Source organism: Rouxiella sp. S1S-2 (assembly GCF_009208105.1).
Classification (GTDB): domain Bacteria; phylum Pseudomonadota; class Gammaproteobacteria; order Enterobacterales; family Enterobacteriaceae; genus Rouxiella.
The window spans coordinates 3,281,592-3,339,262 of the sequence record NZ_WFKL01000001.1 but is presented as its reverse complement, the minus strand read 5'-3'; the positions used below and the strand labels follow the sequence as shown (position 1 = coordinate 3,339,262).

At 50.9% G+C, this 57,671-nt stretch carries 47 protein-coding genes and 2 pseudogenes (2 of these 49 cut by a window edge); 19 read left to right on the top strand and 30 right to left on the bottom strand.

Translation table 11 applies throughout. The features are described from left to right. Positions 1 to 1,770 carry the 3' portion of a DUF3772 domain-containing protein gene (locus tag GA565_RS15375; RefSeq protein ID WP_152199192.1) on the top strand. 672 nt of this gene lie to the left of the window's left edge, so 1,770 of the gene's 2,442 nt are visible here — the last part of the coding sequence; its start codon lies beyond the left edge, outside the window; the stop codon is at positions 1,768 to 1,770. Positions 1,771 to 1,822: 52 nt separating this feature from the next. Here GA565_RS15375 and corA read toward each other — a convergent pair whose 3' ends face one another. From corA to GA565_RS15355, 4 genes are all read right to left on the bottom strand, one after another. Beyond that, positions 1,823 to 2,827 (bottom strand): magnesium/cobalt transporter CorA, encoded by a 1,005-nt coding sequence (corA, locus tag GA565_RS15370; protein ID WP_152199191.1) that lies wholly within the window; start codon positions 2,825 to 2,827, stop codon positions 1,823 to 1,825. A 74-nt stretch (positions 2,828 to 2,901) separates the two neighbouring features. After that, the gene (locus GA565_RS15365; RefSeq protein ID WP_370518054.1) at positions 2,902 to 4,464 is read right to left on the bottom strand and encodes an efflux transporter outer membrane subunit; all 1,563 of its coding nucleotides are present in this window, start codon (positions 4,462 to 4,464) and stop codon (positions 2,902 to 2,904) included. Next, positions 4,448 to 6,016 carry a DHA2 family efflux MFS transporter permease subunit gene (locus GA565_RS15360; protein ID WP_152199189.1) on the bottom strand — a complete coding sequence of 523 codons (1,569 nt, stop codon included), beginning with the start codon at positions 6,014 to 6,016 and terminating at the stop codon, positions 4,448 to 4,450. Before GA565_RS15360 ends, GA565_RS15365 begins: the two co-directional genes overlap by 17 nt. Continuing rightward, entirely contained in the window at positions 6,013 to 7,248 is a 1,236-nt protein-coding gene (locus GA565_RS15355) for an HlyD family secretion protein (RefSeq protein ID WP_152199188.1), read from the bottom strand. Before GA565_RS15355 ends, GA565_RS15360 begins: the two co-directional genes overlap by 4 nt. A 247-nt stretch (positions 7,249 to 7,495) precedes the next feature. Between GA565_RS15355 and GA565_RS15350 the strand changes: the two genes are divergently transcribed. Continuing rightward, complete coding sequence (locus GA565_RS15350; protein WP_152199187.1) at positions 7,496 to 8,428, top strand: cation diffusion facilitator family transporter; 933 nt, start codon at positions 7,496 to 7,498, stop codon at positions 8,426 to 8,428. Between the two features lie 68 nt (positions 8,429 to 8,496). Here GA565_RS15350 and GA565_RS15345 read toward each other — a convergent pair whose 3' ends face one another. From GA565_RS15345 to GA565_RS15325, 5 genes are read right to left on the bottom strand one after another with little or no spacing between them, the layout of a single operon-like run. Next, entirely contained in the window at positions 8,497 to 9,276 is a 780-nt protein-coding gene (locus tag GA565_RS15345; protein WP_152199186.1) for a FadR/GntR family transcriptional regulator, read from the bottom strand. Positions 9,277 to 9,313: 37 nt separating this feature from the next. Continuing rightward, on the bottom strand, positions 9,314 to 10,114 hold the full coding sequence (locus GA565_RS15340) for an ATP-binding cassette domain-containing protein (RefSeq protein WP_152199185.1): 801 nt from the start codon (positions 10,112 to 10,114) through the stop codon (positions 9,314 to 9,316). Then, positions 10,111 to 11,901 carry a dipeptide/oligopeptide/nickel ABC transporter permease/ATP-binding protein gene (locus GA565_RS15335; protein WP_152199184.1) on the bottom strand — a complete coding sequence of 597 codons (1,791 nt, stop codon included), beginning with the start codon at positions 11,899 to 11,901 and terminating at the stop codon, positions 10,111 to 10,113. The genes GA565_RS15340 and GA565_RS15335 overlap by 4 nt, the downstream gene beginning before the upstream one ends. Then, positions 11,898 to 12,845: an ABC transporter permease gene (locus tag GA565_RS15330; RefSeq protein ID WP_152199183.1), complete on the bottom strand. Its 948-nt coding sequence runs from the start codon at positions 12,843 to 12,845 to the stop codon at positions 11,898 to 11,900. The genes GA565_RS15335 and GA565_RS15330 overlap by 4 nt, the downstream gene beginning before the upstream one ends. 37 nt (positions 12,846 to 12,882) lie before the next feature. Continuing rightward, a complete protein-coding gene (locus tag GA565_RS15325; protein ID WP_152199182.1) occupies positions 12,883 to 14,454 on the bottom strand; it encodes an ABC transporter substrate-binding protein in 1,572 nt (523 codons plus the stop codon). A gap of 147 nt (positions 14,455 to 14,601) precedes the next feature. Between GA565_RS15325 and GA565_RS15320 the strand changes: the two genes are divergently transcribed. Beyond that, entirely contained in the window at positions 14,602 to 15,258 is a 657-nt protein-coding gene (locus tag GA565_RS15320; protein WP_152199181.1) for a DUF1028 domain-containing protein, read from the top strand. Between the two features lie 38 nt (positions 15,259 to 15,296). On the opposite strand, the gene GA565_RS15315 is transcribed toward GA565_RS15320, so the two are convergent. The 3 genes from GA565_RS15315 to GA565_RS15305 form a co-directional block, all read right to left on the bottom strand. Then, the gene (locus GA565_RS15315) at positions 15,297 to 15,911 is read right to left on the bottom strand and encodes a TetR/AcrR family transcriptional regulator (protein WP_152201544.1); all 615 of its coding nucleotides are present in this window, start codon (positions 15,909 to 15,911) and stop codon (positions 15,297 to 15,299) included. 30 nt (positions 15,912 to 15,941) lie between these two features. Then, entirely contained in the window at positions 15,942 to 17,108 is a 1,167-nt protein-coding gene (locus GA565_RS15310; protein ID WP_152199180.1) for an MFS transporter, read from the bottom strand. Between the two features lie 194 nt (positions 17,109 to 17,302). Continuing rightward, a complete protein-coding gene (locus tag GA565_RS15305) occupies positions 17,303 to 18,193 on the bottom strand; it encodes a LysR family transcriptional regulator (RefSeq protein WP_152199179.1) in 891 nt (296 codons plus the stop codon). Between the two features lie 140 nt (positions 18,194 to 18,333). Here GA565_RS15305 and GA565_RS15300 point away from each other — a divergent pair, with 140 nt between their 5' ends. Continuing rightward, positions 18,334 to 19,590: an adenylosuccinate synthase gene (locus tag GA565_RS15300; protein ID WP_055773660.1), complete on the top strand. Its 1,257-nt coding sequence runs from the start codon at positions 18,334 to 18,336 to the stop codon at positions 19,588 to 19,590. A gap of 122 nt (positions 19,591 to 19,712) precedes the next feature. On the opposite strand, the gene GA565_RS15295 is transcribed toward GA565_RS15300, so the two are convergent. From GA565_RS15295 to GA565_RS15285, 4 genes are all read right to left on the bottom strand, one after another. Next, positions 19,713 to 19,967 carry a biofilm development regulator YmgB/AriR family protein gene (locus GA565_RS15295; protein ID WP_152199178.1) on the bottom strand — a complete coding sequence of 85 codons (255 nt, stop codon included), beginning with the start codon at positions 19,965 to 19,967 and terminating at the stop codon, positions 19,713 to 19,715. A 248-nt stretch (positions 19,968 to 20,215) separates the two neighbouring features. Further along, positions 20,216 to 21,484, bottom strand: coding sequence for a translesion error-prone DNA polymerase V subunit UmuC (gene umuC, locus GA565_RS15290; protein ID WP_152199177.1), 1,269 nt, complete (start codon positions 21,482 to 21,484; stop codon positions 20,216 to 20,218). Next, complete coding sequence (locus tag GA565_RS24885; RefSeq protein ID WP_255474457.1) at positions 21,484 to 21,615, bottom strand: hypothetical protein; 132 nt, start codon at positions 21,613 to 21,615, stop codon at positions 21,484 to 21,486. Before GA565_RS24885 ends, umuC begins: the two co-directional genes overlap by 1 nt. 197 nt (positions 21,616 to 21,812) lie before the next feature. Beyond that, positions 21,813 to 22,742: a LysR family transcriptional regulator gene (locus GA565_RS15285; protein WP_084983437.1), complete on the bottom strand. Its 930-nt coding sequence runs from the start codon at positions 22,740 to 22,742 to the stop codon at positions 21,813 to 21,815. 95 nt (positions 22,743 to 22,837) lie between these two features. On the opposite strand from GA565_RS15285, the gene GA565_RS15280 reads away from it, so the two are divergent. Continuing rightward, positions 22,838 to 23,518 (top strand): nitroreductase, encoded by a 681-nt coding sequence (locus GA565_RS15280; RefSeq protein WP_152199176.1) that lies wholly within the window; start codon positions 22,838 to 22,840, stop codon positions 23,516 to 23,518. Positions 23,519 to 23,667: 149 nt separating this feature from the next. On the opposite strand, the gene umuD is transcribed toward GA565_RS15280, so the two are convergent. Next, positions 23,668 to 24,090, bottom strand: a complete 423-nt coding sequence (umuD, locus tag GA565_RS15275) for a translesion error-prone DNA polymerase V autoproteolytic subunit (protein ID WP_152201543.1) — start codon at positions 24,088 to 24,090, stop codon at positions 23,668 to 23,670. Positions 24,091 to 24,386: 296 nt separating this feature from the next. Here umuD and GA565_RS15270 point away from each other — a divergent pair, with 296 nt between their 5' ends. Further along, positions 24,387 to 25,463 (top strand): nitronate monooxygenase family protein, encoded by a 1,077-nt coding sequence (locus GA565_RS15270; protein WP_152199175.1) that lies wholly within the window; start codon positions 24,387 to 24,389, stop codon positions 25,461 to 25,463. Between the two features lie 7 nt (positions 25,464 to 25,470). Here the strand turns inward: GA565_RS15270 and GA565_RS15265 are convergent, their stop codons facing one another. Further along, complete coding sequence (locus tag GA565_RS15265; RefSeq protein ID WP_152199174.1) at positions 25,471 to 26,280, bottom strand: amino acid ABC transporter ATP-binding protein; 810 nt, start codon at positions 26,278 to 26,280, stop codon at positions 25,471 to 25,473. Between the two features lies 1 nt (position 26,281). Then, a complete protein-coding gene (locus GA565_RS15260) occupies positions 26,282 to 26,932 on the bottom strand; it encodes an amino acid ABC transporter permease (protein ID WP_152199173.1) in 651 nt (216 codons plus the stop codon). Positions 26,933 to 27,233: 301 nt separating this feature from the next. Between GA565_RS15260 and GA565_RS15255 the strand changes: the two genes are divergently transcribed. The 4 genes and pseudogenes from GA565_RS15255 to GA565_RS15240 all read left to right on the top strand — a co-directional run. Beyond that, the gene (locus tag GA565_RS15255) at positions 27,234 to 28,004 is read left to right on the top strand and encodes an ABC transporter substrate-binding protein (protein ID WP_226950975.1); all 771 of its coding nucleotides are present in this window, start codon (positions 27,234 to 27,236) and stop codon (positions 28,002 to 28,004) included. An 84-nt stretch (positions 28,005 to 28,088) separates the two neighbouring features. Then, a complete protein-coding gene (locus GA565_RS15250; RefSeq protein WP_152199172.1) occupies positions 28,089 to 28,700 on the top strand; it encodes a helix-turn-helix domain-containing protein in 612 nt (203 codons plus the stop codon). Positions 28,701 to 28,742: 42 nt separating this feature from the next. After that, complete coding sequence (locus tag GA565_RS15245; RefSeq protein ID WP_152199171.1) at positions 28,743 to 30,071, top strand: FAD-binding oxidoreductase; 1,329 nt, start codon at positions 28,743 to 28,745, stop codon at positions 30,069 to 30,071. A gap of 400 nt (positions 30,072 to 30,471) precedes the next feature. After that, a pseudogene (locus GA565_RS15240) lies at positions 30,472 to 30,732 on the top strand (LysE family transporter); the annotation flags it as partial. Positions 30,733 to 30,758: 26 nt separating this feature from the next. Here the strand turns inward: GA565_RS15240 and GA565_RS15235 are convergent. After that, positions 30,759 to 31,070, bottom strand: a pseudogene (locus GA565_RS15235) (helix-turn-helix transcriptional regulator); the annotation flags it as partial. A 126-nt stretch (positions 31,071 to 31,196) separates the two neighbouring features. Continuing rightward, the gene (locus tag GA565_RS15230; RefSeq protein ID WP_152199170.1) at positions 31,197 to 32,573 is read right to left on the bottom strand and encodes an MFS transporter; all 1,377 of its coding nucleotides are present in this window, start codon (positions 32,571 to 32,573) and stop codon (positions 31,197 to 31,199) included. 144 nt (positions 32,574 to 32,717) lie between these two features. Between GA565_RS15230 and GA565_RS15225 the strand changes: the two genes are divergently transcribed. Beyond that, positions 32,718 to 33,326: a TetR/AcrR family transcriptional regulator gene (locus GA565_RS15225; RefSeq protein WP_152201538.1), complete on the top strand. Its 609-nt coding sequence runs from the start codon at positions 32,718 to 32,720 to the stop codon at positions 33,324 to 33,326. Positions 33,327 to 33,347: 21 nt separating this feature from the next. On the opposite strand, the gene mntP is transcribed toward GA565_RS15225, so the two are convergent. Then, on the bottom strand, positions 33,348 to 33,920 hold the full coding sequence (gene mntP / locus GA565_RS15220; RefSeq protein WP_152199169.1) for a manganese efflux pump MntP: 573 nt from the start codon (positions 33,918 to 33,920) through the stop codon (positions 33,348 to 33,350). A 434-nt stretch (positions 33,921 to 34,354) separates the two neighbouring features. Here mntP and GA565_RS15215 point away from each other — a divergent pair, with 434 nt between their 5' ends. Continuing rightward, on the top strand, positions 34,355 to 40,003 hold the full coding sequence (locus tag GA565_RS15215; protein WP_152199168.1) for a hypothetical protein: 5,649 nt from the start codon (positions 34,355 to 34,357) through the stop codon (positions 40,001 to 40,003). A gap of 55 nt (positions 40,004 to 40,058) precedes the next feature. On the opposite strand, the gene GA565_RS15210 is transcribed toward GA565_RS15215, so the two are convergent. Then, positions 40,059 to 40,427, bottom strand: coding sequence for a helix-turn-helix domain-containing protein (locus GA565_RS15210; protein WP_152199167.1), 369 nt, complete (start codon positions 40,425 to 40,427; stop codon positions 40,059 to 40,061). A gap of 102 nt (positions 40,428 to 40,529) precedes the next feature. On the opposite strand from GA565_RS15210, the gene GA565_RS15205 reads away from it, so the two are divergent. Beyond that, positions 40,530 to 41,654 carry an NADH:flavin oxidoreductase gene (locus GA565_RS15205; RefSeq protein ID WP_152199166.1) on the top strand — a complete coding sequence of 375 codons (1,125 nt, stop codon included), beginning with the start codon at positions 40,530 to 40,532 and terminating at the stop codon, positions 41,652 to 41,654. A 43-nt stretch (positions 41,655 to 41,697) separates the two neighbouring features. On the opposite strand, the gene GA565_RS15200 is transcribed toward GA565_RS15205, so the two are convergent. Beyond that, the gene (locus GA565_RS15200) at positions 41,698 to 42,429 is read right to left on the bottom strand and encodes an SDR family NAD(P)-dependent oxidoreductase (protein WP_152199165.1); all 732 of its coding nucleotides are present in this window, start codon (positions 42,427 to 42,429) and stop codon (positions 41,698 to 41,700) included. 108 nt (positions 42,430 to 42,537) lie between these two features. Here GA565_RS15200 and GA565_RS15195 point away from each other — a divergent pair, with 108 nt between their 5' ends. Next, positions 42,538 to 42,918, top strand: a complete 381-nt coding sequence (locus GA565_RS15195) for a helix-turn-helix domain-containing protein (protein WP_152199164.1) — start codon at positions 42,538 to 42,540, stop codon at positions 42,916 to 42,918. An 18-nt stretch (positions 42,919 to 42,936) separates the two neighbouring features. On the opposite strand, the gene GA565_RS15190 is transcribed toward GA565_RS15195, so the two are convergent. Genes GA565_RS15190 through GA565_RS15175 form a run of 4 tightly spaced genes read right to left on the bottom strand, consistent with a single transcriptional unit; the run spans position 42,937 to position 45,433 of the window. Next, a complete protein-coding gene (locus GA565_RS15190; protein WP_226950974.1) occupies positions 42,937 to 43,335 on the bottom strand; it encodes a RidA family protein in 399 nt (132 codons plus the stop codon). Then, positions 43,332 to 43,835, bottom strand: coding sequence for a YgjV family protein (locus GA565_RS15185; protein ID WP_152199163.1), 504 nt, complete (start codon positions 43,833 to 43,835; stop codon positions 43,332 to 43,334). Before GA565_RS15185 ends, GA565_RS15190 begins: the two co-directional genes overlap by 4 nt. Before the next feature lie 59 nt (positions 43,836 to 43,894). Further along, complete coding sequence (locus GA565_RS15180) at positions 43,895 to 44,113, bottom strand: hypothetical protein (RefSeq protein WP_152199162.1); 219 nt, start codon at positions 44,111 to 44,113, stop codon at positions 43,895 to 43,897. Between the two features lie 3 nt (positions 44,114 to 44,116). After that, positions 44,117 to 45,433, bottom strand: a complete 1,317-nt coding sequence (locus GA565_RS15175; protein WP_152199161.1) for a sodium:proton antiporter — start codon at positions 45,431 to 45,433, stop codon at positions 44,117 to 44,119. Positions 45,434 to 45,764: 331 nt separating this feature from the next. On the opposite strand from GA565_RS15175, the gene GA565_RS15170 reads away from it, so the two are divergent. Together GA565_RS15170 and GA565_RS15165 are read left to right on the top strand one after the other, a co-directional pair. Then, on the top strand, positions 45,765 to 47,594 hold the full coding sequence (locus GA565_RS15170; RefSeq protein ID WP_152199160.1) for a carbamoyltransferase: 1,830 nt from the start codon (positions 45,765 to 45,767) through the stop codon (positions 47,592 to 47,594). A gap of 35 nt (positions 47,595 to 47,629) precedes the next feature. Then, entirely contained in the window at positions 47,630 to 48,736 is a 1,107-nt protein-coding gene (locus GA565_RS15165) for an SGNH/GDSL hydrolase family protein (protein WP_152199159.1), read from the top strand. A gap of 43 nt (positions 48,737 to 48,779) precedes the next feature. Here the strand turns inward: GA565_RS15165 and GA565_RS15160 are convergent, their stop codons facing one another. Both GA565_RS15160 and GA565_RS15155 read right to left on the bottom strand, forming a co-directional pair. Then, on the bottom strand, positions 48,780 to 49,793 hold the full coding sequence (locus GA565_RS15160) for an ABC transporter permease (protein WP_152199158.1): 1,014 nt from the start codon (positions 49,791 to 49,793) through the stop codon (positions 48,780 to 48,782). 10 nt (positions 49,794 to 49,803) lie between these two features. Next, a complete protein-coding gene (locus GA565_RS15155; RefSeq protein WP_152199157.1) occupies positions 49,804 to 50,862 on the bottom strand; it encodes an ABC transporter substrate-binding protein in 1,059 nt (352 codons plus the stop codon). Positions 50,863 to 51,144: 282 nt separating this feature from the next. On the opposite strand from GA565_RS15155, the gene GA565_RS15150 reads away from it, so the two are divergent. The 3 genes from GA565_RS15150 to GA565_RS15140 form a co-directional block, all read left to right on the top strand. Further along, positions 51,145 to 51,936: an ABC transporter ATP-binding protein gene (locus tag GA565_RS15150; RefSeq protein ID WP_152199156.1), complete on the top strand. Its 792-nt coding sequence runs from the start codon at positions 51,145 to 51,147 to the stop codon at positions 51,934 to 51,936. 17 nt (positions 51,937 to 51,953) lie between these two features. After that, complete coding sequence (locus GA565_RS15145) at positions 51,954 to 53,012, top strand: PLP-dependent cysteine synthase family protein (protein ID WP_152199155.1); 1,059 nt, start codon at positions 51,954 to 51,956, stop codon at positions 53,010 to 53,012. 146 nt (positions 53,013 to 53,158) lie between these two features. Then, positions 53,159 to 57,671, top strand: partial view of a hypothetical protein gene (locus GA565_RS15140; protein ID WP_152199154.1) — the 5' portion only. The gene runs 1,205 nt beyond the window's last position; only the first 4,513 of its 5,718 coding nucleotides appear in the window; it begins with the start codon at positions 53,159 to 53,161; its stop codon lies off the right edge, out of view.

The window sequence follows — 57,671 nt, the reverse complement described above, 5'->3', positions numbered from 1 at the left end:
CTGCTGTTAATTGCGGCGCTTCTGATTGGCATATTTGGCGGTCGCGTGCTTGATATTCCGCTAGCCTGGCTTACACCACGCTGGTTGCCGGTGGGCCGTCTGCGCCGCAGTTTCTTTGCCTTTGCCACCGCAATGATTACCATCATGACCCTCGGCGGCGCGGCGCAACTGTTCTCACTGGCCTTTACCCGCATGCCTGACGTGAGCGACTGGGTCCAGGAAACCGGTGATCTGATCGTCAAGCTTTCTATTTTCTCTGCGCTAATTGTGGGGTTGGGGCGGGCACTGCTTTCTATTTCCCACCCGTCATGGCGTCTGCCGGGCATTGCTGACCCAGTGGCCAAAACTCTCGACAGTTTCCCCAAAATGCTGTCGGCCTTTATTCTGATTTTTGGTCTGATAGAAGGCATAAATAATTTGGTGGGAACCAGCGTCGCGGTAACACTGTTTGGTAACGGCATATCGGCTCTGCTGGTGGCGGTAAGCGCCGCATTTGCACCGATGCGCGTCAATCGCCTGCGCCGAAAACTGCTGGCGAACGGCGAGCAGCCTGAGGCACGCTCCACGCTGGCCGGCCTGCTGCATTTGGGCACCAGTGTTATTGCGTTTGCCATTTTTGTCGCGCTGCTGATCGGCTATATTCCGCTGGCGCGGTTCCTGACCTACGAACTTCTGTGGGTCGGCACGGTTATCGCGTGCCTGTATATTTTGATGCACATGGCTATCGACCTCAGCGAAAGCTTGTTTTCGCCGTCGACAGCCAGCGGCAGGTTGCTTAAACACTCTTTGAGTCTCGACGACCGTCACCTTTCGTTGGCGGCTACGCTGCTGTCGGCGGTGGCGAAAACTTTGCTCTTGCTGATTGCCGTAACGCTGTTGCTTGGCGGTAACTTTGGCACCACGACGCCGCTGGAATTGTTCAGCAAAGTGGTGGATGTCTGGGGCGGCAAGGGACTTGAACACCTTAATATTATTCCCGCCCACGCGGTCAATGCGATCATCTTCCTGATTGTTGGCTGGTACGTGTTGCGCTCAGCAAAACGCTGGCTCGATAATGATTTTCTGCCGAAAACCAAGATGGATCGCGGCATGCGTGCCTCTTTGGTTACGCTATTTTCTAACATCGGGCTGGTGCTGGTTATTCTGGTCACCCTGTCGGTGCTGGGGATCGAGTGGAACAGGCTGGCGTGGATTGTCAGTGCGCTGTCAGTAGGTATCGGTTTTGGCTTACAGGAAATCGTTAAAAACTTTATCTCCGGCCTGATTTTGCTCACCGAGCGTCCGGTTAAAGTGGGTGATTTAGTGAGTATCGGCGGGGTAGAAGGGGATATTCGCCGTATCAACGTGCGTGCTACCGAGCTACAACTCAGCGACCGCTCAACGGTAATTGTGCCCAATTCGCAGTTTATTTCTCAAAACGTGCGTAATGCCACGATGGGTAATGCGCAGGGTGTAGCGACGATTGCCTTGACCTTCCCCCTGGATATTGACCCGGAAGCCGTGCGAAATATGCTGATTGAAGCTTATGAGGCGCACGAGTCAATTCAGGACACGCCAGCGCCGTCGGTCACCTTCAGCCAGCTCGGTCCTGATGGCATCGTGCTGAGTGTGACCGGCTACGTTAACAGTCCGCGGGTGGTGAGCAGAACCAAGAGTGATCTGCTATATGAAATCCTCAAGAAGCTGCGTGAGGCGGGTGTATCGCTGGGGCGTACGCAGACGATGATTTTGGCTAATCCAGATAAGCTGATTGCGCCAACTGAGGAGTAAGCGGGTAAAAGGGCAGGGTTGGCATTCAACCCTGCTACTGTTCCAAACCTATTTACAACCATCCAGACTTTTTCAATTTCACATATAACGCCACGCAACCCACTATCGTCACCCCCAAGGTTACCGGATAACCCCAGCTGTCATTAAGCTCAGGCATGTCTTTGAAGTTCATGCCATAAAGGCTGAAAATCACCGTCGGAATAGCGAGGATCGCGCCCCAGCCCGCTAAGCGCTGCACTACTTCGTTTTGATGCACTGAAACCAGCGCCAGATTAACGTGCATCGCATTGGCCAGCATCTCGCGCATGTCGTCAGTGGTGGTTACCACCTGTCGAGTATGGTCCTGCACGTCGCGCAAATAGGCGCGCAGCGATTTTGGCACCAGCGTTTCGTGATGCTGAATCAGCTGATTACAAATATCGCCCATCGGCAGGGCGGCGTTGTGCAGAGAGAGCAATTCACGACGCAGGCGGTAAACTTCATGCACCGCATTCTGGTCGAAATCCGATTGGAACATCCTCGACTCAATCTGCTGAAACTGCTGGGTATACTCGTGCAAAATGGTCAGATAGTTATCAACAATCACGTCCAGTACCGCGTAAAGCGCATAGCCGGGGCCTTTCGCCAACAGGTCAGGGCACTCCTCGGCGTGTTTTCGCACCTGCGCATAGCTGGAGGACGCGCCGTGTCGCACGGTAATTAAAAAATTCTTACCCACAAACAGGTGTGTTTCGCCGTATTTAATCACATCACCCACCAGCTGCGCCGTTTTAGCCACGATAAACAACGACTCGCCGTACTGCTCGATTTTAGGCCGCTGATGGGCGGTAAGTGCGTCCTCAATCGCCAAATCGTGCAGGCTAAACTCTTCCTGAATTTGCCGCATGTAGTCATTGTCTGGCTGCACCAGACCTAGCCAGACAAAGGTGTCAGGTTCTTTGATGACTTCGCTAATGTCTTCGACCGTCACCTGCTGCATCACTTTTCCATTGCGATAGGCAACGCTAGAAATCACGGAGTCGGGCTGCGGTTTTTTTTCATCGGGGGTGATGTTCATCGGAATAACCCGTAGGTGAGAAGGTCAATGGAGGAGAAAAGGCCGGAGGATTTCCGGCCTTCCTGACAGCATGATTACGGTTTAACCGTTTCCGCCGGTCCAAATACGCTGTAGCTCGGCAGTTTGTAGTTCTGATACGGCTCCCAGCCTCCGCCGAGCGATTTATACAAGGTGACCAGATCGGTACTGGTCTGCACCTTGGCTTCGGCACTCTGTTGGCGCGCCTGGGCCAACTGGCGCTGCGCATCAAGCACGTTAATAAACGAAGACAACCCTTTTTTATAGCCGTCGGTGGCCAGTTCAAAGCTGGTTTGCAGCGCATTGGCCGACTCTTCGAGACCGTTGACTCGGTCCTGATCGGTGCGATAGTTCACCAGCGCATTATCGACATCTTGCAGCGCGGTGAGCACCGTCTGGCGGTAGCTGAGCACGGCGTTGGCCTGCTGTGCACGCGAGAGTCTTACGCTGGAGACCAGACGTCCACCCTGGAAAATGGGGATAGAAACCTGTGGACCGAACGAATAGAAATGACTGCTCCAGTCGGTGAGATAACCCGAGTCGCTGTTGCGCATCCCAAATTGCCCGGTGAGTGAAATACTCGGGAACAGTTGAGCGACCGAAACACCGATGTTGGCGGTGGCAGCGTGAAGGTCTGCCTCGGCCTTGCGCACGTCAGGACGACGGCGTGCCAGCTCCGACGGTACGCCCACGGCCACAACGGCCGGAATGGTCGGCAGCGGTTTAAACTGCGTCAGCTCGCCGTCCAGTGCGCCTGGGATCTGTCCCAGTAACACGGCTAGCCCGTTCATTGCCTGACGCTGCTGGGACTCATACTGCGGCAGCTGGGCGCGTAAAGATCCGAGCTGGGCGCGTGAGTTTTCAACGTCGAGCTGCGGTGCCAGTCCGTGTTGGGCCTGACTCTGTGTCAGTTCCAGCGTTTGTTGAGCGACGTCTATTTGGGTCTGAATAGCTGCCAACACCGTTTGTGCGCCGCGCAGTTGCAGATACGTTCGCGCCACTTCGGCCTGCAGAGAAACCAGCGCATCGTTGCGGCTCTCGACGGAAGACTGCGTCTGCGCATCGGCCATCTCTACCGAACGACGGGTGCCGCCGAACAGGTCAAGCTCCCAGCTGGCATCAAAGCTGCCCTGATAAATATTGATAGGGTCGGTGGCAGTATCGATAGCGCTCGCCGCTTCGGGGCTCAGGGCGTCAATTTTACCCTGTGCACCGGTTGACTCCAACTCGCCTCGCAGACCCAGCTGCTGGCGCGTGGCCTTGGCGCTGGCGTTGACGGAAGGCATCCAGGCCCCTTTGGCCTGGGTCACCTGTTCACGCGCACCGGCGATGCGCAGCACCGCCTGCTGAAGCGAAATATTGCCGGCAATCGCACGGTCAATCAGGCTATCAAGCTGCGGGTCTTTAAATGATTTCCACCACAGTGGGCTCGGCTGAGACGACAGGGCGATAGAGTCGGCCGGATTTTTCTTCGGATGATTCACATCATTGTAGGCACTGGGCGTTTTCGCCTGCGGCGCCTGATAATCTGGCCCCACCGAGCAGCCAACCAGCGCCAGTGCCAGAGCAGAAAGGGTAAAGCGTGATACATAGGCCGACATATTAATGGGCTCCGGCATTGCCTTCGCTCTTAACTGGCGAAAGCAGGAAACAAAATGGGATCAAAATACAGGCAACAATCGCGCAGTAGCTGAACACATCGATATAGGCGAGGATCCGCGATTGGGAAACCATCTCTTGATACATTCGACTGGTTGCCAGCGCGGTGGGGTCGCCCGCAAGGCTGGTAAAGTCGCGGATCGCCGCCGCGCCTTTCTGCACCGCCAAATTAAATTGCTCATTCAAAGGCGTCATGTTGTGCACCATGTGCGCACTGTTGGCCTGCGAACGTTCGGTTACCCCCGCCGTGGACAGCGAAATACCAATCGATCCCGCGACGTTGCGGAACATGGTAAACAGTGCCGCGCCGTCGGCGTTCATGCGCTGCGGCAGTGTCACAAACGCAATAGTGGTCAGCGGCACAAACAGGAAGCCCAGCCCTAACGACTGCGCGCTGCGGAACATCACCAGCGTTTCAAAATCGATATTGGGTACCAGTGTCATTGAATAGATAAACGACAGCATCATCACAGTGAAACCAAAGGCAATCAGGTAACGCGTTTGCACCATGGGCATCAGTTTAAGCACCAGCGGAATACTGAATACGATGAGCAACGCGCCCGGCGACATCACCAGACCGGAAAGGGTAGCGGTATAGCCTAACTGCTGCTGAGCCAACTGCGGGATAACCACCGAGCTGCCGTAAAGGATCATAGCCATGCCGCCCATCAACAGGCACGAGACGGCAAAGTTGCGGTCTTTCAGGCAGCGTAAGTCGACGACCGGCTTTTTGGCATACAGCAGCCAGTAAACGGCCCCCACAATGCCCACAATCGCCAACACCGCAAAGGTCACGATAAAGCCGGATTGGAACCAGTCTTCATCTTCGCCGCGGTCCATCATTACCTGCAGACAGCCAAGCCCCAGCGTTATCAGGCCAATACCGATGTAGTCGATACTGAGCTTGTCCTTAGATTTTTTCTCCCACGGCGGGTCTTCAAGCAGCTGATAAATGGCAATCAGCGCAATAACCCCAATAGGAATGTTGATCAAAAATACCCAACGCCAGCTGTAGCTGTCGGTGATTAAACCGCCGAGAGTAGGGCCAAGGATAGGCGCGACGATAATCGCAATTGAAGAAAGGCCAAACGCTTTGCCGCGATCTTCTTTTTTAAAATAGTCGAGCAATACTGACTGTTGCACCGGTTGCAAACCCCCGCCAAAGAACCCTTGCAGCAGGCGGAATAGGATCATCTGCCACAGTTCGGTGGCAATCCCGCACAGGAAGGAGCAGACGGTAAACATCAGGATACAAATCATGAAATAATTTTTGCGGCCAAACGTTCGGCTGAGGAACGCCGAAACCGGCAGCACGATGCCGTTGGCCACCAGATAAGACGTCAGTACCCAGGTGGATTCATCGTAGCTTGAGGAGAGTGACCCCGCGATGTGCGGCAGCGCCACGTTGACGATGGTGGTATCCAGAATTTCCATAAATACCGCGATGGTGACCACAATGGCCACCGCCCACGGATTACTTTTGGGAACCCAACTGCTATGTTCGGCACTCATTCAACGGTTACCGTAGGGTCAACAGACAGCCCCAATGGCAACGGTTTTTTAGGGTCGAGTCCGCTTTCGATAACAATTTTAACCGGAACGCGTTGAACGATTTTCACATAGTTGCCGGTGGCATTTTCAGCCGGGAAGGCCGAGAAGCGAGAGCCGGTACCCTGCTGAATACTGTCTACGTGACCGTGCAGTGTAATGTTTGGGTAGGCGTCAATTTTTACATCAACCTTGTCTCCCGGCTTCATACGTTCAAGCTGTGACTCTTTAAAATTGGCGGTTATCCAGATATCTGGAGAAACCAGTGAGAACAGTGAAGAACCTGCCTGCACCAGCGTACCCAACTGCACATTACGCATCGTCACGAAGCCGTCAAACGGCGCGCGAACGTCGGCATAGGAAAGGTTAAGGTTAGCCGTTTCCAACTGGGCCTTGGCCTGTTCAACCTGCTGCTGACGCGCCTCTACGTTAGTTTCGGCGTTACGGATCTGCAGTTGAACCTGCGCGGCAACGTCAACCTGTGCCTTGGCATTGGCCAGGTCGGCATTGGCAGAACGCAGTTGAGCGCTGGCGGTATCAATGTTTTGCTGTGAGGTTGCGCGTGGGTCAACGCCGCGCTGACGGCGATAATCCGCGGTTGCATTGAGCAAGTTGGCCTCGGCACGCGCTTCCTGCGCCTTGGCCTGAGCCAGCTGCGCCGGATACTGTACTTTAGCCAAATCAAACTGTACCTGGGCCTGATGAAGCTGTGACACCGCCAAACCTAACTGTGCATTGGCCTGATCGCGCTGCGCGGTGGCGTCACGTGGGTCAATCTGCACCACCAACTGACCTTTTTTGACAAATTCGTTGTCTTTAACCGCCAGATTTACCACATAACCGGCAATTTTAGGCGCAACAGTGACGGTGTTGCCTTCAGTAAAGGCGTCATCAGTGGTTTCAAGGTTACGGTTTAAAAACCAGAAAATAGCCGCGGCTATCACCACAACCAGCACCACAATGCCTAAAATAATGAGTGGTTTCTTACCCGGACCCTTGCGGTTCTCAGCGTCTTTTTTATCACCATTATCCTTTTGACTGTCCGTGCTATCGTCAGGGCTGGTATGGCCTTCTCCCGCTTTAACGTGCGTTGATTTGATTTCTGACTGGGTACTTTCTGGTGCATCAGTGCCGCGTGATTCCATCTCTTTTTTGTTATCTGTCATGTTGTTATGATCGCTGGTTGTGTTGCTCATCGAAGAGTCGGCACGTGGAGTGCCATGACGAGGATTTAAAAGAAGCTCGTTTTACCCTAGAAGATATTGTTGTAAAAGCAAGTAAATTTAAGTCAGTACCTTTACCTTATGGCTGTTCGGTCGGCCTTTGTACAGTAACGGTCGATAATTCTTTATAGCGGATACGAAAAGTGGCAAAGTACACGCCTCTGCAGCACAGTAATTTCATTTCATCCTATTTAGACCGTGCACCTTTCAGGACAACTGTATGACAGATTCAACGACTTCCCCTGCAAGTCATGATGGACCTTATAAAGGCCTTACTCGATTTGCATCGATGGTGTCCCTGATAGTGGCGTTAATTCTCGTCAGCGTAAAAGTTTGGGCATGGGCGGCTACCGGCTCCATGTCATTACTCACTTCGGCAGCCGATGGGCTGGTTGACGTGCTCGCTTCGCTGGTCACGCTGATAGGTGTGCGCTACGCCGGACGTCCGGCCGATAAAGGCCATCGCTACGGACATGGCAAAGCCGAGGCCGTGGCGGCGTTTGTACAGGCGCTGTTGCTCGGCGCGGCGGGTCTGGTACTTGGCGGAGAATCACTGGGTCGCCTGCTTAATCCTCAGCCATTGGCGGCGTTGGGGCTTGGCATTTGGGTTATTATTGGCAGCTCGATTGCAGCAGCCGGTCTGGTACTGATGCAGAGCTACGTGGTTAAGCGTACCGGCTCAACCGCCATTGCCGCTGACCGCGCGCACTATGTCACCGACGTAGCGGTAAACGTTGCTGTGCTACTTGCGCTGGTGCTGGAACATTATCTTGGCTGGACTCGCTCTGACTCGGTGGGCGCGCTGCTGATCTCCTTATATATGATTTGGAACGCCAAAGGCATGGCGGCCGATGCTTTAAAACAGCTGCTGGATCGTGAACTTGATGTTGAAGATCGTAAGCGGGTCAGGGCGGCGGTAATGAGCTGTGAAGGGGTTAAAGGTGTGCACGATATTCGCACCCGCAACGGCGGCGACCGCGTATTCGTTGAGTTTCATCTTGAAGTGGACGGTAAGCTTTCAGTCGACGTCGGTCATGACATTGGTGATGCGGCAGAGGCCGCCGTAAGGCTGCTGTTTGGCGCGGCGGACGTGACTGCGCACCTTGAACCAGCGGGTATCGACGACGACCGGTTGGACAATCTGTTTAAGTAATCCCCTCAAATCAACGGCCTGCTGAATAAACAGGCCGTTTGTTTCGCCATTAATGACATAAAAAACGGTTAATCACTTAAAAAGCGCTCATCCAGCGTGGCCTGAAGTGCCACCATCGCCTTCTCCGCGTGAGCCATATGCTCGGTCATTATCTGTTCCACCTTTTGCGCGTCTTTGCGGCGCATAGCCTCAATCAGGCAGTACTGATATTCAATGCCGGCGCCGCGCTGAACCGGCTCGGGGCGCTGATAAATGTCCTTGCATACCGCCAAATCCTTTAACAAACGCTGCAGGAAATGGCAGATAAACGCCAGCAGCACGTTATCGGAATAGCTGGCAACCACGCCGTGGAAATCAAGTTCGGCCATGCGCTGATCCCAGCGTTCCTGCTCGTCCGCAGGCTCATGGTCGTAAACGCCAATCAGTTCGTGAAGCTTGTCGAAACCGGCTTGATCCATATTGTTGATGGCGCTGACCGCCACAATAGGTTCCAGCGCTTTTCGCAGGGCATAAATGTCACTGATTGAAATTTGGCGGGTAAACAGATAATTCGACAGCAGGCTCATTGCGCGGGTTTCACTCATCGACTCGATAAAAGCGCCCCCGCCAGGACCGGTGCGAGTGCGGATAAGCCCCTGAACCTCAAGTGATTTTAGCGCCTCACGCACGGTGCCTTTACCGGCTGCAAAACGCGTGGTCAGGTCTTTCTCCTGCGGCAGTCGATCGCCAGGGACCAGATTGTCGCTGATAATGGTCCTTTTTATCTCATCGACAATCTCGTCCGTGCGCTTTCGTCGAGCCGGATCTGCAACGGGAGAGCCTTCTTTGGATATAGGATAATTGCTCATAAATTCCTTACCGTAATCAAAGTGTTGCCAGTAACCCTTAGTGCGTAAAGGCAATAAGCCTTGGTGCGCTTGCCAACAGACTTTGGGTATAAGAGTGAGCAGGTCGAGAGAACAGAGTGTGGTTGTCTTCACACTCAACCCATTCTCCCAAATACATCACCGCCACGCGGTCGGCGATGGATTCCACCACGGCCAAATCGTGACTGATGAATATGTAGGATAGGCCAAATTGTTGTTTTAGTTCTTCAAGAAGTAATAAAACTTGCGCCTGCACCGATACATCCAGTGCACTGACCGGTTCATCAAGCACCAAAATTTTTGCTTCCGCCGCCAGCGCACGGGCAATGGCGAGGCGCTGAGCTTGGCCGCCGGAAAACTCATGTGGATAACAGGCAAGGGCGTCATGGGGCATATTCACCGCCTGCATAAGTTGCTGCATTTTTTGTTTTTGCTGCGCATCGGCATAGCCGCAAAGATGGGCCAGCGGCACGCGTAGGGTCTCGGCAATGGTTTTACGCGGATTTAGTGAAGCCACCGGATCCTGAAAAACGTATTGCACCGTTTTACCAAAAGCTTTTGCGCCACGCTGTCGCCACTGTGCCGCGTCTTGCCCCATTAGCGTCAGCGTGCCGGAAGTCGGATGCTCAAGGCCGACCAGCATTCTCGCCAGCGTGCTTTTCCCCGAACCACTTTCACCGACGATGGCCAATGTTTCTCCGGCGTTGAGATCAAAGGAAACATTTTTCACCGCGTTCACCTGATGTTCGGCGCTCGAAAACCAGTTTTTTCTGCCGCCAAAGGTTTTAACCAGATTACGTACCTCAATAACGGTTTTCATGTTTTCTCCTCGGCTGAAGCATAAAGTCGCCTGACCCGTTGCAGGAACTGCCGGCCTTGACCCAGATGCGGCACGCTGGCAATCAGGCGTTGGGTGTAAGGATGCTGCGGATGATTAAGCACTTGCCGCGTTTCACCGGTTTCAACAATTTCTCCCCGCTGCATCACCGCCACGCGATCGCAAATCTGGCTGACAACGCCAAAATCATGAGTGATAAACAGCAGCGTTAACCCGCGTTCGCGCCGCAGTTGCTGCAACAGCTCCAGTATGCGGGCCTGAACGGTGACATCGAGCGCAGTGGTAGGCTCGTCGGCGATGATTATTTCAGGGTCGTTGGCGAACGCCATGGCAATGCCCACACGCTGACGCTGGCCGCCAGAAAGCTGGTGAGGAAAGGCGTCGTAGCGCTGCTGTGCGTCCTGAATACCTACGCGGTCGAGCAGGGCAACGGCCTGCGTTTTTGCCTGCTGTTTATTCAGCGGCTGGTGGGCAACAATGGCTTCCGCTAACTGATAACCAATGCTGAACTGGGGATGCAGGGTCGTCAGCGGATCCTGAAAAATGTAGGCCACTCTGGCGCCGCGGCGCTGTTGGAGCTGCTGGGGCGGCAGCGAAAGCATTTCTTCACCGGCGACATAGACCGCGCCTGCGGTGATAACGCCAGGCGGAGAAGCCACCAGTCCCATAATCGAAAGCGCCGTCACGCTTTTTCCTGAGCCACTTTCACCGATAAGCCCAAGACATTCGCCTTTAGCCACCTGAAAGCTCACCCCTTTGACCGCCGTCGTCGCCTGCGGACCGGAGCCAAAGTTAACTTTTAAATCAACTACCTCCAGCAGTGCGCTTGGCTGTTTCTGTGCGGGTATTGTGCTGCGCTGCACGTCGGTGATGGCTTTGGCGCGCTGCAACACGCCCGACTTCAGTCGCGGGTCGAGTACGTCACGCACGCCGTCACCCAGCAGGTTAACGCTCATCACCAGCAGGAAAATCATCACTCCGGGCACCAGCGTCACGAAGGGAGCGCTGAACATCTGCTCGCGGCCCTGTCCTAGCATCGACCCCAAATCGGCATTCGGTGGCTGAGTGCCTAGCCCGAGAAACGACAAACCTGCTGTCTCGAGGATCATCCAGCCCAGCGTGGTCGACATTGTGACTACAATAATCGGCATCACGTTGGGCAATACTTCGCTAAACAGCACCTGCCAATGATTTTTACCCGACAGCCGCGCCGCCTGAATAAAATCACGTTGGCGCAGACCCAGCGTCAGTCCGCGGATATTACGCGCAAAGAAGGGAATATTGACGATGGCGATGGCGTACAGGGCGTTGAGTAGCCCAGGGCCAAGCACCGCGACGATGGCCAGCGCCAGCAAGATATACGGGAAGGCCATCAGCATGTCGATAAAGCGCATTAATAAACTGTCGGTACGGCCACCGGCATACCCGGCTAAAAGGCCAATCAGCGTGCCAAGCAATGCCGCCAAAAGCGTTGCACTAATGCCGACTACCAGCGAGACGCGCGTTCCCCACAGCAGGCGCGACAGCATATCCCGGCCCAGCGCGTCGGTTCCCAGTAGGTGGCCATTGGACAGCGGGGGCTGGAGTCGATTGAGCAAATTGGTCGCGTCTGGGTCAGCTATCGGCAGCAGCGGAGCCAGCAGCGCGGCCAATACAATAATCAGCAGCACGCCTAATCCGCAGGCCGCCAGCCGATTGTGCAGCAGCAGCGACCAGGTGGAGGGGCGGTGGCGGGCAGGACGCGCGGTGGGGGCCAGAGTGTCCGTCATGATTTTAACCTCGGGTCCAGGAGCGCCTGTAAAATATCGGTGAACAGATTAATCAGCACGTAGGCCGCGGCGGCCACCAATACGCCGCCCTGCACCAGCAGCAGGTCGCGGGTGGAGACCGCTTTTACCAGCATTGCGCCCAGACCGGGCCACTGGAAAACGGTTTCAATATACACGGCGCCGCCGAGCACAAATCCGGCCTGAATACCGACCACCGGAATAACCGAGACCAGCGCCATGCGAAAAGCGTGGCGATAAATCACTTTTCGCTCACTTAATCCTTTGGCGCGGGCGGTGCGAATAAAGTCCTGGCGCAGTACCTCAAGCATCGCGGTGCGCGTCAGGCGGGCAATGACGCCGGTTGCCACAATCGACAGCGTGACGGCGGGCATCACCAGATGATGAGCCACGTCAGTGAAGCCGCCGCCGCCCCAGGCTTCGACCATGCCGGACGCCGGAAACCACGGCAGCTGAACCGCAAAGAGCATAATCATCAGTAGGCCAATCCAGAACGAAGGCAGTGAAATACCAATTAATACCAACAGGGTAATAAGCCGGTCACCCCAACCAAACTGTCTGACCGCCGAAAAAATACCGGCTAACAGGCCCAGCACCGTGCTGAGCAACAGTGCCGTGCCGCCGAGGATCAGGGTGGCGGAAAAACGCTGTATAACCTCGTCAATCACCGGACGATTGAGCACGTAGGAACGGCCGAAATCGCCGTGCAGCATGTTGTTGACCCAAATCAGGTACTGTTGCCAAACGGGCTTGTTGAGCCCCAATTCCTGATTGACTCGCGCCACGTTTTCCGGCGTTGCCCAGGCACCGAGCAACGCCTGCGCCGGATCACCCGGGATCATCGACATAATAAAGAACACAATCAGCGACAGGCCGATGAATATCGGTATCGTCGCCAACAGGCGTTTGATTACGTAGCTCCACATAAGGTTTCTCCGTCATTGGCGCGCAGACTGCGCCCGCTTATTGTTTGCTGACGTGATTGAGCAGCAGGGTAAAGTTGGGCTGCAGGGCAAAGTTTTTCACCCGCGCGGAAGTCACTGCGTTTTGCTTCCAGTTGGCGACGAAAATCCACGGCGCGTCCTGATGCACCAGAGCCTGCACCTGCTGATAAAGCCTGCCGCGCTCTTCCTGCGAGGTGCTGGAGCGGGCTTTTTCAAGCAGAGCATCTACCTCAGGATTACTGTAATAACCGGAGTTAAAGCCGCCTTTGTCAGGCCACGCCTGCGTGCGTAGGGTAAGGAAAGGCAGGGTATCGGGATCGTTGGTCATCCACGCCATTTCCGCCATGTTGGTTTGTTTGTTTAAACCGGCATTGACCTTCGACAGGTAGGTGTTCCATTCGTAAGTCTGAATCGACACATCAAGCCCGACGGCCTTCAGATCAGCCTGAATAGCGGTCGCCATGGGAATGGGGTCGAGCATGCCGGAGCCGCCTTCTGTCACATAAAAGGTCAGTTTTGCCCCTTCTGCACCCGCCGCTTTAAGCAGTTCGCGGGCCTTCTGCGGGTCATAAGGATAGGGCTTCACGTCGTTACTGTGTGCCCAGCCAAAGGCGGAAGGAATGGGGCCATCGGCTACGGCGGCGGAACCTTGCAGGATATTGTCGACCATCGACTGCTTGTTGATGGCGTAGTTCACAGCCTGCCTGACGCGAACGTCGTTAAAGGGCGGTACCTGGGTATTTAGCATCACGTACCACACGTGCGGACCCACGGCCTGATGCAGCTCAAACTTCGGATTGTTGGCGAACAGTTTTACGCTGTCTGGCGGTACTTCAACCAGCGTATCAATCCCGCCGGAGAGCATCTCGGCGACGCGCGTATTGCCGTCGGTAATTGGTCGAAAGACCAACGTTTGCAGCTCAGGTTTGCCGTCCCAGTAGTGGGCATTGGCATTGAGCACCACGCGCTGATTTGACTGCCATTCGCTAAAGCCGAACGCGCCGCTGCCCACCGGATGGCGTCCAAACTCCTTGCCATATTTTTTCACCGCCTCGGGAGAAACGATCAAACCGGTCGGCGTGGCGAGGTTGGAGAGAAAGGGCGCAAACGGTTCTTTAAGACTAAAGACAATTGTTGACGCGTCTGGGGTGCTGATATGGTCGATCGTTGAAAAGAAGAAAGACAGTGGGAACGGGCCGGTACTGTAATAGGGATTTTGCTTGTCCAGCATGCGTTCAAAGGTGAATTTAACCGCTTCAGCGTTCACCGGGCTGCCGTCTTGAAACTTCACGTTGGGGCGCAGGTGGAAGGTGTAGGTCAAACCCTCCGCGCTAATTTCCCAACGCTCGGCCAGTGAGGGTTCAATGTCAAGCTTTCCGGCACCGTTGCGCACTAATCCGTCATAAATATTGACCAGAATTCGCGAGTCGTTGGCCGCGGTGGCGACCTGAGGGTCGAGGGATTGCGGCTCGGCAACTTGACCAATCAGCAGGACGTTGGCCGGCGAAGCGGCAAAAACACGAGGTGTAACCATCAGACAACAAGCACACATCCAGAGTAGGGCAAACCATTTGTGCAGCGCGTATTTCATCTCAACCTCATCAGGTGGCGTTAGCGTTGGGCAAAAGTTGTTCTTTTATATTTATGGGTATAAATTAATCAGATTGCAATAATTTATACGTATAAATAACTTTTAAGTAAATTTTTCCAATATCCAGACTCATAAATGGAGCGCAGGATGACTTTTTCTCTCATCGCTCGAGACCCTGAAACCGGCATGCTGGGGGCAATTACCGCCACAGCAGGACCGGCCGTTGGGGCATTGGTTATTCACGGTCATAGCCAAATTGGGGCGATTGCCACCCAGGCTATGACCAATCCGCTGTACGGCATCAAGGGGCTGGCACTGCTTAAACGCGGATACAGCGCCCAGAAAACGCTGGATCTGCTGTTGACAGACGACCCGGAAAGACAGCGGAGGCAATTGATTATAGTAGATAAATCAGGAAGTACAGCCCATGCTAGCGGCAGTGAGTGTCATGAATGGGTCGGCAGCAGGGTAGTCGATCATGCGGCGGCGGCGGGTAATTTCCTCGGCGGGCCGGAAACCCTAGACAGCCTGATTTCGTCTTATATTAAGAATAAAACGCTGGCTTTTCCTCAGCGCTTGCTGGCTGCGATGCAGGCCGCCGCCGAGCAGGGCGGAGACAGGCGTGGGCTGAAATCAGCGGCGTTGAAGGTATGGCACGACAGGGACTATGCAAATATCGACGTGCGCATCGACTGGGCAGACCGGCCACTTGAGGCGATGCAGGAGGTATTAAATGAGGTGCAGGGCGCGAACTATGCGCAATTCTTTGAGCAGTTACCCAAAGGGCGCGGCCTGATAGATTGACCGCGACGCTAGGCAAATGAAGACGGCTGACTGTGAACTCAGCGTTTAACGCAGCCTTGGCGAATGTCTTCACACAGCAGTCTGGCGCAGCCCAAACTGAGCTCTTCACGTTTTTGCGCATCGCCTGGTATGCGCGCCATCTGGTCCAGCATGCCGACAAAACATTGACCAACCTGCGTGGCGCTAATGTCTTGACGATAAAGGCCGTTTTGCTGCTCTTTAGCAATGTTTTGAGCAATCCAGCTGGCCAGTCCCGCTTTGGTTGCAGTGCAGCCCGGCGGCTGGAAGAAGCCGATCTGCGTCAAATCCGGATCTTCAGCCAGAAAGTCGAGCAGCATGCGAAAACTCAGCGCCACGCGTTCGAACACTTGATCGGCATGCGCTTCACCTTCAATCAAAAATGTAAGCGTCAGTGCTTCAAGACGCGAACGAAACTCGGTCATCAGGTCATCATAGGCCATCTCTTTGCTTTCGAAATAGCAGTAGAAGGTGGGCTGCGAGACCCCGGTGGCTTTGACAATATCGCTGACTTTAGTGTTATGGAAACCCAGTCTCGCAAACTCCGCCGCCGCGTGGCGGCGAAGGTTGGCGTGGGTTCTCTCTCCTTTAGAAAGGACAGTACCTTTAGAAAGAGAAGACGATTTATTCTGCATCACGACTTTCATAGATCCTTGAGCGGAGATTTATGCGTTTTCGGTCGCTAATTCACGGTTTGCCGCGCGGCTGGCGACCACCAGAACCAGGCCCAGCAGAGCCAATACGGCACCGGCAGGGGGGATCCACGCATAGGTCAGTCCTGAGCTTATCACACCGCCACCGAGGGCTGCACCCAGTGCATTGCCGAGATTAAAGGCGCCGATGTTTACCGATGACGCCATGCCTGGGGCCTCGTGCGCGGCATCCATCACGCGCATTTGCAGCGGTGAAATTAACCCGAACGCCATCATTCCCCACAGTACCAGAGAGATTGCTGCGCCAATGTGACTTGTCGCAGAGAACGAAAACACAAACATCGAAATCGCCAACAGGCTGAAAAACAGCACTAATGTGCCGTCAACCGAGCGGTCTACCAGCTTGCCGCTGATGTAGTTGCCGAGGGTAAAACCGACACCAATTAGCATCAGCATCGCGGTAACAAATTCACCGGAGGCGTGGGTCAGCTGCTCTAGAATCGGCGTGATGTAGGTATAAAGGGTGAACATTGAACCTGCACCCAATACGGTAGTCGCCAGCGAGCGCAGCACGACCGGACGCACCAGTACCGACAGCTCTTTTTTTACTTCTGGCATTTTGCCGATTTCACCTTTGGGCAATGTTTTGGCCAAGGCAAACAGGGCAATAACCCCCAGTACGGCGGTAGCCGCAAACGTGGTGCGCCAGCCGATAGTTTGACCAATCCAGGTCGCGACCGGGACGCCGCCAATATTTGCGATGGTCAGCCCCATAAACATCAGCGAGACCGCGCTTCCGCGCTTATCGGCAGGCACCAGACTCATGGCGACCAGCGCACCAAATCCGAAGAAGGCGCCGTGTGCCATGCTGGTTACCAGACGAGAAAGCAACAGCAGCGTATAATCTGGCGCGGCGGCAGAGAGAAGGTTGCCGACAATAAAGATGCCCATCAGCATCAGGAGACAGGACTTACGACGAAAACGGCCCAATGCCAGTGTCATCAACGGTGCACCGACCATAACGCCAATCGCATAGGCGCTTATCAATAAACCGGCCGTCGGGATTGAAACATCGACGCCTTGGGCAATAGTAGGCAGCAAACCCATGGGCGCGAACTCGGTGGTACCGATCCCAAAAGCACTCAGTGCCAACGCCAACAGTGGCCATTTGGACGACATAATTTCAACCCTCAAAATTTTGGTTAGTTTGTAATAATCATGATGTGTAGAGAAGCGCGTGTAGTGAAACCGGGAAAAAGTTTCTGTGCTAATTAAAATCTTACTTACTAGTAAACTTACTTGCAAGTAAGATTTAAGCGATGGCATGTTCATTATGTGCTAAACGGGTTGTGGCTAATTAGTTACCGCGTCACTTAATGCTGTAAGTCGACAATTTCCTGATCCACCCACTGAAGCAGCTGCTTTACCGCTTTGGAAAGGACTTGATTCTGACGCAAAATATAGCCAAGACGGGTGGCGGGGAACTGTGGCAGCGGCGTGACTTGGGTCGTGAGATTGGCTTTGGTACGCAGCGAGAATTCAGGAACAATTGCCACGCCAAATCCGGCCTCAGCCCAGTCGATTTGTGCATCTACGCTGCCGACTTCCATCACCCGGTAGCGCGGTAATTTCAGCAGCGGCAGTGCTTGATCAAGCAGGTCACGGGTGCGGGTATCGTGGCCGAGCAGGATAAGCGTGGGCTGGTTGGCATGAGTGGTATTTTCCGGTTGCCGTTCCTGCTGCCAGGCCTGCAGATTATTGCCCAGTGCGCACCATTTTATCTGCTGCAGCTCGGTGAAGTAGAGCGGTTGGCTCTCTTTCTGCTCGATAACAAAACCCAAATCCGCTTTCGCATTTTTGACCAGCTCCGACGCCTGCGACGAGGTGGTGTTAAGCAGCGTAAAGTCAATGCCCGGAAACGCTTTCTTAAAGAGCTGAAATGGTTTGATCAATAGAAGGCGCGAAATAATATCGCTGGCGGCAATGGTCAGGGTTCCACGACTCTGATCGTTAATGGCATTGAGATCGGCCTGACAAACCTGCAACTCCATCAGCGTTCTCTGGCTGGTATCAAGCAGTCGAAACCCCGCCTGGGTCAGCCTGAAGGGATTGCGCTCTATCAGTTTAACCCGCGTAGTTTGTTCTAACTGCTTGATATGTAGGCTGACGTTGGGCTGAGTCATGTGTAAAGCGGCGGCGGCCTTACCAAAGTGCTTCAGCTCCGCCAGCGTGACGAAGGTTTTTAACCAGTGAATATCCAGCATATTATTGACCTTAAGCGGACTGAATCGTGAAAATCAGGCCTTATTATATGAGATTCTTATTGAGATGATAATTATAATTAATTTCTCATATTCAATTCACAGGCATAGCATAGCGCCTTAATCAATGAGGAGAGTTGAGTATGCCGTCGATTGTGGTTGTAGGTGCAAACTGGGGCGATGAAGGCAAAGGCCGCATCGTAGATTTACTGGCAGCAGATGCCGCAGCAAGCGTCCGTTTTCAGGGCGGTAACAACGCGGGTCACACCGTTGTTAACGACTTCGGTACCTTTAAACTGCACCAATTACCGAGCGGCATTTTCAACAAAGACTGCGTGGCGGTTCTCGGCCCGGGCATGGTTATCAGCCCTGCGGCATTGACCCAGGAAATTGCGGAAGTTCAGGCCGCCGGTGTTGATGTGAAACTGCACATCTCAGACCGCGCAACCCTGTGCCTGCCGCTGCACGCACTTGAAGATACTCTTGAAGAACAACGTCTTGGCGACGCCGCTTACGGCTCTACTCGTCAAGGTATTGCGCCCGCTTACGGCGACCGCGTAATGAAAAAAGGCATCCTGATTGGTTGGTTGAACCAGCCTGAAGTGTTGCTGGAACGTATTCAGTTCATGCTCGACTGGAAACTGCCACAACTAAAAGCGCTGTATCCAAGCTTCGACTTCACCCAGACTGCGGAAGAAATGACCGCATGGCTGCTGGAGGTGACTGCACCGTGGCGCGAATTCATCTGTAACGTAACCGAGCCGCTAAAAGCATTGCAGAAAAAAGACGCTAACCTGCTGTTTGAAGCACAGCTTGGTGCTGGTCGCGACCTGGTTTATGGCGAATATCCGTGGACCACGTCTTCAAACGTGACCGCCGCTTACGCCGGTATCGGCAGTGGTTTACCGGCTCTGCGCCCAGAGCGCGTGATTGCCGTAGCGAAAGCGTTCAGTTCTTCTGTTGGCACGGGTACGCTGGTGACTGCGATGGAAGAGCAGGATAACTTCCGTGAAAACGCCAACGAATTTGGTGCGACCACCGGTCGTCCCCGCGATATGGGTTACTTCGATGCCGTAGCAACGCGCAACGGCGTTGAGTTACAGGCTGCTACCGAAATCGCACTGACCAAAATTGACTGCCTGTCTGGCTTGGCTGATCTGAAAATCTGTGTCGCCTATGCCGGTGAGCACACTGAAAACCCAATCTGGCCGCAAACTGCCGCATTGGCACCGGTTTACGAGCAGATGGCGTCTTGGGAAGAGGATATTACCGGTTGCCGTACTTTCGAAAGCCTGCCGGTGGCCGCTCAGCGTTACGTTGAGCGCATCGAAGACCTGATGGGCGTGCGCGTCAGCATGGTTTCTGTCGGTCCTGAGCGTGACCAGATGATCAACCGTTAATCCCTCGATTAATCGGTTTGATACTTAGCCCTGCCACTTAGGTGAGCAGGGCTTTTTTATGCCACGAAAAACGCCTCGATGATAGGTAAACGCATCGAGAAGCTTTTTAACGCGGCATTCTCTCATTCTTCATCGTCAGATGCGTTGTATACCGCATATTCCAGCGCCTGCAGGTAAGCATCTTGCTGGTCTATATCCTGCTCAGCTTCGATTTTCCTGATCAGGCACAGCAGAATATCTTTATGACTTACTGCATCCTGATGCTGTTTGAGCTCATGGCAAAGAGACGCGATTACAGCGTTATCCGACAGAAGTTCAGGATCGACGGCATGTATGTGGTCTGCCAGTTTCAATTGAGTAGAAGAAATTTCAAACATTTTATCGGTCTCCATTATTCCGTCGTAATAGATTAAAAGTTCCGTCGTAACAGGTTTAAGGCCCTGTCGCAGTAAGTTCAAGCTAACCTAAGCTGTTGCCCGAAGATGCGCTGATGCGCCTGTCTCCATCCTACGTTTAAAATTATACAACATTTTGCCGTTGTACAAATTTATTGTGAATATTTTGTGCGCTAAACCCACGTCACTCCGCGCCCTGTAATGCAGGGCGCGATATCTAGCGCTTTTGTTTAGCACATTTTCACCCGCATCAAATCGCTAAATCGCGTGGTATAGGCGGGCGATAACATGTCGCGCTTCATCTCCCAGCTTTTGGTCATACCCTGGCCAGCAAACCAGACGCGGCCTGTCCCTTTCTCGTGGATATGGTCCAGCGCCGCCATTAACTGCGTGCTGTTGGCTCGCGGAGGGTGTTGGTCAAACAGGCCAAGTTGGGCAACGCCTTGGTTATAAAAGTCACCGAGCATTACGCCGCATTTTTGGAAACGATGACCCTCCTGCCAAACTGAATCGAGGCATTGGGTTGCGGCAGCGATAATGTCGCGCGTGTCCTGCGTCGGGATGTCGATGCGCGTGGAGGCTATCTTACCGTAGTAAATCTCGCCCGGCGCGAACGGGCTGGTCTTGATAAAAGCGGAGATATGGCGGCAGTACTGCTTCTCTATCCTGAGCTTTTCGGCGGCGCGAGATGCATGGCTGCAAATGGCTTCGCGCATTAGCGCATAGTGGGAGACGCGATCGCCAAACGAACGCGAACAGACAATTTGCTGTTTGGTCGGTGCAATGTCCTCCATTTCAAGACAAGGTTCGCCGCGCAGTTCACGCACGGTTCTTTCGAGTACCACGCTGAAATGTTGGCGGATCAGGCTGGTTGGAGCATCGGCGAGATCCAGCGCCGTTTTTATCCCCATTGCGTTCAACTTTTTAGAGATTCTTCTCCCGACGCCCCACACCTCTTCAACTCCAACCCGCGCCATCAGACCGCGTTGCCGCTCAGGCAGTGAAAGGTCTATCACGCCCTCTGCTTTAGTCCACTTTTTAGCGGCAAAATTTGCCAACTTGGCGAGTGTTTTAGTCGGGCCAATGCCGACACCAATTCTAAGGCCGGTCCATTTGTAGACTTTGTCTTTCACCTCTCGGCCAAACTCTTCCAGATTTTTACAGTAGCTAACGCCATCAAGATTCAGAAAAGCTTCATCAATCGAATAAATTTCGACCTTGGGAGACATCTCTTCAAGCACCGTCATCACGCGGATGGACATATCCGCGTACAGGGCGTAGTTACTGCTAAAAATGACCACATTATGCTGCTCACACTCGCGGCGCATTTTAAAGAACGGCGCACCCATTTTTATGCCCAGCAGCTTTGCTTCGGTATTTCTGGCAATCACACAGCCGTCATTGTTTGAGAGCACGACAATCGGGCGACCCTTCAAGTCGGGCCTGAATACCGCCTCACAGCTGGCATAAAACGAGTTAACGTCTGCGAGGGCAAACATCACTGGAACCCGTCATTAATGAGAGTTAAAACGGAAAATTTGGCCATCTCGTCTCCGCCGTCGAGCAGAATAATGGGGGGGAAGTTGTGGTTCATCGGTGGATCGTATTTCTCGGGTGCGCTGTTAAACATATTTCCTCTTTGTGCACATTCGATGCTGCTGAATCGGGCATAACGATGAGTCTGTCAGTGCGTGAGACGTCATGCATGCATTCAGATGCACTGTATATAAACACAGTGTATCTGTGCATTCAGAGATTTGGAAGTCGCCAATGGGCCAGAATGATAATGCGATGAATTGACGAGTAAAAAATTTTTCTGACAGTAAATTAGTAGCGCCAATAAGGTGGCTGGCCGAATTTTTGTAGCAGGAAGTCGATGACTGCTCGGGTATTCAGTGAAGGATGTTTCCCTCCCGGATAGAGCAGGTACACCGATTGATCGACCGGACCATAAGCAGCAGCAAAGCCGGGCATTAGCTCGACAAGCACGCCACGTTTGAGTAACTCGCCAACCTGCCAGTCAGGGAAAAGCAGTATTCCCGCACCGTCAAAAGCGGCCTGCAGCAGCAATTCGGCATTATCAGAGACTATCTTTGCGGCAGGCGTAAACTGCCAGTTTTCCTCTCCTTTATGCAACCTCCAGCGTTGTAATCCACTCTTCCCCCGATAGGCCAGCAGGCGATGCTGTTGAAGCTCCTCAGGCGTTTTCGGGCTGCCATAACGTTTGATATATTCCGGACTTGCCACCAAATGACAGCGCTGCTTTGCGACCAGGCGACCGTGCAGTTCTGTATCTTCCATTGATGAAATTCGCAGCAGCAGGTCAGTGCTATCAGCGAAGGGGTCAATGTAATCATCGTTGAGATTCAATTCGATATTTAGCGCGGGATAGCGCTCGCTAAGCTCACTGATACTGGGCGCAATGTGTCGCAGGCCAAAAGAAATGGGAGCATTAATGCGGATGCGACCGCCAGGTTCACTGCGGCGCTCGTCGACCAACGTTTGCGCATCTGAAAGCTGGAGCAGCATTTCTCGGAAAGTTTCTGCGTAAATCAGCCCCGTTTCGGTAGCAATCACCGCACGCGTGTTGCGGTACAGCAACTGGGTTTCCAGTGCCTGTTCAAGCTGTTGAACTGTGCGTGATAGAGAAGAGGGTGCCAGACTTTCAAGGCGAGCAACTTCAGACAAATTTCCTTCCCGAACAATAGCCAGAAACAGCTGCATAGAGCGGACGTTAATTTGGTTGAGCTTATTCATCTGTGCGTAATCCGCAATGGTCTTTACACCATTGTAGTGTTTTTTCGAATGCGTTTCCTCGATAAAATAGACCGACAATCACAGAGGAGACTTCTATGACTACCCCAATACTGGCTTTTGATGAAACCGTTCGTCAGCGTGTCTCGACGCGTGCTTTTTTACCTACGCCATTAACCGATGAGCAACTTCAAGAAGTGCTGCAAGATGCACAGTATTCACCGTCTAACTGCAATACTCAGCCCTGGAATGTGCATGTTGTCTCAGGTGAGACCAAAAATAAGCTGGCACAGGCGATGATAGCCAACGATTTGGCGGGGAAACAGACGCCAGATTTTAGCTTCTCTTATGACGATTTTTTCGGCGACTACTACACGCGTAGCCAGGATCAGGCACGTCTTTACTACGATTCTTTAGGGATAGCGCGTGATGATAAAGATAAGCGTCATGAGATGTATTTGAAAAACTATCAATTTTTTAACGCACCACATGCCGCTTTTTTATTTATGCCTTCATTTGGAGACAACATCCGTGTTGCCTCTGACATCGGTATGTATGCACAAAGTTTCTTGTTATCCCTCACTGCGCGTGGCTATGCGGGCATTCCACAGACATTACTGGGTTTTCATGCGGATATAATTAGGGCGGCATTAGGTGTGTCCGACGATTATCGCCTGCTGTTTGGTATTTCATTTGGCTACGCCGATACCACCGCACCTTCTGCGAAAATACGTCAGCCCCGTTTACCCGTAGCAACAAGTGTGAGAATGCACGGCTAAATCGCTGCCATAGGGCCTTGAGAATTTTACTGGCCCAATTTGAATTTCAGATGCTGCGGGGTACATAGCGAAAGCATTGTTCGGCTTTTAATGTGTATAGAATGAACGGTGGCAAAGAGTACTGTTTTGTTAATTGAAATCCAGCTTCCTTACTGAAACCCGTTAATACTGAAGGTAACGACGCCAAAAATCTCAACCTCATCAACGCCATAGTTCAGAATAATCGGGGGAAAGTTAGGATTCATTGGTTCAAGTTTCACTATCGGGTGGGTACAAAGCCGTTTAACGGTGTACTCACCCGCCACGGAAGCAATGACGATATCGCCGTGTTTGGGGTCAAGGCTTCGGTCCACCACCAGCATCGAACCTTCATAAATCCCCGCATCAATCATCGACATTCCCGTCGCCATCACGAAGTAGGTTGCCGCCGGATGATTAACACATAACTTGTTTAAATCTATGCCTTTTTCGATGTAATCCTGTGCCGGACTGGGAAACCCCGCGGGCACCTTATCCTGAAAAAGTGGGGTGTTGAGTTCGACGGGCGAAATTGCTGGGCGAGAAAAAGTCATCATACTGCTCCATGATTGTACTGTGTATTCATACAGTATAATCATGATTCGAGGAATTTGGAAAGAAAGGTGTTGCAGAACTTCGTCATATCACCGCTGTCTGCTCAGGATGAGCGCATCAGCAGCAAGTCGCTGATGATATATCGCGCTGAAATGAATACGTTTACTCCATAAGGAGGATTGGCAGCGGCGGTATAGGCACTCTATTCTACTGTGAATAAAGGTGATTATTCGAACCTATCGGAAGCTCCTGCCGTGACTCTTGCTTTCCGATTACTTTCATAAAAGAGGAAGTAATGAAATACCAGAATATCTTTACCGAGCTACAGATTGAATGGCCCATTATCCAGGCGCCGATGGCGGGCGTGAGCACCCCCGAGATGGCGGCGGCGGTCTCTAACGCGGGTGGAGTCGGGTCTCTGGGGCTGGGGAGTGCCAAACCCGAGTCGGCTTTCGAGCAAATTCAAAAGACAAAATCACTCACCGACCGACCGTTCAACGTCAATTTCTTCTGTCATACCGCGCCCAACCTCAATCATGATGTGCATCAGAAATGGCTGGAATATCTTAACGCGCATTTTCAAGCGCACGACGCGCTTGCGCCTACTGTCTTGAACGAGATTTATCAGAATTTTCAATCTAACGAAAAAATGCTCGAAGTCGTGCTTGAGACCAGGCCGGCCATCGTGAGTTTTCATTTTGGCGCACCGTCTGAGCCAGTCGTTGACAAAATTCATGCCTACGGCGGCAAAGTGCTGGTGTGTGTCACTAACCTGCAGGAAGCACAATTGGCAGCGTCCGTTCATGCTGATGCGATTGTTGCCCAAGGCGTTGAGGCTGGCGGACATCGCGGTAATTTTGATGCAAAAAAAGATGACGAATTGGGGCTTTTCCCACTGTTGCGAATTCTTGCACGCCACAGTGAGCTGCCTGTTATTGCCGCAGGGGGAATTATGGACGGTGTCGGTATAGATGCGGCAATGCGGCTGGGTGCCGTGGGTGTGCAGCTCGGCACGGCATTTATTCTATGCCCTGAATCTTCGGCAACTGCTGCACATCGCGAATGCCTGAAAGGTGAGGGCGCGGCAAGAACGGCAATCACTGCGGCCATTTCTGGGCGGCCTGCTCGCGGAATTATCGGTGTCTTCCAGCGAAGTATAGTGCCCGATGGCCAACGGCAAATCCCTGACTATCCCTTTGCCTACGATGCGGCGATGAAACTGCACGCGGCGGCCAAGGAAAAAGGCATTTTCTCCTATTCGCCAAATTGGGCGGGCCAGGGAGCCGTGTTATGCCGTGAAATGCCGGCTTTTGAACTCACGCGCGTGCTGGCTGCGGAGTGGGCCGAAGCGCGTAAATCACTTTTGGTATAAGTAAAAGTTACCTAACACAACGGCAATTTTCACAATGCGCCGCTGTGGCTGTGGCTGTGGCTGTGGCTGTGGCTGTGGCTGTGGCTGTGGCTGTGCCCAGCACGCGCTTAAGAAAGTCTTGGGTCCGGGGTTCTTGGGGATTACCCAAAATGCGGTCAGCCGGACCCTGCTCAACAATTAATCCACCGTGTAAAAAGCACACACGGTCGGCAACTTCTCGGGCAAATTGCATTTCATGCGTCACCACCACCATGGTCATGCCTTCGCTGGCCAAAGTGCGCATGACCTGCAACACTTCACCTACCAGTTCGGGATCAAGGGCCGAGGTCGGTTCATCAAACAGTATGGCCTGAGGCTGTAGCGCAAGTGTTCTTGCGATCGCTACGCGCTGCTGCTGGCCGCCGGAGAGCTGGGCGGGCCAGGCATTAATTTTATCGGCTAACCCAACCAGCGCGAGAAGATCTTTGCTGCGTTTCTCCGCTGCTGCACGCGATTCCCCGTTGACGTGAATCGGACCTTCCATCACATTTTCAAGCACTGAACGATGTGGAAAAAGATTGAAGCGCTGAAAAACCATCCCTATCTGGCGGCGCAAGTCGTTAATCCGTTTGTCTCTACTATTAACCCGCTGATCTAATACGTGAATATCACCTTCCTCATAAGTCTCTAGTCCGTTAATACAGCGCAAAATTGTAGATTTCCCTGAACCGGAAGGGCCAATCAGGCAAACGACTTCTCCTTTATTGACCTCAAAGCTCACACCTTTCAGAACCTCGATGTTTCCAAAACGTTTATGCACTTCGTTAATTTTAATCATCTCAGGCTCCTCTCAAACGACGCGTTTCTAGCCGCTTGGTTAACGCCATTAGCGGAAGGCACAGTACTAAATAGAGGAGGGCAACCAAGGTGTAAACTGTCGTGTTATCAAAGGTGGATGCCGCGATAAGCTGTCCCTGTCGGGTCATTTCTGTTACCGCAATGGTTGAGGCAAGCGCAGAATCTTTCAGCATCATCACCAGCGTATTACTGTAGGGCGGTAGGGCAACGTGAAACGCCTGCGGCAGCACCACTCGGCGCATTGCCTTACTGAAACTCATGCCCATTGAGCGCGCGGCCTCGAACTGTCCACGGTCGATAGATTCGATGCCTGAGCGAAAAATTTCGGCAATATAAGTTGAAAAACAGAAGGCTATACCAATGACGCTGGCCTGCAGTGAGGTGAGCGTAATCCCAATATCCGGGAAAACGAAATAGATGTAGAACAGTACGACGATCATCGGTAGGCCGCGGGTGATGTTGATAATCACCGACACTGGCCAAGAGATAAACTTCCACGGACTCATCTTGCCCGCCACCCACAGTAGCCCAAGCGGTGTGCTTATCACCAGCGAGATAAGGGTGATAAAAATCGTCGTTTCGGCCCCTTTGAGCAAAAAGGGGACGTAGGTGCCAATGCTACTCCAATCCATCTTTTCTTCTCCTTTGTATTGCCACTAAGGGAGATTCGTGGCTGCATTTCTTCATTATAATGAATATCACCACCCGTCGACTCGCTGTCAATGGCTTTGCAATGCTCCGTCATAGGGCTTTCTTATAATAGGATTTGAGCGTCATTTAATTTATAATTTATTGATTTTATTAGATTATTATATAATTTTTGAAAAATTGATTATTTTTTGAATTGATGCTTGACAGTGAAGAGTGAAAATTCATTATATTAAATAGCACGCGGGCAACTTTGAACTCAATTGAAAATCTAGAGGGACAGTCATGCAGAAATCGATGGTTTCACTCCGTAACGTTAACCGCGGCATGGCCGCGATATTACTGTTGTCGTCTACCCTTGCCTCTCACGCTGCGATGTTGACGGCAGGTTCGCCACCCTCCAGCGCACCCACTACATTTTTAGACACCAAAACGGGAAAAATTGAAGGTTTTATGCCCGACGTGGCAAGAGAAGTGGCCAAGCGGGAGAAGCTGGACGTGGATTTTTCTGCAGTGCCATTCCCTACGCTGATTCAGTCCGTGATCTCCGGTAAAATTGACATGATTGTCGCCGGCATGACGCCGACGCCGGCGCGTGAGAAGTTTATTTCCTACTCTCAAGAGGTGACGGCGTTTGGAGATGGTTTGATTGTGCGTGATGACAACAAGCAAAAGTATACTGATTGGAAAGACTTCAAAGGCCAGACGATCGGCAGTCCATCGGGCACTGACTACGCGCAAAAGCTAATCAATAGCGGTATTGCGAAAGAGGTTAAGCTGTATGACAGTCCGGCTGATATGACGCGTGATCTCCAGCTTGGGCGCATTGCCGGTGGGCTGAGCGATTATCCGATATTAAAAGCGCAGGAAAAGGCTGGAATGCTGAAAGGCCTGCACGTGGTGGAGGGATATCAGCCGATGGCCGTTTCACCAATGGCGTTTGGGGTCAAAAAAGGCAATGACGTTCTCTTGGCAAAAATTAACGATGCGTTAAACGCGATGAAGGCCGATGGCACGCTGGCAACGTTGAAATCCAAGTGGAATATGCCACAGTAGTGTTTCAGGGGGATGAGCAAAATGCGCATTTCCCTGGCGTTAGCAATGTTGCGCGCATGGCCGTATTTTGACAGGAAAATCCCGATGACCAAAAGCAATCTCAAAGGATCTGAGCTCGTGGTGAGTTCGCTGGAGGCGGATATTGGCCTGCGCCTGAAGAAAATGCGCAAAGCACGTAATTTAACCATTAGCGAATTGGCAACGTTGGCCGGTGTTTCTGCCGGTACAATCAGCCAAATTGAACGTAATCTCACTAACCCGACAATTCGCATGCTTGAACAGCTGCGGCAGGTATTAAATGTTCCGTTGACGACCTTTCTTGAAGGTGACGAAGCGACGACGCAGGGCATTGAGCACTATATTCGCCGCGAACAAGACCGCCCACATTTTCATGTCGGTAAACATGGCATCGCGAAATCGCTGCTCTCCCCTCAGGGAGATTACGATATTAAATTTATGCTAATCGACGTGCCTGCCCAGACGCGCTCGGAGCAGATGCTGGTGGGCGACGGTGAAAAAGCCGGTCTGTTATTAAGCGGGGAGCTGACGCTTGAAATTGACGACGATAAAGCCGTGCTTTATCCGGGCGACAGTTTTCAGTTCAAAAGTAATTTGCTGCACAACGTATTTAATCATAGCGCTGCGCAAGCGCAGGTTTTATGGATAATGCTGGTTCAGCCAGATAAGCATCTATAAGTTTCCTTATTACTCAGCGAGTTACTGCGACAGGGTCGATGTATGCGTGTGAAAATTGATGCGGTATCAAATAGCACTTCTTTCCCGAAAGAGGTAGACGTTGTGGTGATTGGTGGCGGGATAATCGGCACCGCTACCGCCTATGAGCTTGCGAAGCAGGGCGTATCGGTGGCGCTGCTCGAAAAAGGTGTGATTGGCGGCGAGCAGTCGAGCCGCAACTGGGGATGGGTGCGTCAACAGAACCGAGACCTTTACGAGCTGCCAATGGCGATGAACAGCCTGCAGCGTTGGGGAGAGCTGGGTGAAGAGATTGGCCTCGATTTAGGCTTCAGGCGCAGCGGTATTTTGTACTGCACAACTAAAGAGTCCGACCTCGAAAAATGGGAAGCCTGGGGTAAAAAAGCGCAGGCGCAAGGCTTTACTAGCCAGATGCTTTCGGCGCAAAAGGCCTCAGAGTTAAGTGGAAGTCGTGGCGATTGGAAAGGCGGTGTCTGGTCACCCACTGACGGTCGAGCAGAACCTTCCAAGGCTGCGCCCGCATTGGCTATAGGCGCGCAGCGTTTAGGGACCAATATTCAGCAACAATGTGCTGTCAGGGGACTCGAAATAAGTGCGGGACGCGTGGCCGGCGTATGGACTGAGCGAGGGCTGGTGAAAGCCAATAAGGTGATCTGCTGCGGCGGAGCCTGGAGCGCACGTTTTTGCCAGCGTCACGGCATTGAGCTGCCTGCGGCAAACATTCTCGGTACGGCTTTTAAAACCACCTCAGCCCCTGAGGTTATCAAAGGCTGTTTAAGTATGCCCAATCTGGCGATGCGGCGTCGGCTGGACGGCAGCTACACGGTGGCGGTTCCAGGATTGGGTCGTATGGATCTCGCCCCGCAAAACCTGCGTTATGTAACAAAATTCCTGCCAATGTATCGTAGCAAAGTGGCGAAAAAACTGAAGTTTAGAATTAATAGCTCATTCTTTAATGGTCCTGAGGCTGCAGGTCATTGGGCTTTTGACCAGATATCACCGTTCGAAAAAATCCGCGTATTGGACCCTGCTGCCGATGCACAAATTTTGCGATTGGCGCTGGCTGAAATCGAACGTGCATTTCCTGCTTTGAAAGGGATAGCCGTCGATCACGCATGGGGCGGCTGGATTGATACCACACCCGATCTCGTTCCGGTTATCGATGAAAGCGAAAAAATCCCCGGATTTATTATCGCCTCAGGTTTTAGCGGTCACGGCTTTGGTATAGGTCCTGGTGCTGCACGGCTTATCACACAGCAGGTGATGAATGAAAAAACCTATACTGACATGTCGGCTTATCGGCTGAATCGCTTTACTGACGGCAGTGTGATAAGACAGCCGCAGATGATGTGAAAAAATGGGTGCTCAAAGATTCATGTCATTCAGCCAACAGGCGGAGGCTAACCTGATGTTTCTGATGCATGCCGATAGACCTCGGTTGATTAACATTAACTCGGGGTCTTTCTCTTTCTGCCATTGAGATAACTATTTAATAATAAATATTCATGCTCGGGACAAAAAAATCCAGAGCACCCGAATAAAGAGACTCGTATTAACAGGGTTTAACGTATTTAATTTCAATGTAAATAACTCGTTTTAATTACATTAATAGCACTCTACTATATTAGTATTTTATTTAAATGTTTTGTTTGACTTGATATTTTATTACTTAATTAATGAACCGCAATTTTTTCCAATACCCGTCGTTGCCCCTGTGTTTTAGTAAGCGCTTTGCTTATCAGGGGACGATACTATGATGCAATTTTCTAGCGGTTTTTTACTCAGTCTTTCACTGTGCCTGGACATTGGTATTGCCAATATAGCGATGATTACGCTGGCGATGCAGCGGGGTTATTTTTACGGATTCTGGTTGGGGATTGGCACCTGCATTGGTGATTTGATTTATGCGTTGTTGGCGTTGGCGTTGGCGTTGACGGGGATGGCCGTTTTGTTGCAGTTTGAAACGGTGCGCTGGACTCTGTGGATTGGCGGTGGCGCAGTATTGGTGTGGTTTACGATATCGCATTTTATGTGATTGCCTCAGGTTATCGAGAATTTATTGCTGTCTGAGTTTAGCTGGCGTACATAGTGATGGGGCGTAACGCCCATTATTCGGCGAAAAGAATTAATAAAATGGCTTTGATCGTAAAACCCTAACGCCAGCGCTGCATCCAGTGGATGCACATTGCCGCGCAGCAGGTTACGCGCGCGTTGTAACCGCAGTTGCATGTGATATTGCAACGGCGGCATGCCAATTAACTGGGTGAAACGCCGTATTAAATGGTATTTGCTTAAACCGCAAAGCCGTGCAAGCGTATCGAGCTGAGGTTTTATGGTTAAGTTTTCGGCCATGATCCGTGAACATTCGAACCCTTTACTGCTGAACCATTCAGAAGACTGTAGCGGCACGTGGTATCCACCTTGGCTATTAACGAAATAGATTCTTTATTGATGATTATAAAATCACCAGGCGTCGCGTTAAGCAAGCCTGGATACCAGCAACGCGCCGCCGAGCATCATTAGCGCCGCGGTGACAAAGCCGATGGTCGCACCGATGCCTACCGGAAAATGAATCCCTGTCACCAAAAGACCTAACAACGCGACGCCAATCGCGCTGCCGGTTTGACGCATGGTATTTATGGCCGCTGAGGCGGTCGCAGTTTTCCCGGCCGGTGCCTGGTGCAGAAAAGTAGACAGAAGAGTGGGGGTCGCTATCCCGCCGCCAATCGGCATCAAAAATAGGAAGCAGACAAATGTTGAAAAAGCGGCATCGAGATAGGTAAGGGTGGCAAGAATGAAGTAGTTCAAGGAGGCAAGCAAAATACCCAGAGTCAAGGTAAAACGCGGGCCGAACCGGGTAGCCAAATAGCCACTGAGGGTATTTGCAAAGGCAATCACCGTGAAGGTCAGCAGCGCGAGGCCAGTCATCACTGGGGTAAAGCCGCGGTAAACCTGAAAATAAACGGTTAATAAAAAGAGAGATCCGTAAAATGAGAAGTTCATTGCCGCGGCCAATAAAAGGCTCAGCGAGAAGGCTGGTTTTTTTAGCAGACTAACAGGGAGAAAGGCGTATTTCGATTTAGCAAGATGTACGATTAAGAAGAGCAGTGCCAGAACAAACAGGCCAAAGAAGAGTATTTCGTCACGGGAAACAGAAAAACTTTTTCCAAACTGGATCATCACGTAAATCATCGAAAAACAGGCAATGACAAACAGTAATATTCCTTTGGTATCAATGTTTAGGCTGTTATATGCTGTCGATTCGGGAATATAAAAAAACGTAAGAATTAACCCCGCCGCACAAATCGGAATATTAATCAGAAACAGAGCGTGCCAGGAAATATGAGTCAACACTATCGCACCGATGAAAGGGCCTGCCGCGCTAATAATGCCACCCATGGCGCTCCACCAGCCGATAGCCTTGGCGCGTAGCAGGGGATTATTGCCGCAAGCGAAAGAAAGCATCGCCAGAGAAGAGGGGACAATCAGCGCCGCGCCCAGTCCCTGCAGCAGGCGGCCAAAGATCATGGTTTCAATGCTGGAGGAAAATGCGCATGCCAGAGAGGCCAGGAGAAATATTCCAATACCCAGCAGATTAACTGTCCGGTTGCCAAACCGGTCGCCTAACCCTCCTGCGGCCAAAAGCAGAGCAGCAAAAACAACGACGTAGGCGTCGGGTATCCACTGAAGACTGGAGATGCCGGCGTTAAACACCTGCGCAAAGGTCGGCAGCGCCACGTTAACAATAGTCACGTCGAGCTGAACCACCACGTAGCCCAGCGAGGTAATGAGCGCACTCGCAAACAGCGGCGTTGTGGATACTTGCTCTGTTTTCAATTCTTCGTTAGAAAGCATAGACTCACCGCAATCCCAATTTTTATAACGCGTTGCCAATTCAAACGCAGAGATTGCGATGTTATCTGAAAAATATTTGTTTGTAGAGTGATCAATCTACAATATGTTTTGCAAAGGTATTCCATCTGATGCATGAGAGTAATGATGAAAAAAAATCCCGGCAGACCGAGAGAGTTTGACCCTAAAGACTTCCTGAATGCCGCACTTGGCTGTTTCTGGTTAAAGGGGTATCAGGGTACATCGATCAGTGATCTGATGCAGGCTTCGGGACTGGCCAGCGCCAGTATTTACAAGCTGTACCCGGATAAACGCAGCATATTTTTTGCCGCGCTCAGCCAGTATATGGAGGAAGGGTTAGGCCGAATGCGGACGCGAGCCGAAGAAAAACCACCCGCCGTGGCCCTGCGTGAGACGCTTGATTACTGCGCGCTGCTGTCAACGGGTGAAGACGGTGAGCGCGGCTGCTTTACGATTGCTGCGGCCAGCGAACTTTTGCCAGCGGACGACGAAGTCAGAGAAAAAGTGAAGTACAAGTTTAATGGTATCAAACAGAATCTCATCACCATTTTTAGCCGTGGTCAGCAGCAGGGCGTTTTTAAAGCAGATACGCAGGCAGAAGTGATGGCAGAAACGGTATTTATGCTGCTTGAGGGGATGCGTGTTTATGGCAAGGTTAAGCCGGACTTTGCGATGCTTAAACTCGCGAATGACTTTATAATGAACAGCGTACTGATAAAGCACGCGGCGGGATAATTAATCAGCCTTTAGCGAAAATTAGCGCAGAAGACCCAAGTGCTCAATGAGAATAGAAGAGCCGATGCCGATCAGTACCACGCCGCCCAGAATCTCGGCCCATTTACCAATCGCAGCACCCAGAAAACGCCCCAACAGCATACCGGTGGTCGCCATAATAGTGGTTGCTGCGCCAATCGTTAGCGCCATCACTAAAATATTAACCTGAAGAAACGCGAGGCCCACGCCCACGGCCATTGCGTCAAGGCTGGTAGCGATAGCTGTCGTGACCAGTAGCCAAAAACCGTGACGGTTCTGTACTTCTGCCTCTTGTTCATTATCTTTCTTAATGCCTTCGTGGATCATCCGAATGCCCAATACCAGCAGCAGGCCGAAGGCAACCCAGTGGTCCCAGGCCATCACGAACTGACTGGCGGCAAGCCCAATACCCCAACCGATAATCGGTGTAATCGCTTCTATTACGCCGAAGATTAGACCGGTCCGTAATGCTTCTTTCAGCGGGGGTCTATGCAGTGTTGCTCCTTTGCCGATTGCTGCGGCAAACGCATCCATTGACATACCAAACGCTAGAATAAGAATTGCATAAATGTTCATAAAACGGACCGAAAGGGCTTTCCGTGGAGGCAAAAGGCCATTAATTAAAAGAGACGGCCATTCTGCCATAAAGGAAATAATAAAAAAACCATATTTTTCATGTACTTATAGCACATGCTAACTAATTAAGCCTTGGCTATACTTGGATAAAACACCTGCAATTTGAAGGGGAATTGACCAGCTGAATGTGCAAAACGTTGAATAGCTATAGAAAATTAATCCAGATGGGGCTAACGGCGGACATTTACTCGTCAAGCCTCGCGTTACAACACTCTGTAAACCCACAATCAGATTGATAAACAAGATGGGGCAATGATGCCCATCCTCTTCATGTAAAAAAGCAATACTTTCCGATGCTTTCCGTAAATTTTCGATAATGAGTTCGACTACAGTTCCCCTCTTTTTTATACCCAAGAAATGAGAGTCGAATTTTCATGAAAGTTTTCACCCCGTACCCTAGGGGAGAAGAATCTGAGCCTATTGACCATAAGATTCTATCCATAGAAAGTCCTCTCCGTGATCTGATGAATGACTATCATCTCTCTCCGACTGTCTATTATCCTCAAATCGTTTCGCTGTTTGATAAGTTGGATAAGTCTGACGACTGGCACAATGATGAAGATGTGTGCCAGCTAGTCACATTTGTCCTTGATGATGAGGTGTTCCGGGATAAATTATCTAATACAACGATATTTAAGGTGAAGCCTGAGGGCACCAACGGCCGCATTGTACTGAGCAGTGACAAGCATCACTTTTTGTCCAACCAGCTAGATAAACCAGACCATCCTACCGGCCCTGAGCTGGATGAGTTTTTGCAAATCATAAAGGGTGCAGTCGCCTCTCGTACTGACGAGTGGGCTGATAAAATGTCAGACAACATCCTAAGCCAGCCTACCCGTGTCGGACAGCGTAAAGACGCCATGTTGCCACCAAGCGACGCATTACTTCCAATGCTTAAAGCGGTAACCGAACGCACCTTGTTACGTGTATTTGAAAACATGCTTGGTCTGGAGACCAAAGGACTGCTGGGGATACTGAAAGATATACGGGGAGAATTACCGAAAATTTTTCACAAGCAGGACGCCACTTTTACAGAAAAACTTCGCCTTATTCGCGGTCTTATTGATGACCAAAGTAAAAAAGTAAGTGGCCTCAGCCCTCATTACAGGGAGTATCTCAATCATTTTAAAATAACGCTGGATAGTCTTCAAAAAATTACCAATAACTTCGAAAAAGAGAGCCGCTCAAGCGTCACATCAAGCTTAAGCTTGTTAGCGGGATCACTCGAGGTAACCCAGTCGTTACTTCAGATTGTATCCTCCCTCCCCGGTATAGATAAAAGCAGCCTGCAGGGCGTTAACAGTATGCTGACGCCTGCCAGACAATTATTAACTCAGGTGCAGGGGTTTTATGCCTTACCCCCCGATGCGTCGTTTATAGATTTTCTATCGCAGTTCGATGCCATGAAACCACTGATTGAGCAATGCAATGCAGTGTATAAAAAAATACAAACATTACTCAGTGTATTGCCAACCAATCCTGGTTTCGAAAAAAAATGGCAGAGCATAAACCGCGTTTTTGAAGACAGTTCCCCAGAAAGGGTTAAAGCGCTCAATACCCTGTTTGGTACGGAGGTTGCAGAGGCTATCCGCCAAAGCCTGTCACTGGCCAAAAAAGCGGGGGCTTATCCGTTGGACAAACAGCTTATGGTGCAGCTGGATTGGCTCAAACAACAAACTCCTTCATTACAGCAGGCATTCACTTATCAGATGAATGACATGGGTAAGGAAAGTGATGCAATAAAGCAACTCAATGCTCTGCTAGATATTGTCAGTCCGAATATAAGTACTTGGGTAAAAACGAAGACTCTTGCCAATATGTTTGCCCCAACCACCTGGCTTTCGACACTGGTACATACCGCCATTCCGGTTTTGGCAGGCAGTTCTCCGGTTGGCTCAATGGCGTTACTGGCCGCGCAGAAAGGTAACGATTTTTATAAAAACATCAGATTTGATACCACATGGCCACAGTCACTTAGAAATTTTGCCAAATACTTGAGCCAGGATATTGTCAAAAATTCACAGGATTATCGTGGCATCATGCCGGGGGGAGAAATTACCGATGCGACTATAAAAGCGGCGATGAACTGGTGGAACAGTGCTCCGACTGAAAACTGGGCGGAAAGTATCGGTCAGTTGCTTAAATCCGCGACAATTGCCCACCCGGTATCTCAGAGGGTTTATCAGGGGTATCTGGAAATGGGCTTGGGTTGGAAACTCTATCAGGCCCTTCAGGAGAAAGAGACGCGTGCAGTGGTCAGGAATCTGGAAGAAATCCGAGATGCGATGAAGCCTTATATCTCGAACAGCAGTCTGGCTGGCATAGCCCCGCTTGTCGATTTACTTCCAATGTTACCGGCACTTAATGAAGCCCGCGCAGAAATAGCGCAGATAGGGCCAACAACTTCGTGGACAGAATGGGCTGGTGCACTGAGTGGAAGACTGGTTGGCAGTACAAACCCCGCACTGCAGCAATTGCGCAACCAACTGACAAATCAGCTGGAAACGTGGGCCGCTGACAGCCTTTCAGGTTTTTTCAACCCTCCTGTAGCCGATGCGGCGGTGCTACCTGCCAAAGAATCAACAAATATTAACCTTCCCACTGACGGGGTGACCGAAGCCGATTTTCTGGCGATAGATGAAGCGAAAATCATTACGGTATCTTCCACAGGAGAGAAAAGTACACCGATTGAAATACTGAAAGAGCTGATAGACAAGTACGGATTTACGCTCAATGAGCCTGTTTATCTGGGAGATAAAGAATTTGCACAGGGGCATATTCTGAATGAAAGTGAACCTCTGTCCGGCTCGGCCAGAAGCGCCCTGGCTATGGGGGGACTCGTGGGTATCATCGCCTTGGGTTATGCTATTTATAAGGTGACAAGCGGCAGCAGCTCTTCAACTGATATCGAAGAGAGTATCCCGCTAAACCAGTTACCCATAATAGTCACTGATTCAAACGATACGGCTTTATCAAAAAAAACCGCCAATTTTAACGTCAGCATTAACAAAAATTTCCCTAAGTTAATAATGAATGACGCACAGGTCAGCGAACCATTTACTTCTAAGCCTATCAACAGGCAGAATACATTTATTCAGGGCAGGTCATCAGAGGCGATTTATACGCCTTTGACGATGCCAACAGAAACTGAAAACTTTGCATCAAAGGTTCGTGTCAATAAACCATTACTCGCGGCTGTAGGCCTTGGCTTGAGCGTCTCTACCCTAGGGGGCGGGGCTTATTATTACCTCAATACTAAAAGAACCGAACCTAATAATGTTGAAAAGGAAGAGGGGAAACCAAATTTTTCAAATTCCCCATTGACCCAAGACGGTGTATTGTTTGAAATAAACGGCAAGGCAATCATTTTTAATGATGAGGAAATGCGTACGCTGGCGTTGAGCACTGATGATATGATCCGTCAAAAACGTGATTTATTTGGCGGCTGGGAACGTATTATAGATGAAAAAAACAGGTTGCAACGTCAGGATATTCTAGACCAAATATCAGCGCGATTAGCGGCCAATGAATCACATAGACTTGAAGAGCAACGTAAGGCGGATGAGTTAGTTACTATTGAAAATGTAAGAAGTGGATGGCCGGATGATTTTGGTTTATTAGCCGCAGAGAAATTGCTTGAGCAGTTAGATAAAGGGGCTATTTCTTTGATAAAAGGCATTGATGCTTGCTCTTTTATCCGCCAGCATGTTCAGAATGCTATCGACACCTATTTACCTGATTTAGGTATGACACCGGACAGTATTATACAGCTTAGAAGGGTTAAAGTCGCTGGTCCTGTCATCGGCGAAAGGGTAACAATAGAGAATTATAGCCTCTACGACTTAGCATGTTATAAATTCCCCACCAATCATACTATGCAGTGGGATAAAGATATTCCCAATGAATTCAAAGAAGCGCTGATGCCCGGTTCGAGTAAAGATAATTCGCGTGATTACTCTCCCCTTTCGGTGACATCAGCGTTTTCTAAATATATCGATGAGACGAAAAAAAATAATACTCTCATTGAGGAGATATCGGTAATCTATAAAGCATCATTTTTATCCACCGCCATGGAATTGGAACAATCCAGCGCCACGCCAAAAGATTTTAAAATCTTGCTGAAAACCTTCATACAGGGCGATGAAACGGTGCTAAAAAAAGTAGCCTTTCATCGAAAAACAGTGACCGATGTGGTTGCACTTGAGATTGGTGAAAAAATTTTATGCTGGGATGTGGCGGGATCTTGTATCCAATTCACCAACACTCACCAAGGGCGTGAGAATCGAGAAATGAAGCAGTGGGTGATTAAACACCTGAATGCCTATCAACAGGGGGAGTTTAAAGATTCGGTTACGGGTACAAAACTGTTTGATGAGCAAAAGCTGGAGCAATCAGCTCGTAGCCGATTCAACGTGATAGTGAAAATATCCCCTTTCAAATTAAGCAAATTCAGTGACCTGGGCGAAGATTCGACCCTGGAGAAGATTGAACGAATGAAGGCGGACATGGATACGTTGGTGACCACAAAGGGCGAAAGATTTGCAAAGAACCTTATTGATCTTGGTGTTTTTGCCGCCAGCCTGGTGACAAGTTTAGTTCCGGGGGCTGGCATAGGCGCTTTCCTGCTTAGAGCTGGATTGAATGCCGGTGTCATTGCGCTGGGCACAGCGGCTAAGTCGACATTTGCTGACAATTATAAGGAAAAAACGCAAATACTTAGAGAAGCGCTATTGAACTTGATAGCCAATATTGCACTGGATGGACTTTTCACTGCAGGCAGGTTACATGCTGAAAAGTTGCTTTCAAGAATAGAACAGAAGAATATTAGTGATACCCGAAATGTGAAAATAGTAGAACCAGTATCTTCCCTACGGATTAAAAATTTAAACTCGCCTGAAGTTTTAGCATCAGCTAAATTAACAGCCGGTAATACTATTGATAATGCATTGGCGTCCTTAAGAAATGCCGAAAAAGAAGGTCAGGTAAATATCGTGCTGGAAGCATTTTTCGGCAGGAATGATAAGTTGCTTAAAGATAAATACACCCAGAGTCTTAAGGATGTAAAAAGTGATTTACAAAGGTTTGATCCCGTAAGCAATGTTAAAATCATTAGCGACTCAACAAGCAATACTGTTATGGCGATGAATTGCGCCAAGTTTAGGCTATCAAACGCAGGCGCATCTTCGCCCAAAATAGAATATCTAAATTTTTATGAGAAGGGTGTTAATAATTTTTATAAAGCGGTAGGGGGGAGTAAAGATGAGCTAGGCGTAGTATTGCTACATGAGTTTTCACATGGAACGCTTGATACCATGGATTTTGCCTACCGTGGAGTAACGGGGAAAAAAGGTTATTCAAATATTAAAGGACTATTAAATATCAATGTAAAAGATCATCAACAGTCTAACGTAGGTTCGCAAGGACGGTTTTTTGGTGATGCAACGCACTATCTGATGATGGATGATTATTTCAATCTGGAAAAGTTAAATATACAAAAAAATGCTGCCACCACAGAAATTAAAAACATCGATGCGCGCTTGAATTCACCCATTTCTGATGTGTATAAGAAAACATTGGGTGAGCGTAAGGATATACTTACCCATAAATTAGAGGGTGTTGAAAAAAGAATTTCGTTCGGACAACCTGGGTTTTATAACGCGGATTCATTTTCTCTTGCGACGCGTACTTTAGAATTCATTGATAAAAACCCCAAAAAGGCCATAAAAATTATCGATGCACTAAAACATGCCGGTAAAATATCTGATGGATTTGTTAATGAAGTATTAGATGACATCTATATACCCCAGAGAAAAAAACGCGATGTTTCCAGTCCAACAATTTTGCCACAGTCAACCAAACCTAACATAATGCTTTCAAGTTCTGCTTACTTATTGGAATCAAACGAGCAAGGTGAAATTACTCGTATCTGGAAAGACTTAAAGAGAGACGAAGTTAGCTCATTAGGTGTAATTGACCCTCAAACACATATTCCTGGGCAGGGCGTTCTGTTGCCGCAGGAATAAGCGAAACCACAAAGCACAGTGCTATAAAGTGTCACGATACCCCCGGAAAAACCGGTTAACTATTGCTGGCGTCAAAGGCCTGCCGGGCACGTTCAACTTCTGGCAGATAATCCATCGTCCAGGTATAAAGCGCCTCAAAGGGTGCCTTGAGTGTGCGACCCAGCGGTGTTATCTCATATTCAACGGCCACCGGTGAGGCAGTAATGACCCGACGCTCCACAATGCCGTTGCGCTGCAGGCGGCGCAGGCTCTGAGTAAGGGCTTTCTGGGTAATGCCCTCAATTTCACGTTTAAGCACATTAAACCTCTGCGGCTTTTCACACAGCGCGGCGAGAATAAGCACCGACCATTTATCTGCAATCTGGTCGAGCAGCAGCCGGTGTGGGCAATTGACACCGGTAACGGTGTGTACCTGAGTGGACATCGTGGTTTCCTTAAGTATACTTGGTAGCTTTACAGTGCCTAATTGACACTAAGTATACACGGTATACTATAAATTCCGTTAACTTAAAACGGAGAATTACCTGTGACCACGTCCACCAATGTAGATGCTTTGTTTCAGCCTTTTCGTTTGAAAAGCCTGACCTTGAAAAACCGAATTGTTATGGCACCCATGACGCGCTCTTTCGCGCCAGACGGCGTTCCAGATGATAATATCGCTGCTTATTATCAGCGTCGCGCCGAAGGTGAGGTTGGACTGATTCTGTCCGAAGGGACGGTCATCAACCGGCCGACCTCAAGAAATGAGCCTAACGTGCCGTTTTTCTACGGAGAGCAGGCCTTGGCGGGTTGGAAAAAGATTATCGATGACGTTCACGCCGCGGGAGGAAAGATGGGGCCCCAGCTGTGGCATACCGGCTCAGTGGCGAGCTTTATGACCGACTGGGTGCCGGACGCACCGGTTGAAAGCCCGTCAGGCCTGATAGCGCCTGACCAACCGCGCGGTAATGTGATGAGTGATGAATCCATCGCCGATACCATCGCCGCTTTTGCACAGGCGGCGGCTGACGCAAAACGCCTGGGTTTTGACGTTGCCGAAATTCACGGTGCGCACGGTTATCTGGTTGATCAGTTCTTCTGGTCAGCCACTAATTTGCGTACCGACGTTTACGGTGGGCCAACGCTCAAGCAGCGTTCGCGCTTTGCTGCCGAGGTAGTGAAAGCCATGCGTGAGGCGGTAGGACCTGATTTCCCGTTAATTTTGCGTATCAGCCAGTGGAAACAACAGGACTTTACCGTGCGATTGGCACCGACGCCGGAAGAAATGAGTGACTGGCTGGTGCCTTTGGTTGAGGCGGGGGTCGATATTCTTCACTGCTCACAGCGCCGTTTCTGGGAGCCAGAATTCCCTGAGATTGACGGTGAAAGTGGGCTTAATTTCGCCGGATGGGCGAAAAAACTCACTGGCGCGGCTACCATCAGCGTCGGTTCTGTCGGTCTCTCCGGAGACTTTATGGCGGCCTTTACCGGCGAAGCTTCTCAGCCCGCCAGCCTTGATAATCTGATAGAACGTCTGGACCGCAACGAGTTTGACCTGATTGCCGTAGGTCGTGCGCTATTGAGTGACCCGCATTGGGTGACAAAAGTCCGCACTGGCAACCTTGATGCCCTGCAGGGCTTCACGGCGGCTGCATTAGCTGAACTCGTCTAACGTTTCAAGGACCTTCAGCGACGACGGCTGAAGGTCCGCCTCATTAAACCTGCGCCATTCCGCCGTCGATACACAGCTCTGAACCTGCGATAAAACTGCTTTCGTCCGATGCCAGGAACAGCGCGGCAGCGGCAACTTCTTCGGGTTTACCTAAGCGTCCTAGTGGGATTAAATCAGTGAGTGTCTTGCGCACTTCATCTGAAACCGCATCAAACATCGGCGTATCGATAGGGCCGGGACTCAACGTATTGACTCTAATGCCTTTGCCAGCCAGCTCGCGCGTCCAGGTGCGCGAATAGGCACGGACAGCGGCCTTCGACGCACCGTAAGCGGTGTAACCGGCCGATCCGATAAAGCCGGCAATTGAGCCGATAAGTACGATTGATCCGCCTTCGGACATCAGCGGGACGGCGCCCTGCACAGTAAACAGTGCGGCGCGGACATTGAGGCCGAAGATTTTGTCAAAATGCGCTTCGGTTATGGTTTCCAGCGCTGCGTACTCCGAAATACCTGAGTTGGGGACCAAAATATCAAGCTTGCCACGAACGAATTTGACACGCGCAAACAGTCGGTCAAGGTCTGCCGAATTTGTCGCGTCGCCCTGTACGGCCTCAACGCCGTGGCCAATCAGTGAAACGGCATTGTCCAGCTCTTCCTGTCGGCGACCCATAATAAAAACGTAAGCCCCTTCAAGGACAAAACGCTGGGCAATGGCCAGACCGATACCGCTATTGCCCCCGGTGATCACCGCCGTTTTTCCTACTAATTTCTGCATTTTGCTACCCGCTGAGTGTGGTTTATCATTGACCTCAGAAGATACACTGCGTATATCTAGTGTCAATTACGCACCGAGTGTAGCCTAGATATATAACGGGAAACCGCGATGGAAAAATCTGTAGACGTTTTGCTTTATGACATCAACGCCACGCGGCCGATTTTGGAGCAGATTGCCAACAAGTGGTCAGTGCTTATTCTGACCGTGGTTTGCCATCAGCCCTCGCGATTTAACGCGATAAAACGTCGGCTGGATCCGATTACCCACAAAGCACTGACCGAGGCGCTGCGCAGGCTGGAGAGGAATGGGTTAGTACTTCGACGCGTTATTACCTCTTCTCCCGTAGCGGTTGAATACTCGATTACGCCACTGGGCAGAACGCTACAACAACCGTTTGCGGCGCTGGTTGCATGGGCTTCGCAACACGGGGAGGGAATTACGCTGGCGCAGGTTAAGTACGATAATCGCGTTATTAATGTTGATAAATAGCGCGATTATTTAAATTTTTTACTCTTTTTCACCCAGGTAAGCCGTGCATTTTATTTCGACCAGCAGGTCAGGGTGGGCCAGTTCGCTGACGCCAATACAGGTCCAGCAGCAGGTAGCGCGGGGAAAGCGACTGTCCTTTATTTTTCTGAATAGCGGCATATGCTGTGACATGTTCACGTGGTAGCTGGTGATATCAATGACGTTATCGAAGGTAGCCCCCGCCTCACTTAATACCCATGCCAGATTATCCCAACATAGTTGAAACTGTTGCTCAGGGTTTTCAGGAATACGTAATTGGTCATCGCGACCGATTTGGCCAGACATTACCAAAAGATTATCAATCAACAGCCCAGGCAAATAGCCTGCTTTGTCGACCACTGAACGCATTTTTTCGGGGACAATTGATTTCTTGGTCATAGACTTTCCTTGGCTAAAGCGCGTTTATTACGAAAATAAGAGAGTAGCGTGCTGCTTAAAAATGCCAGCTCCATCAGCGTGGCGACGGGCGATGCAGATAAAATATTGTTAATGACCCAGAAGCCACTCCCGAGCACGGTAAAAATACGCATTCTTGACGGGTGTTTTTGAAAGGCAGCATAGGTGACAAAAAGGCTACCAATCAGCGGGAATAAATCCTTCGGCCCCTGCCACACCCACAAACAGCACAGTACCGATAGGGCGAGAAACATCCAGCAAAGCGCCTGGCGCGTGCTAAAAATGGCCGTAACATAGCGGCACGCCGCCAGCAGCATCAGCGCCGCTGAAGCGGGCTGACTCAGCAGTGAAAAATGTATCGATAGCAGAAAGGTCGATAGTGCAAGAAGCAGTAAAGTCTTTTGGCGCGAAAAGTGAAATGCCGAAACGTCCAATACAAAAGAGACGCCGGCGATCAGCTGAGAAAGAAGAAAAGGGGTCATGTAAATACCGGTATTTTTATTAATTAATGTAAAAATTGTTCATATTGAAAAAGCAAACCTTACTCGACCCGTGTGACGTCGGGGGAATGTTCGCTGGCCGCTTCATGATAAATGTCGCCTAACCAAAGCGGGATCTCCGCTTCGGTCAGTTCGTCGGGAATGATGATGTCGTACAGCCGCGAAAATTTTCTTTCAGTCATATCGACGCGAAACACCTGCCAGCCATGTGTTGCAGGCTTCACGCCGATGAAACGGCCAAAAACATTATAAATCATCATGGGCTATTTTTTGCTCCAGAAGTTTAATAGCGGCGTCACGGTGATGCCGTGGATAAGGACGCTGGCAGTGATAATGGTGAGCGCACAATTAGTCATTACCTCGGCGTCTGCGCCCTGCATGCCGTGCATATAGGCATAGGCAATATAGTTCAGGCTGCCTATTCCGCGGATCCCCAACCAGCCAAATAATAAACGTTGCTGGCGTGAATAAGAAGACTTCCAGGTTGAGATGTACACCGCCAGCGGGCGAATAATAAAGAACAGAATGAAGGCCAGAATAAGCCCCATAGCGTCCCAATGCTGCGCCAACGTGATACCCAATACGATAACAATAGCTGCCGCCAGCAGACGTTCTATAGTGTCGCCAAACGATAGCGCATCGCCAATCACCAAACCCACGGACTTAAGCGGGCTTCTTTTCTCGATTGCGTGGCGTAAATGAGGATTGACCATCATTTCTGCCGGGGGATTTTCTTCCTGCTCCTCCGCTACCGGATTTTTCTGCTGCACTCTAAGTTCTGCACTGCGCAGCCCGACACCCGCGGCAAAGGCGGCTAAAAATCCAGAGGCATCAACGGCCATTGCCAGTGAAAAACTCAGACAGATCAGCGCAAGCGCAATAAAGTCGCTGGGCGCGACGTCCCCCTGAGAGTGGCGAAACCGCGTGGCAATCAGGCCAATCAGGCGACCCAGTCCATAGCCAATGGCCAGACCAACTACCAATGCCCAGACCACGTCTACCGCCAGCCAATGTAACCATTTCTCGGTTGAAAGCGCGCCATCGGCGTTGTGCCACAGCAGCGCTAGCATCAATAACGGCAGGGCGGTACCGTCGTTTAGACCCGCTTCGCTGGACAAAGAAAGCCGTAAACTGTCGTCGTCGCGTGCATCATTAATGGCAATCAGGCTGGCTAAAACCGGGTCCGTAGGGGCAATAATCGCCGCCAGTGCCAGAGATATTGGCCAAGATAGGCCGGTCAGGTAGTGGGCGATAACCATCACGCCGAGCACGGTTAAAATCATACCTGGCATAGCCAATCGGAAACCTATTTTCCAAATACTGGCTCTTAATGGCAGGCGGATTTTCAGTCCGGTGATAAACAGCGAAGTGGCGATGGCGATTTCAGTAATACGGCTGACCAACGTCGAGTGCTGCAGCACGTCAAGACGTAAAACGTCGAAGCCCCAAGGACCGCAAACCACGCCGACCAACAGATAAACACCAAAAATAGGCACCGGTGTGCGATTTATCCAGCCATATGACAATGACATGAGTAAAAGCAACCCCCCGGTAGCCGCCGTCCAGGCCAGATAATTCATAATTCCCCCTGTAAAATGACTTAAAATCACTCAAAAAAGTCTCGCCTAAGTTCATACCTAACTCATTATAGGATATATGAAAAATTACTCTCAAAACTTCACGAAAAAAGCGGCGATAAAGCCGCGATAACATTTTTCTCAATAAATAATTCAGACTAACTGCAGACGTTAATAATTGACAGTCATTATATTGCTCACTACTTTTACTGCTATTAATCGCCTCATCGATTTTTATTTTGTTATTCACTACTGCGTGATGGATATATTAAATCTTTTCTTTCTTAATGATCAGATTTTATGGGTTCTCAAATTTCTATTGGAAGGGATAACGATGAAAACATATATTCTTGGGCTTTCCTGTTATTCTCATGATAGTTCTGCAACGTTAATTTGTGATGGAGAGATTATTGCCGCCGCGCAGGAGGAACGTTTTACACGAATAAAACTGGATAAATGTTTTCCGCGCAATGCCGTGGCCTTTTGTTTGCGTTTTGCCGGCATATCACTTTGTGAGGTGAAAAAAGTTTTTTATTATGAAGATCCTGAAGAGAAGTTCAAACGGATTATGTCTACAGCCTTTGCCAGTGGCTGGGCGGGCGTGAGGTCGTTATTCTTTGATATCCCAACGTGGCTGTTTGATAAGCTTTACGTGAAAAGAAAGTTGTCTAATGAATTAAAAGGATTTAGTTCAACGATACCCTGCATTGAATATATCAGCCATCATCGTTCGCATGCTGCATCGGCTTTTTTCCCCGCACCTTTTGAAAAAGCGTTAGTTCTATGCATTGACGGCGTAGGCGAATGGGATACCACCACGGCCTGGAAAGGCGAGGGCGGGCGGTTAACCAAAATTTGGGAAACGCGTTTTCCCCACTCTCTTGGGCTGCTGTATTCGGCTTTTACGCACTATTGTGGATTTGAGGTCGACACTGACGAGTACAAGCTGATGGGGCTTGCCCCCTACGGTGAGCCGATCTTTTATGAGCAGATTATGAGCCATCTTATTCACGTCGCCGATGATGGCAGCTTTACGATGGACATGGACTATTTCGACTACGCAACCGGTGAGAAAATGACCTCACCGCAATTTAATGCATTATTCGGGGGTCCGCCGCGTGCGCCAGAGAGTGAGCTCACGCAGCGCGAGTTCAACCTTGCCGCTTCGGTACAGTCCGTGCTGGAAGAAGTGGTGCTCAGACTGGCCCGTCACTGGCAGATGCAAACTGGACTTAAAACGCTTTGCCTGGCCGGTGGCGTTGCATTGAACTGCGTGGTCAACGGCAGGCTGGCGCGGGCGGATATTTTTGAGCGAGTCTGGATCCAACCGGCGTCCGACGACTGCGGCGGGTCGCTGGGCGCTGCGCTGTCGGGATGTTACGAAGTCATGGGCCAAAAAAGAGTAGTCAATGCCAATGACAGTATGAAAGGTTGCTACCTCGGCCCCGCCTACAGCAGTGACGAAATCAGACTGTTTTTGCTCAGTCAACAGTGTAAGTTCACTGAGCTTATGCCGCAAAAGCTATGCAGCGAAGTGGCAGAAATTCTCAGTCAGGGCAACGTCGTGGGGTGGTTTCAAGGGCGCATGGAGTTTGGTCCCTGCTCGCTCGGTGCGCGCTCAATTTTAGGTGATGCGCGTAAGGCCAAAATGCATAGCGCGATCAATCTTAAAATCAAAAATCGTGAATCGTTGCGGCCTTTTGCACCCGCCGTACTAAAACAACACGCTGGTGAATGGTTTTACGCTGTTAAATCCAGTCCCTATATGCTTTTTGCTCATCCTGTCTGCAAGCAAAAACGTTTAGCGCTGACCGAGTCGCAATCGACTAAATCCGGCATTCAGAAACTTTGTGAGGTGCGTTCACAAATCCCTGCCGTCACTCACGTTGACTGTTCGGCACGGGTACAAACGGTGGACGGTGTTTATAACCCACTGTTTTACCAGCTGCTCAGTGCTTTTAACCAACAAACGGGCTGTCCGCTGCTGGTAAACAGCTCTTTTAATATGTGCGGAGAACCGATCGTTGAATCACCGCAGGACGCTTATCGCTGCTTTATGCGCACTGCGATGGACTATTTAGTACTTGGCAACTTTTTGCTCAGCAAGCGCAATCAGCCACATTGGCAGGAACGGGCTGACTTGGCGCAGTATCCACGGGATTAACCGTTTCTATTCGTTCTCGCAGGAAAGGTATTGCTATGGAAATTAAAACAATGACTCACAGGGAGGCGGTTAATCGCTGTTACGAATTAACGCCGCAGCTGCGCGAATACGATGAATTTATGTATCTGGGCGTGCGCTGGCTGCCTTATACCATGTTTTTTCATCCCAAAAATTACCACTCTAAGGTGATTAATACCGATGACATGGGCTTTCGCCTCACTCAGTCTCACCGAGGATGGGTTTCTCCCGCTGAGTTTCCTGACGACGGCGCGGTAAATATCGTGATTGGCGGCTCAACGGCAATGGGAACCGGCACAACCTCAGACGCTAACACAGTGGCGTCGGTGCTTGCCGAACTTACCGGAGAGATATGGCTAAATTTTGGCGGGCGGGGTTATAACTGCGTGCAGGAGGCGATAATTTTTATGCTCAATGAGCATAGTCTAAAGAAGATTAACAACGTTGTTATTTTGAGTGGCCTTAATACATTGACCCTCGAAGGGCTGCCGGATGAATATACCACCGAGTACGGTAAATATTATTACTCCTACGAATTCAGCCACTATATGCACAAATATAGCGAGAGTCAGAAACGTGTGTCAAATGCCTCCGCCTCCAGCAATGAATCCACAACAGAAAGAATTATCCCACGCATTACCGAGAAATTTACTGGCTGGCTCGATCAGACGGATGAGAATTCGGTTGAGCAACTCTTTACCGACGTTTATATCGATATCGACCAGCGCATTCAGCGTGCCGCGCAAATGACCATCGAGTCGGCTATTCAAATACAACAGCTGGCCAAAAGTCACAACGCGCGCGTACATTTCGTTCTTCAACCGCTGTCACGATGGAGCAAGCAGTATTTTCACCCGCGCGAAGAGGAGATGTTTAATGCCATCGACTCCTGTGCCAATAATTTTTGGCGATTGTTCCAACGGCTGTGCACGCCAAATCTGCATGAGAAATATTCGTCACAAATCAAGCAGGGTTGCATTCAGGCCGCATTGCCTTACCATGACATGAACCTATTAATGAAAAAATCACCCGCCCTCAATGACAATATTTATATTGATCATCTGCATTTCAACGATTTGGGCTATCGAGAAATGGGCAGGTTAATTTATGAATATGTGCTTTGACGCTCTCTAGTGCAATGTGACGGTCTATATGACTACTGCACGACTACCACTTCACTGCACTCTGCTGCCACGCCAGCAGGCGATCGCGCACGGCAAACAGCAGGGTTATCAGTGAAGAGAACAGCAGCGCCATCACAATCAATGCACCGTACATATTGGCATACGCTGCCCATCCTTGAGCCCACTGCAGATACCAGCCTAATCCCGACTTCACCCCCATCATTTCTGCGGCGACCAGTACCGAAAATGAAGCACCCAGTCCCATAAACAACCCGACAAAAACGTGAGGTAAAGAGGCCGGGATCGCGACCCGCATGATCAGAAACAGATTGCTGGCGCCCAGCGTTCTGGCCACGTCGTAATAGCGATTATCAACGCTGGATACGCCGGACCAGGTTAATACGGTGACCGGGAACCAGGTTGCCAGTGCGATAAGAAAAATCGCCGCCGAAAAGCTTGATGGAAAGAAATACAGCGACAGCGGCAGCAGGGCGGTGGAAGGCACTGGTCCTAAAAAGCGCAGAATCGGATGCACCCAATAGCCCAAGCCACGAGACCAGCCGATGGCGATACCCGTGACAAATCCACTCAGGCTGCCAAAAACAAAACCCAGCGCCAGCAGCCGGAGCGAGTTAAGCACGCTGTCGCCAAGGCGATACCAGTCAGTGGCGTAGGCTTCAACCAGCGCGCGCGGTGGGGCAAAAAACGGGGCAGGAAGCAGCGCCAGCTTGGCGGTAACCGTTTCCCAAATAGCAATCAACACCGCCAGCGCCACCAGCCAGCGTGCGGAACGCTGCAGTGGCGAAAACAGCAAACGCCACTGCAGCACGCGCCCCAGTAGTGAGGCAACGGTAAGCGCTGCTGCAAGCGTACCGAACAGGCGATGCGTTTCGCCGACAAAGCGCGGCGGGGCAAAACCCACCGGCTTATCGGGCCAGAAAACCATGAGTGCCACCAGCGCCCACCAGGCAACAATTGCCAGACCCAGTGCAGGCGTGATGGCTTGCTTATTGAGTGCAATAGCTGGATTAAGTCGGTCTAACGTTTCACTGGACATCGGTGTCCCCTTATCCGCTCATCTTCATATTCATGTGGTCGTGCGACGCGGGCAACAGATCCGGCACGTAGTGGTCTGCAAACTGTTGCGCATTGGTGTCCGGGCGAATCACATTAATCAGCTTCAGTTCGTTGACGTAAGTTGCTACCTCACCGCGCAGCTGCTCACCGGTTGAATGATGGTTATGGGTATGTTCTTTGAGCATGGCGGTGATGTCGTCGATAGGAACGTTGCCTGGCACAAACGGCGCAAAGATTTTAGCCGTTTCGGCTGGGTGTTCAGAAGTCCACTGCTGGGCATCAATAATCGCCTGCGTGATGGCTTTTGCCACCGCCGGATTATCACGCACCAGAGAACCGCGAAGGCCCAGCACGCAGCAGGTCATCGAACTGTATTCACCGTTCATGTTGTTATCGATTTCCTGAAGGTCGTAGCGGTGTTTAATCAGCCATCCTTGTGGGTCATCGCTGGCAATCGCCTGCACTTCTCCCTTGCGCAAGGCCTCGCCAAACAGATCGGCGGGATATTGCACCCAGTTGACTTGTTTGTCAGGATCGATGCCCTGTTTAGCCAATTGAATAGCAAAGAAGTTGCGCAGTGGACTGGCCTGATCGCTGACCGCCACGTTTTTCCCCACCAGGTCGCGGACGTTGTTAATTCCAGAGTTCTTAGGCACCAACAGTCGCATACATCCACCGTGCGTGCCCACCGTCAGGTCGACGTCAAAGCCCTGTTCCAGCGGTTTAAGCCAGCGTAGCGCCATACCGATACCGCCGTCGGCCTGCCCGGTAGCAATAGCCTGCAGCAGTGAGTCAGTGGGGCCACTGAAATTTACAGGCTCGACGTTAAGGCCATATTTTTTGAAGAATCCCTGCTTAAGCGCCACTGAAATAGGCGACTGACACACTGCAGTTTGCCCCCAGGCCAGCTTGACTGTGGTGAGTTTGGCGTCGTCAACTGCCGCACCGTCGGCCCAGGCGGGAAGGGCAGAAGTGAGGCCTAGCCCCGCGCCCAAGAGTCCCGCTCGTTGAATAAATACGCGCCGTGAAGAGTCTGTAAATCCTGCCATTATGTCCAACTCCCGTTATTTACCTGCTTTACCCATGAGTCATGAAAACAAACATTATTATCCGTTTGTAAGTCTGCGATTGTTTATTGTCTTTTTACCGATAATTATAGATATTTAGGTAATGTTGCAGATTAGGCGTGGCGGTTGAAATAACAATAGCGCATTAATATTGCCATCCTTGGCTTATTCATTTTTAGGCTTAGCTTTACCGGTATTAAGCATTTACCTTTATTCGAAAACGCGGAATATTTTATTTCAGAATAACGGCAGACGAGGTAGAGCATGCCATCAGGCGAAACAGTTAATGCAGTTTCAGGTTTAGCGCTGAATATTAATCAGGTCAGTCATGCCTTTTATCTGGAAGGGAAAACCTTACCGGTGCTGGATGACGTTTCTCTCAACGTCGATCCGGGAGAATTTGTGGCACTGCTGGGGCCTTCTGGCTGTGGAAAGTCCACGTTGCTGCGCCTGGTTGCCGGACTGGATAACCCTATCGACGGCGATATTTTTGAAGATGGACGTCCGCTGCTCCAGCCCGATCCCAGCCGAGTGGTGGTGTTCCAAGACCCAACGCTTTACCCGTGGCGCAGCGTGTGGGGCAACGTTTCATTGGGTCTGCAAACACGGGGTAAATTAACGGAAGACGGGCGGCGGCATATTGATAACACCCTGGAAAAGGTTGGGTTAAGCCAGTTTGCCAATGCCTGGCCGCACCAGCTTTCTGGTGGCATGGCACAGCGAACTGCGCTGGCGAGAGCGTTGGTGAATCATCCCAAACTGCTTATTCTCGACGAGCCGCTGGGCAAGCTTGACTCACTGACCCGTATCCGCATGCAGCAGGAATTGGTTGGGCTGTGGCGCGAACAAAAATTTACCACCTTGATGGTCACGCACGACGTTGAGGAGGCATTGCTGATGGCCAATCGGGTGGTGATATTCAGCCCTCGTCCGGCGCGAATTATTGAAACGATTGACGTGCCGTTGCCTTATCCGCGACGTCGCGATGACCCGCGTTTGGTTGAGTTGCGCACACGAGCGTTACAACTGCTGGGTGCCGACGTTCCCGTTGCCTAATTTTTCTGGAGTTCATTATGACAATTCATAACGCCATTACCGAGCTTGTAGGCAATACGCCATTATTAAGACTTAACCGTTTTAGCCAGCAGTTTCAATTAAATGTCGACCTGCTTGCCAAGCTGGAATACTTTAATCCAAACCACAGTATTAAAGACCGAATTGCTTTATCCATGATTGAGGCTGCCGAGCGTTCCGGTCAATTAAAACCCGGTGTCACGCTGGTCGATACCACCAGCGGTAATACCGGCATCGGACTGGCGGCCATTGCCGCGGCCAAGGGGTATAAGTTTCGCGTCTATTTACACGATAAACTCAGCGCCGAGCGATTCGCTATTCTCAGCGCTTTCGGTGCAGAGATTATTCCTTTTAGCCAGGTCCCTGGTTTCGACAAAATTCTTGAAGAAAGCGACGGTGATTTCGTTGCCGCCGCCAAGTGGTTGGCCGATAACGTCATCCTAAAAGAGCCCAATATTTTCTTCACTTATCAGCTAGAAAATCCGGCCAATCCGCAGGCGCACTATCACAGCACCGGCCCGGAAATTTGGCAGCAAACGGCTGGACAGGTGGATATTGTTATCGCATCAGTCGGAACTGGCGGCACGCTGTCAGGAGCAGGGAAATACCTCAAACAGCTGAAACCGGATATTAAGCTGATTGCTGTAGAGCCGGGCATTCACTCTATTCCCGACCGAGAAAACCCCGATGCCAAGGAAATTACCGGCGTTCATGCCTTCAGCACCGTTCTGCCCGAGCGCGTACCCTTGACCCTCGACCGAGAGCTGTTTGATGAAGTGGTATCAGTCGAAAGCTGGCAAGCAGTGCAGGCGGCCAGAGAGGTGGCCACCACCGACGGCATCCTGATTGGCGAGTCCTCGGGCGCGGTGCTTTATGCGGCTCGTGAAATTGCCCGGCGGCCAGAAAATAGCGGCAAGCGCATCGTCACTATACTGGCCGACAGTGGCCTGACCTACCTCTCTACCGGGCTTTATGACCCGCAGCTCAGCGTTGAACAGATTAAGGTTCAGGCTTTGCTAAAAAGTCGCGCCATTGAATTCGTTGAGACATCGTTTTAATTAATGCCCCGCCCCCATGCACCGTATGGGGGATAAAATAAGAATGCAAAAATACATAATTTTCCGCCCATTTACCAAAGCCCTCCCTGACCACATCATCCATCATCGCGGTAACTGATTTTCTATTTACCTTTTAAGGTGTTTGTATGCATCCCTCCTCCTCCTCCCTCTCCCAGCGGCTGGGTCTTCATAAGCTCAATTCCGTGCTGGACGGTCAGCGTACCCCGATGCAAAGCCTCCCTGAACGTGTCAGTCACGATACCCTAAAGCAGCTGCACCAGGTCATGACTCAGGGAAAGGGCTGGCAGGAAGATGAGGCGTTTTGCCAGACTCTGGAGGGTGTTCTGGGCAATGATGAGTTCCGCGAAGAATTCAAGAAAGACACCGGGCAGTCCTTGCACATGAGTGCAAAACATCTGTCTACACCTCAGGCAAAACAGCTGATGTCGTTTATCTCTGCACAGCTCGTGCCAGAAGCCGCTCCCTGCGCAACACCTGACTTCTCCGTTTCGTCCGGCCAGTCATTGCAGAACGTCATGAAGGACTGCCTGAAACAAATGACCCTCGATGTTCTGCTAGAAACGACTTTGAAACTGACCGGCATGGACATGCGTATCGCCGAAACACTTGTGCCGGTGATAACGTTAATCCGCGAAGCCCGAACCGCGCTTTTATCCGGGGACGGAAACCTGGCCGACCGCCTGAAGGGACTGACAGAGGCGCTGAATACCGCCCGAAACAGCCTGAAGCTTGCCTGTCCTGGCTCTGTTGTTTTCAAAGGCACAGACATTCTTTGTGACGTAGCGGATGTATTACACATGGGGCTGGCTTCCTCTGACCTGAGTGGGTTGAAAGCGCCGGTGGAAAAATTAGGCACCCTTCCAGGGCTGGCCTCCGCCTGCCAGGCGATGCTGCCTCTGCTTGAGCTGGGTAATCAGTTGCAGCAGTGGAATAACAGCAGCATAACGAGCCAGGAGCTGGTCCGGTCCCTGATAGACAAGGTGATGCCGGAACAGCTGTCTCTTCTGCTAAAGGTCGGAGAAAAAATAGCCGCAGGGGTGCAGTCTGGAAAGCTGCAAGCGAAAGGGCTACCGGAATGGCCGAAAATGGATGACAAAGTCGCCTGCCTGCAGTGGCTGAAAGCCGCCCTGACCAACGATTCATTACGTGAAACGCTGGCCACGGCCGACAATCAATGGCTTACGCAAACTCTGGGGCTTAACGCTGAGGAAGCCGGATACGTACAGACACATCTGCTGCAGTATGCGCAGCCTCTGGCCCGTTTTCCGGCTCAGGGCACGCCTGCAGAGTGGCTGCTGGCGCTCAAGACGATGCCCGGCCTTTCAGACATGGTCACCCGGGCAGACATCAGCCTGAATGATAACCTTGGGGCCGTCGGCTCCCTGTTGAAAGACAACACGACCCTGTCCCGGCTTGGGGGCGTGGCAACGGCATCTGGCACCACGGGAAAACTCTGGGAGGCACTGAAGCTGATTGACACCGGCAAATCGTTGACGGTAGTGAAAAATATATCTATCGAAACATTGAAGAAAACCTTCGGTGTGGCCACGGATGCGGCAAGTGCCATTTATTTGGTATTGAAAAAGGCTAACGCTTTTCGGCTCAGCGCCTATTGGCCCGGGCAATCTGTCGGTGACCCCGTTCGGCTTTATCGTGACGTATTCTCCTTCATTAAGGAGGATGTCAAAAATAATCCTGACGATTATAAGAATGCCACCGTTGAAACTTTGCTGGCCACCGTGGCGATGGCGTTCAAGAGTCTGGGGGGGAATCATGTGCCGATAAACTTTGGGGGAAATACGGCGCAGTGGCTGAATGCGTATGCGCAGGCAGACCCTGAGAAACTGACCGCCGTGGACAAGGTGCTGATGCACGCCGTGCTGGAGCCTCGCGCAATACTGGAAATCAAGCGAGCAATACAGCAGGAAGACACCGTACAGGCCCGAAAACTGCTTGAGCCTCTCAGCGATGCGCTGCAGTTATACGCGGGCGATTCGCCATTTTTGCGTCAAATGGCCGCTGCCCTGCCGTACATTCCGGCCCTGAATGAGGCATGGAAAGAAATCCGCGCCATGGACCTGGGTGAACGAAAGGCGCTAGGGAGTGACATTCAGATGCAGAATGTTCTGCTCACAGATATTTTGCGCAACAGTCGTGAGGTTGTTTCTGTTGACACGCTGGTATCGCGACAAAAGGCAGTCCTGGCCCTGCAGGAAAAACTGGGGAGGCTGCAGGAGCAGTGCGGAGACGCTAGCGGCCTGATGAATGTGTTGCAGGCCGAACTGGATGCAATGAAGGTTGCCGTCAACATGCAGACCGATGAAAGCCGAATGCGTCTGAGCGAGGAGTTGGAGCTGGTGCAGTCTGACCTGAATAGCCTGAAAAATCCGGCCACGCTAGGCGCATTGTCACCGGACGAGGTGTCTCAGGTCTTTGCTCGACAGGCCAGCCTCCACGAGAATGTAAAGAAAACCCTGGTAGAGGAAGGGGTATCGCCTGCAGAGATAATGAAGGGACAACTTAAGGAGATGACCAATACTCTGCATGCCCTGCCCCTGGAGCTTAAACTGACGGACATGGGGTCACTGGTACACTTTGCGACAGAAGCCGTGACACGGCTGGCCACCAGCACGAAACCCAACCTGGTGAGCGTTAGGGGCGAGCTGGCCACGCTGGTGAGAAATGCGGCGTCAGACGGGCTGTCGGAAGTTGTGCGCTGGTCGGGAAACCAGATGATGAAACTTTTCACCAAAGAAGTGGAGCTGACGCCGGAGGAGAAGGCGCTGGGCATGTTTGTCATTGAGCAAGAGTTGAATGCGGGGCAGTTGGCGACAGGGGCGGCGGCGGGTGCGGCGTCGGGCGCGCTGCTGTCGGTGATGTTCCTGCTGCTTTCCGGGGAGGGCATACCGGGCCTGAAGGGGAGGAAAGAAAGTACGTCTGCGGTGACACTGCGCACGACAGCGACAGATATTAACGGGGAAAGTGAAACTCAGACAGTGCGACTGACCCCGTCGCGGGCGGGGGTATACGCCGCCACCACTGAGCCGTTAAGCCGGGAGGGCAATGACCTGAAGAAATGGCTGATGCTGGCCCTGCCGGTAGTGGCTGGCGCAGCGGCCGGTGCCGGGATTGCGGCCGCCATCAATCCGGCTATAAGGGAAAAGCGAGGCGAAAATGATGTGCCGGACGAGACGAACCCGGTCATGACCGGACCCGGACAGTTGCATATCATTACCGGAGAGGATGGCATCACTAAAGGGATTAATGTGGGTCCTGGTCAGCGTCTGAGTCATTACAAAGATGCTGACGGGTCGATGAAGACCCTCCTTCTGGGAGCGAACCCGAGGCACCCTCTCATTTCAACACGGGCGGCAGATCCCTCTGTGGGGTTGCAGGAGAATGCACCGGAGCAAGAAAGAGCGGGACGTGTAAGACGTGCGACAGATGCTTCCGAGCGGGGGCAGGAGAATGCACCGGAGCAAGAAAGAGCGGGACGTGTAAGACGTGGATTCGGTGGTGGGGGTTTTTTTACGAGTCATACGAATCGAAAAACACCGCCTGCCAGACACACCCCGGCCCCGCTTGTCACTAATAATCAGCCACAGGTTGTACCTCCCGCTGAGACGCAGGTTATATCTCATGAGACGCAGCTTGAAAACATCAGATCATCATGGGATCTGAATTTTGTTATGACCAAAGCCGTTGCCCCTTATATGGAAGGCGTTCTGGATGGCGGTAAGACTGTTCTTTCGAAACTGCACGCGCCTTCGTATATCTGGAACTATGTTCAAAAGGCCATTGATGAAAATATGCTTTCGGAGTCTCTGAAACCTAACAGCCGTATTAACGTGACGAGAACGGTAACGGAAGGCAGTGGCAGAACAAACATTGCAGTGAGAAAAATAACAGATTCTTTACCGCTAACCGATCTGGTTAGCGGTAAGTTTCATGGGATTAACCTGGAAGTTAATTGGGATAGCCATATACCCAGTGCATTTCAGCAGAAGATTCTTCCAGGATCCGAACGTGGATTATTTACTACGGGAGATTCGCACTCGGCAGTTATGGAGACATTTAATGTTGAAATGGCCGAGCTTAAAACAAATGTAGTAAGAAAAAATAACTTGTCTAATTTTTATGATTTATCATTCAAGGCAACCGCGAAGGAGCTTTTGAATTCAAATAACGTTAAGGATATTTTCAAACATCAGCTTAACCAATGCGTTAATGGCGAGAAAACACCTTTGTTGATGTCTTTGAATACAGAAAGCTTAAAGGAAGTTGTTGCCCTTCGTATTGGGTCGGATGTTTTGGCTTGGGATGCTTTGGGTAACAATATTGAGTTCAAAGATGATAACAAGTTGAGTAGGAATGATCAGGATTGGATATTGAATCATCTTTCTATTTATACGAAAAATAAGTGTCAGGATAACAGGGAAAGATTTGATACATTTATCCAGACTTCTATTACGGGCAACAAAATCCCCATTGAACATAGATACTCACGCCTGTCATTTAACGACTCCCATAATATTGGGAAAGATACTGCTGAAACCAGCATCCGTCGTATGGAAGAAAATATTGATACATTAGTTAAAACGCCCAATGAAATACTTAGAGACCAGCTCGTAAGTATTG

What these genes read in the sequence shown, in the direction of transcription:
- corA (WP_152199191.1), bottom strand. Translation starts at nt 2,827, where the DNA reads ATGAACATCACCCCCGATGAAAAAAAACCGCAGCCCGACTCCGTGATT.
- GA565_RS15365 (WP_370518054.1), bottom strand. Translation starts at nt 4,464, where the DNA reads ATGCCGGAGCCCATTAATATGTCGGCCTATGTATCACGCTTTACCCTT.
- GA565_RS15360 (WP_152199189.1), bottom strand. Translation starts at nt 6,016, where the DNA reads ATGAGTGCCGAACATAGCAGTTGGGTTCCCAAAAGTAATCCGTGGGCG.
- GA565_RS15355 (WP_152199188.1), bottom strand. Translation starts at nt 7,248, where the DNA reads ATGAGCAACACAACCAGCGATCATAACAACATGACAGATAACAAAAAA.
- GA565_RS15350 (WP_152199187.1), top strand. Translation starts at nt 7,496, where the DNA reads ATGACAGATTCAACGACTTCCCCTGCAAGTCATGATGGACCTTATAAA.
- GA565_RS15345 (WP_152199186.1), bottom strand. Translation starts at nt 9,276, where the DNA reads ATGAGCAATTATCCTATATCCAAAGAAGGCTCTCCCGTTGCAGATCCG.
- GA565_RS15340 (WP_152199185.1), bottom strand. Translation starts at nt 10,114, where the DNA reads ATGAAAACCGTTATTGAGGTACGTAATCTGGTTAAAACCTTTGGCGGC.
- GA565_RS15335 (WP_152199184.1), bottom strand. Translation starts at nt 11,901, where the DNA reads ATGACGGACACTCTGGCCCCCACCGCGCGTCCTGCCCGCCACCGCCCC.
- GA565_RS15330 (WP_152199183.1), bottom strand. Translation starts at nt 12,845, where the DNA reads ATGTGGAGCTACGTAATCAAACGCCTGTTGGCGACGATACCGATATTC.
- GA565_RS15325 (WP_152199182.1), bottom strand. Translation starts at nt 14,454, where the DNA reads ATGAAATACGCGCTGCACAAATGGTTTGCCCTACTCTGGATGTGTGCT.
- GA565_RS15320 (WP_152199181.1), top strand. Translation starts at nt 14,602, where the DNA reads ATGACTTTTTCTCTCATCGCTCGAGACCCTGAAACCGGCATGCTGGGG.
- GA565_RS15315 (WP_152201544.1), bottom strand. Translation starts at nt 15,911, where the DNA reads ATGCAGAATAAATCGTCTTCTCTTTCTAAAGGTACTGTCCTTTCTAAA.
- GA565_RS15310 (WP_152199180.1), bottom strand. Translation starts at nt 17,108, where the DNA reads ATGTCGTCCAAATGGCCACTGTTGGCGTTGGCACTGAGTGCTTTTGGG.
- GA565_RS15305 (WP_152199179.1), bottom strand. Translation starts at nt 18,193, where the DNA reads ATGCTGGATATTCACTGGTTAAAAACCTTCGTCACGCTGGCGGAGCTG.
- GA565_RS15300 (WP_055773660.1), top strand. Translation starts at nt 18,334, where the DNA reads ATGCCGTCGATTGTGGTTGTAGGTGCAAACTGGGGCGATGAAGGCAAA.
- GA565_RS15295 (WP_152199178.1), bottom strand. Translation starts at nt 19,967, where the DNA reads ATGTTTGAAATTTCTTCTACTCAATTGAAACTGGCAGACCACATACAT.
- umuC (WP_152199177.1), bottom strand. Translation starts at nt 21,484, where the DNA reads ATGTTTGCCCTCGCAGACGTTAACTCGTTTTATGCCAGCTGTGAGGCG.
- GA565_RS24885 (WP_255474457.1), bottom strand. Translation starts at nt 21,615, where the DNA reads ATGTTTAACAGCGCACCCGAGAAATACGATCCACCGATGAACCACAAC.
- GA565_RS15285 (WP_084983437.1), bottom strand. Translation starts at nt 22,742, where the DNA reads ATGAATAAGCTCAACCAAATTAACGTCCGCTCTATGCAGCTGTTTCTG.
- GA565_RS15280 (WP_152199176.1), top strand. Translation starts at nt 22,838, where the DNA reads ATGACTACCCCAATACTGGCTTTTGATGAAACCGTTCGTCAGCGTGTC.
- umuD (WP_152201543.1), bottom strand. Translation starts at nt 24,090, where the DNA reads ATGACTTTTTCTCGCCCAGCAATTTCGCCCGTCGAACTCAACACCCCA.
- GA565_RS15270 (WP_152199175.1), top strand. Translation starts at nt 24,387, where the DNA reads ATGAAATACCAGAATATCTTTACCGAGCTACAGATTGAATGGCCCATT.
- GA565_RS15265 (WP_152199174.1), bottom strand. Translation starts at nt 26,280, where the DNA reads ATGATTAAAATTAACGAAGTGCATAAACGTTTTGGAAACATCGAGGTT.
- GA565_RS15260 (WP_152199173.1), bottom strand. Translation starts at nt 26,932, where the DNA reads ATGGATTGGAGTAGCATTGGCACCTACGTCCCCTTTTTGCTCAAAGGG.
- GA565_RS15255 (WP_226950975.1), top strand. Translation starts at nt 27,234, where the DNA reads ATGCAGAAATCGATGGTTTCACTCCGTAACGTTAACCGCGGCATGGCC.
- GA565_RS15250 (WP_152199172.1), top strand. Translation starts at nt 28,089, where the DNA reads ATGACCAAAAGCAATCTCAAAGGATCTGAGCTCGTGGTGAGTTCGCTG.
- GA565_RS15245 (WP_152199171.1), top strand. Translation starts at nt 28,743, where the DNA reads ATGCGTGTGAAAATTGATGCGGTATCAAATAGCACTTCTTTCCCGAAA.
- GA565_RS15230 (WP_152199170.1), bottom strand. Translation starts at nt 32,573, where the DNA reads ATGCTTTCTAACGAAGAATTGAAAACAGAGCAAGTATCCACAACGCCG.
- GA565_RS15225 (WP_152201538.1), top strand. Translation starts at nt 32,718, where the DNA reads ATGAAAAAAAATCCCGGCAGACCGAGAGAGTTTGACCCTAAAGACTTC.
- mntP (WP_152199169.1), bottom strand. Translation starts at nt 33,920, where the DNA reads ATGAACATTTATGCAATTCTTATTCTAGCGTTTGGTATGTCAATGGAT.
- GA565_RS15215 (WP_152199168.1), top strand. Translation starts at nt 34,355, where the DNA reads ATGAAAGTTTTCACCCCGTACCCTAGGGGAGAAGAATCTGAGCCTATT.
- GA565_RS15210 (WP_152199167.1), bottom strand. Translation starts at nt 40,427, where the DNA reads ATGTCCACTCAGGTACACACCGTTACCGGTGTCAATTGCCCACACCGG.
- GA565_RS15200 (WP_152199165.1), bottom strand. Translation starts at nt 42,429, where the DNA reads ATGCAGAAATTAGTAGGAAAAACGGCGGTGATCACCGGGGGCAATAGC.
- GA565_RS15195 (WP_152199164.1), top strand. Translation starts at nt 42,538, where the DNA reads ATGGAAAAATCTGTAGACGTTTTGCTTTATGACATCAACGCCACGCGG.
- GA565_RS15190 (WP_226950974.1), bottom strand. Translation starts at nt 43,335, where the DNA reads ATGACCAAGAAATCAATTGTCCCCGAAAAAATGCGTTCAGTGGTCGAC.
- GA565_RS15185 (WP_152199163.1), bottom strand. Translation starts at nt 43,835, where the DNA reads ATGACCCCTTTTCTTCTTTCTCAGCTGATCGCCGGCGTCTCTTTTGTA.
- GA565_RS15180 (WP_152199162.1), bottom strand. Translation starts at nt 44,113, where the DNA reads ATGATGATTTATAATGTTTTTGGCCGTTTCATCGGCGTGAAGCCTGCA.
- GA565_RS15175 (WP_152199161.1), bottom strand. Translation starts at nt 45,433, where the DNA reads ATGAATTATCTGGCCTGGACGGCGGCTACCGGGGGGTTGCTTTTACTC.
- GA565_RS15170 (WP_152199160.1), top strand. Translation starts at nt 45,765, where the DNA reads ATGAAAACATATATTCTTGGGCTTTCCTGTTATTCTCATGATAGTTCT.
- GA565_RS15165 (WP_152199159.1), top strand. Translation starts at nt 47,630, where the DNA reads ATGGAAATTAAAACAATGACTCACAGGGAGGCGGTTAATCGCTGTTAC.
- GA565_RS15160 (WP_152199158.1), bottom strand. Translation starts at nt 49,793, where the DNA reads ATGTCCAGTGAAACGTTAGACCGACTTAATCCAGCTATTGCACTCAAT.
- GA565_RS15155 (WP_152199157.1), bottom strand. Translation starts at nt 50,862, where the DNA reads ATGGCAGGATTTACAGACTCTTCACGGCGCGTATTTATTCAACGAGCG.
- GA565_RS15150 (WP_152199156.1), top strand. Translation starts at nt 51,145, where the DNA reads ATGCCATCAGGCGAAACAGTTAATGCAGTTTCAGGTTTAGCGCTGAAT.
- GA565_RS15145 (WP_152199155.1), top strand. Translation starts at nt 51,954, where the DNA reads ATGACAATTCATAACGCCATTACCGAGCTTGTAGGCAATACGCCATTA.